The sequence below is a fragment of the Litorilituus lipolyticus genome (assembly GCF_006439335.1).
GTDB lineage: Bacteria > Pseudomonadota > Gammaproteobacteria > Enterobacterales > Alteromonadaceae > Colwellia > Colwellia lipolytica.
Genome location: NZ_SAWY01000002.1, coordinates 1 through 57671, shown reverse-complemented (window position 1 = coordinate 57671; position 57671 = coordinate 1). Strand labels below are relative to the sequence as shown.

Below are 57671 nucleotides of genomic sequence, written 5' to 3'. Positions count from 1 at the left end.
CCGCCATGTGTTGCGATTTGATCAAGCATGTGATCAAAAAAGCCTAAGCCTGTTTCAATGATATTGTTGCCTGACTTATCTAAATTTACCGTAACATTAATATCGGTTTCTTTAGTGGTGCGAGTGACAGTGGCTACTCGAGGCTGCTCAAGTTGAGTGATGATTTGCTCACTGACTTGCTGCCAATTTAAGTTATCACGTTGGTACTTAATGCCTTGAATGCCCATATTCGCTGCAAGTTGAATATCGGTATCTCTGTCGCCAATAACGTAAGAGTTAGCAAAGTCTACACGACCTTGTTGTAAGTATTCACTAACTAAGCCAAGTTTAGGCTTACGGCAACTGCAATTATCTTCGTCAAAGTGAGGGCATAATAATACATCTTGAAAAATAACACCTTGTGAAGTAAATAACTCCATCATTTTGTCATGGGGTAAATCAAAATCTGCTTGCGGATAACTGTCTGTACCTAAACCATCTTGGTTAGACACCATAACGAGTTTAAAGCCTTTTTGCTGTAAGGAGAGTAACTCAGGAATAACCTGAGGCTCGAAGACTAACTTCTCTAAACTATCAACTTGCTTATCACTGATTGGCTCTTCAATTAAAGTACCATCGCGGTCGATAAATAATATTTTCTCTTGTGTGTTACTCATAACGTGCTCGGTTTATTGTCGTTCTTATGAAATTGATAACTGCTTGGTTAAAACTTGCTTAAGTTTTGCTATTTCTTGCTCGTTGCCAATACTAATTCTTAAACAGCTAGCTAGTTGCTGTTGCTTTGATTGATCGCGTATTAAAATATTATTCGCGACTAATAAGTCAAAAACTGTTGTTTTTACTTTATCGTTGCTACAACGAAATAAGACAAAATTGGCGTTGCTAGTAAAAACTTGTTGGCACCAGCTTTGCTCTTGTAGCCACTGGCTTAGTTCATCGCGCAAGCTGTTGGTCACATCTACTCGCTCAGTCATTATATTGCGCTGGCTGGTCAGTGCTTGGCTGGCAATTTCAGCAACAGGAGCTGAAATTGGATATGGTGCGATGACTTTACTTAACAGTGTGATGACATCTTCATTTGCGAGCGTAAAACCACAACGAAGACCTGCTAAAGCAAAAGCTTTGGATAATGTCCGCAATACAATAACGTTATCATAATCACTTAATAGTTTGGCACTGGTTTGTTCTGGGCTAAACTCGATATAAGCTTCATCAATGACAACCATCGCGCTGTTTTTAAATAACTCTACCGCTGCAACAATTTGCTCTTGAGGTAGTAAATTGCCAGTAGGGTTACCCGGCGAACATAAAAATACCACGTTAACTTTGCCCACTTGCTGCGCTAAGCCGTTTAAGTCTAAGGTTAGAACGTCAGGCTTTAATGGTACTTTAACGATATTAGCACCGTGGTTTTCTGCACTTATTGCGTACATGCCGTACGTTGGTGGACATATCAAGATGCTATCTTGATATGCTTTACAAAAGCTTCGGATTATTAACTCAATACCTTCATCAGCGCCGCGTGTGGCAAGCACCTGTGTTTTAGCTAAACCCGCGTAATCACTATAAGCATTAATTAAGCTCTCTGGCTGAAAGTCAGGGTAGCGATTAATATTATTCGCTGATAATTGATAATCTCCTAAACCCGGCGCTTCATTGGCATTAAGCCAAATTTTTTCTTCACCAGCTGTTTGATCAGCACTGGCAAAAAGGCGTCTGGCTGACTGGTAAGGCACCATGTCAATTAGCTCTTCACGGGCTAATTGCTCAGCTGTGGTTAGTGAAGTATTGGCAAGAGAATTAGTATTCGGCATGCTTAGGCTCCTTCTTCCAAACGTATGGTTACCGCTCGTTGGTGAGCGTCTAGGCCTTCAGCGTCAGTTAATTCAATAATACATTCAGCTAAGCTTGCTAAACCATCACGGGTTAATTGCTGCACAGTGTAGCGCCTTGAAAAATCAGCTAAAGATAAACTACCAATGACTTTTGAATAGCCGTATGTTGGTAATACGTGGTTTGTGCCACTGGCGTAGTCACCAGCAGATTCTGGTGTATAAGCACCAACAAAAATAGAGCCAGCATTACGTAAGCGTAATAATAATGTATCAGCATTATCTGTTTGAATGATTAAGTGCTCTGGACCGTAAAGGTTAGACACTTCAACCGCTTGTGCTAAATCAGCTGTTAAAATTAACCGTGATTGTTTTAAGGCTTTTAAGGCAATGTCTTTACGCGACAGTAACTCAACTTGCTTGCTTAGCTCTGCAGCAACCTCATTAATTAATGATTCACTATCGGTGAGTAAAATTACTTGGCTATCGCTGCCGTGCTCAGCTTGCGATAATAAGTCAGCGGCGATAAAAGCTGCATTTGCGTTATTATCACCAATAACAAGCACTTCAGAGGGACCTGCTGGCATATCAATGGCAAAGCCTGCAACTTGTTGCGATAATTGTTTCTTTGCTTCAGTGACATAACGGTTTCCTGGGCCAAAGACTTTATTAACTGCTTTGATGCTTTCAGTACCATAAGCAAGTGCTGCAACTGCTTGAGCACCACCCACAGTGTAAATTTCATCTATGCCGCAAAGATCGGCTGCCACTAATATTTCATTTGCCAGTTGGCCATTCTTATCGGGTGGGCATACTAAAACTACACGCTGACAACCAGCAAGTTGTGAAGGTACACCTAACATCAATACCGTTGAAGGCAGAGGTGCAGAGCCTGCAGGAATGTACAAACCAACACTTTCAATAGGCTCAGTTTTTAATATGCAGTTAACTCCAGGGCGAGTTTCAACCGCTATATCACTTGGTTTTTGCGCGGCGTGAAAGGTTTTTATTTGTTGATAAGCTGTTTCTATAGCGGCAATACGTTTTGCAGAAAGTGCATTTTTAGCTTGTGCTACTTGTGCTTGAGAAACCGATAAAGTACTTAGTTTTATACCATCAAACTGCTCAGTTAAGTTAATTAGTGCTTTATCACCTTGCTTTTGTACTTGCGATAAAATATTGGCTACTTGAGTTGATAATAAAGCATTATCAGCAATGGCAGGTCGCGCTAATGCATCTACTTTTTGCTGTACTGATAAGGTTTGCCAATTGATTATTTGCGTATTCATTTTCTTTACCTCTTTGAAGGACATTCGAGCAAGCTGTGTCGAATTAACCCATCATCTTCTCAATTGGCATTACTAAGATAGAATCACAACCGAGTGATTTTAATTCTTCCATTGTTTCCCAGAAGAAGGTTTCCGTAGCAACAACGTGTACAGCGACTAAGTCTTCACGACCAGCTAAAGGCAGTACCGTAGGAGTTTCTTTGCCAGGCATTAAAGCACTTACCTGCGCTAATTTATCTTTAGGAGCGTGCAGCATAATGTATTTGCTTTCTTTAGCTTTCATAACCCCTTGAATACGTGGCAGTAACGTATCTAATATTTTTTGTTTACTTGGTTCAAGTACTGCAGGGTTTTGAATTAATGATGCCGTTGATTTAAAGATCACTTCAACTTCTTTTAAACCATTCGCTTCAAGGGTTGCCCCTGTTGAAACTAAATCACAAATACCATCAGATAAACCAACGCGAGGAGCCACTTCAACAGAGCCTTTTAACAAACAAAATTCAACATTGATGCCATTGTTTCTAGCAAAGCGGTTTAATAATTGAGGGTATGTAGTGGCAAAACGTAGACCGTCTAAACTCTTAATGCCTTGGTAATTGAATTCTTCAGGCATTGCGATAGATAATCGACAGCCTCCAAAGTTTAAGCCCGTTGTCTTGACATAGCTGTGGCTTTGCTCCATTAATTGGCGCTCTAATGCAGCTTCTTCTAAGGTATTATCACCAACTATACCTAAGTCACAAACACCATCCATAACTAGGCCAGGTATATCGCTACTACGTACACGCATAATATCTATAGGCATATTGCTTACGTGAGCAAGTAAACGTCTATCACTAACATTTAGCTTTAAGCCACAACGTTTTAAAAGCTTTTGTGTGTCTTCACTTAGACGCCCTGATTTTTGCATGGCAATGCGTAGTCTTGGTTCTGTTGTCATTTTGTTGCTTCCTAATTTTAAAATTTGTTTCATTGTTAACTAAATTTATTCGCCCAAAGGCATGTATATACAATTTCTCGGGCTTTAAAATGCGAAAACCCCCGAGAGAGTTTGGACTCTTTCGGGGGTTTAATAAACTTAGTTACTTTATGTCAATCCACTGAAAGGCCCACAGCCCATCAGTGATAAACCTGAATGGGCTAATCGCTATGATGATGGTGATGATGTCGGCTATTCAGGTTAAAAGTCATTAAAGTAAACCTCAGTAATGGTTAATTCATTGATGTTGTATACTTAAACTAACAACAACGATAGTTAATCTATATGTTGTTACATTACTGACTATGGTGTTTAGCTGCAAGTAATAAATAAAGTTTTTTTATTGTTATTTGTTATATAGAGTTACTAAGCAGTTATAGTGTTTTTGGTTGTAATTACAAACAAGAGTAAAGTTATTTTGATAAGTGCCGATAAAATAAGCAACAATTAAGAATAATTAACAGTAAAGTAACATTTGAGTGCCATTTATGGATATTTTTACTACACAATTAGCCCGAGTCGTACCGGTACCGATCAAGCCTGCAAAACTGAAAGTAAAAGCTTTGCTAAAAGATGCGGGCGCAGGGAAGTTGAAGGAAGATCTTGATCATCTTGAAAATCATGATTATTACTTTAATCAAAGTGAAGAAAGCATTGCGGCGATTAAAGAAGAACAAGAGCAAAGCCAAGGAAACAAACAAGCTGATAAAGAAGCTGAGTTAAAAGCTACTGAAGAGTCTATTGATAAATCAGCTCCAAAAGATAAGAGTGAAGGGATAAATGAAGTTAATGGTATTAAACATTTAGATTTGTACGTTTAATTGCAAATAATTTTTCTTAAATTCAGTGTCACTTTCTGCAAAGAGTAAAGCTTATCGCCTTACTCTTTTTCTATGGCTATTGCTTGGTGCTTTAGTTTTTTAATTGTATACTTGCTTTCTTTTATAGCCTGCTTCTCCTTGTTTCACTACACTATATGACACCAGTTCAAAAAGCCTTCTCTAGCGACGGTGCTCTTGCTAATACCATTGACGGATATTCACCAAGGCAAGCGCAAACCGATATGGCATTACAAGTTGCTAAGGCAATCAAAGAAGAGTCGTCGTTAATTGTTGAAGCTGGAACGGGTACTGGTAAAACTTTTGCCTATTTAATACCTGCTTTTTTAAGTGTTGCTGGTAATAAAGCTACAAAGGGCAACGTAACTAAGACCAACCCTGAGTCAATATCTGAAGCAATCTCTCCGTTAGTTGATGATGAAGCCCTTGAAGATAATAAGAAAATCATTATCTCTACCGGAACCAAAAATCTCCAAGAACAGCTTTTTCATAAAGATATTCCGATAGTTAAAAAGGCGTTAGCAAGTAATGCGCAAATTGCTTTATTAAAAGGTCGGGCAAATTATTTATGCTTATATCGTTTAGAGCAATACCAACAAACTCGCGGTCAATTAGATGCGGGGATGTTAGCTGATTTAGTCAAAGTGAAGACATGGGCTAACACGACGCAAAGTGGTGATATTGGTGAATTAGTTAATGTCAGCGAAGATTCGAGTGTTTTCCCTTATGTCACCAGTACGTTAGATAATTGTTTAGCCCGAGAATGCCCTGATTATGAGTCATGCTATTTAGTCAAAGCCCGTCAAAAAGCGATAGATGCTGATTTAATTGTGGTAAATCATCATTTATTTTTTGCTGATATGGCCCTGAAAGATACGGGCTTTGGTGAGCTTATTCCTAAAGCACAAGTGATGATATTTGATGAGGCGCATCAAATAGGTGATATAGCCAGTGAGTACTTTGGTGAATCTTTTTCTACAAGGTTGTTAGTTGATTTATGTACTGATGTTTTGCAAATCCATCGAAGTAGTTTAGCTGATGTAAAGCAATTAGGTTTAGCGGCTGAAAAATTGCAAAAAAGTTGTCAGGAATTTCGCTTACTTTTCAATTTTGATCCTGAACGAGGTAATTGGCGTGAAAAATGCCAGCAACAACGTTTTCAGCAAAAATATCTACGATTAAAAACAGATATAGATTTTTTATATCAAGTCATTAAGCTTTGCGTATCTCGCAACGAAGCTATCGATAACTGCTTTGATCGCATTGTAAACATTCTTGCCAAATATGAAATCATGGCAGATGTTCAAGCGTTCGGTATGAGCTTTTGGTATGAAACAACACCGAGACATGTAGTGTTACATAAAACGCCATTAACAGTTGCGGATAAATTTAGTCAATTTGTCAAAGAGTCAGGTGCTGGCTGGATTTTTACCTCTGCAACACTGGCTGTAGATAATAGCTTTGAGCACTTTATTCATCAATTTGGCTTAAAAGGGGCAGAGCAATTATTGTTAGAAAGTCCTTTTGATTATCAAGCACAATCTCAATTGATTGTGCCAAGGTACCTCCCCCAAGCAAACGACGCCAACAGAGCAAAAAGCCTCGCCGAAATGGCTATTCCACTTATTGAAGCGAGCAACGGCGCTTGTTTTATGTTGTTCACAAGTTATCGAGTGATGAATCAAGTCGCAGATATACTTAATGAGGCCATTGATAACCCGTTATTGGTACAAGGACAAATGGCTAAACGAAAGTTACTCGAACAGTTTATTGAATACGATGATTCTGTGTTATTGGCTACCGCAAGTTTTTGGGAAGGTGTTGATGTTAGGGGTGATAAATTAACCTGTGTTATTATAGATAAGCTGCCATTTGCATCTCCCGATGACCCTTTATTACAAGCTCGTTGTGAAGATGCGCGTAGACAAGGTCATGAACCGTTTGAGAAAATTCAGCTCCCGCAAGCGGTTATTGCATTAAAGCAGGGCGTTGGTCGTTTAATTAGAGATGTGAACGATAAAGGTATATTAGTTATTTGCGATGATAGATTGGTAAATAGGCCTTATGGCCAAACTTTCTTAAAGAGCTTGCCGCAAATGAAACGAAGCCGAGATTTGCATAAAGCGGCTGGTTTTTTAAAGCAATTATCAGCAGAGAAGCTAGGAACAGCAAAGTAAAACGTATTTAGGTCATCAAAAACTATTAAGAAAATGTAAGGTATTTTATTGTGAATTATTTGGCACTTGATGCTTCAACTGAAGCGTGCTCAGTTGCTCTGAAAATTGGTAACACTGTCACCAGCCGTTATGAACTATGCCCTCAGTCACATAGTTTAATGTTATTGCCTATGGTCGATGATTTATTGAAAGAAGCAGGCAAACAATTAACCGATTTAGATGGCTTGATTTTTGGACGAGGCCCAGGCAGTTTTACAGGAGTAAGAATTGGTGTTGGTGTGGCTCAAGGATTAGCTTTTTCTGCCCAGTTACCCGTTGTTGGTGTATCAAGTTTACAAGCTATGGCGCAATCTGCATTTGAAAAGCATCAACAATCAAAGGTTATTGCTGCTATCGATGCGCGTATGTCAGAAGTCTATAATGGTTACTTTGTCGCAAATGAACAAGGTATTATGCAGCCTCAGGTTGAAGAGTCAGTGCTAGCCCCTGAAAAACTAGCACAACACTTAGCTAATATGTCTGTGCAAACCGCTTATGGTGTTGGTACAGGCTGGGATGCGTATGCCGAAGAATTATCTACTTTGAAGAAAAATTCAGGTTCGCCTGAGGTACTTTTTCCTACTGCTGAAGCTATGATAAAAATTGGCCAGTTTGCTTTTAGTCAAGGAGAAGGCGTTGAGGCTCAGGACGCTCAACCAAGTTATGTTAGAGATACGGTGTCTTGGAAGAAGTTACCAGGCAGGGAGTAAATAACGTAGCGATTAGCTAAGGTAAAATGATGTATAGTTTACTAAGTCAGCATTATTTTGCTAAATTAACCTTATGCGAATGAATATTGTACGAACTAATAGTGTATAAATTAATACTATGCAAATAAATCAGTCACCGTTTAATGGCATGAATAGCCAACAGGTAAAGCGTCCATCGAGTGAAGCTTCTTTTATCAAGAAGGCAGAACCGAACGAGCTGAACGCTAATAAGGTTAATGCCACTAGTTATATTACTCCATCATCGGAGCGAGCTGAACAAGGCAAAATACGCTTTGATGAGAGTGCTGTAGATATTATGACTAAGCAAGGCCACGTAAATGCTGAATCGTTAACTAAAGATGATATTTCAAGGCAGAACCAATATGCGGTGAATAGTTATAAAAATGTGAATAATTTAGCTCAACGCGAAAACGTACAACAAATGCTAGGTGTGGATTTATTTGCCTAGCTTTAATTATTTATAAGTAGCTTGTATTTAACAACGAATTTTCACGACTTCTTTCCTTCTATCCAGAGTAAAAAATCATCAATAATATAGCGAATGATAAAGCCACACCTTCTCAGTCATTTTGGCAACGATATCATTTTTATGTGCTGATTTTGCTGGCGGTAATCGTCAGGCAAATTCCGCTAATCTCTATTCCATTTAATTGGCTAGAAAGCTATTTTCATGAAATTAGTCACGGTTTAGCCGCTTTACTTACTGGAGGTTCAATCGTGCAAATTGAACTGTTTACCAATGGCGCAGGTTTATGTACTACACGAGGTGGAGCTAACTTTGTTATTAGTTTTATGGGCTATGCTGGGGCAACATTATGGGGTTGGGGAATATATAAGTTAGCTGGCGCTCATAAGAAAATAGCGCAGTACTTTTCTTATTTTATATTAATTGTCTTAACCAGTTCAGTGGTTTTCTGGGTTAGAGATTTATTGACCTTTATTATTGTTGCCATATTGATATCTATGTTTGTTTTTTTGGTCAAAATGCAGACATTAAAGTATTTACAAGTACTGTTACAGTTTATGGGCGTGATTATTTTATTAAATAGTTTATTTAGCCCTATGCATTTGCTTGATGGAAGAAGTATGGGCGATGGAGCTGCTTTATCACAGATGACATTTGTTCCAGAGATAATTTGGGTTGCTATATGGTGTGCATTAGCACTTTTAGCCTGTTTCAATTTAGCGAAAGGCCGTGCTAAATATGACTAAAGCTATTCAGGAACAAGCGAATTTAGTACCTGTCACTTTCCAACTTCCTAACCTTACTTTACGTGGCTTTTCCTTTGGTAACCCTCAAGGCGAAGTGGTGTTATGTTTACACGGCTGGTTAGATAATGCGGCGAGTTTTACCCCATTATTAACTGCTATTGCCGCTACTCAGCAGACAAATAATAAAGCCTCAGACAATACATTATTAGATAAACATTATGTTTGTTTAGATTGGGTGGGGCATGGGTTATCGGATCATCGAAGTGGTGATGCCCATTATCACTTTCTCGACTATGTTTATGATCTATTGCAACTGTTTGAACTTAACCAATGGCAAAAAATTCATGTTTTGGCACACTCAATGGGCGGTATGGTTGCCAGTGCTTTTGTAGCAGCTTTTCCTGAAAAAGCGAAAACACTTACCTTAATAGATACTTTAGGGTTTATTACCGCAGAACCTGAAGATACCACGACTCAACTGCAAAAAGGCTTATTGAGCCGTTTGAAAATAAGTAATCATAAAAAATTAGCAACGAGTAAAACGCTAAATTCAGCAGAGATTAATAAGAAGAGTACACGTGCATTTCCTTTAGAAACTGCTATTAAAGCGAGAATGAATGTTTCAGATCTTTCTTTTGTACATGCCAAGTTGTTAATTGAGCGATCTATTACTCCTGTTGATGATGGTTATTTTTGGAGAACTGATAAGCGGCTTCGTACTGTTTCACCTTATCGATATACATTCGCGCAAACTAAACAATTATTAACAGATATCAGCATACCCGTTATGGTAGTTTATGGTAGTAAAGGGCTGAAGCAAGTGACTATTGTACTTAGAAAACTTCCTGATTGTGTCGCAGCTTTTAGAGCAGAAATGTTAACAGGCGGGCACCATGTTCATATGGAGCAACCAGAGGAGTTGGCTAACTTACTGACTTCATTTTGGAAAGCGAATAATAAGAAGGATAAGTAATCGCTTTTAATAGGAATACTGTCTTAAATACTTTGCCTTAATGCCTTGTCAGAGCGACTAGCAAAATCAGATTAAAATTAAAACGCATGTTTAAATTTGCTGGTACAATGAGTTAAAATTTGATAAAACACATATATTAAAAAAGAAGACACTATAATTAAAATAGCTTAAAACGAATAAATATGGTGCTTACAAGCTGAAAAGTTCAGTAATAAATAAAATGCTTAGAGGAAATTTATCGTGGAAAAAATCTGGTTAGAAAAGAGTTACCCTGAAGATGTACCGTTTGAAATTAATCCAGATAAGTATCCTTCCTTAGTGGCTATGTTTCATAAATATACTAAGCAATACTCAAGTACTACAGCTTTCATTAATATGGGTGCTTCAATTACCTATAGACAATTAGATATTCAAGCTAGAGCCTTTGCCGCTTATCTTCAAAAAGATCTAGGTTTAGTCAAAGGTGATAAATTTGCCATTATGGTGCCAAACACGTTGCAATACCCTATTGCACTATTTGGGGCTTTATTAGCCGGTTTAACGGTGGTTAATGTAAACCCGCTATATACAGCAAGAGAGTTGGAGCACCAATTAAAAGACTCTGGCGCTAAGGCTATGCTGATAATAGAAAATTTTGCTAAAACACTAGAAACTATCGTTGATAGAACACCTGTTGAACATGTAATTATGACGTCACTAGGTGATCGCTTAGGCTTAATTAAAGGCGCTGTAGTTAACGCGGTAGTTAAACACGTTAAAAAAATGGTACCTAGCTTTAATTTACCTGATGCTGTTCGCTTTAATACTGTTTTGTCTAAAGGCATGAGACGTGAATTTACTCCTGTGGAAATCTGTGGTGATGATTTGGCGTTCTTGCAATACACAGGTGGTACTACTGGTGTTTCAAAAGGTGCAATGTTAACGCACCGCAATATGGTGGCGAACTTAGAGCAAGCCAAAGCGGCTATTAAACCGTTATTAGTAGAAGGTGAAGAGGTTATTGTTACCGCATTGCCGCTTTATCATATCTTTGCATTAACGGCTAACTGCTTAACATTTGTCACGTTAGGTGGCACAAACCTATTAATTACTAATCCAAGAGATATGCCAGGGTTTGTTAAAGAGTTGAATAAATATCCGTTTACCGCCATTACTGGCGTGAACACTTTATTTAATGGCTTATTAAATACTCCAGGCTTTAAGGACTTAGATTTTAGTACCTTAAAAATGTCTTTAGGCGGGGGGATGGCCGTTCAAAGACCTGTAGCAGAGCGTTGGCAACAAGTTACCGGGACACGTTTACTTGAAGGTTATGGCCTAACAGAATGTGCGCCTATGGTTACCTTAAGCCCACATAATCAAAAAGCCTATGATGGTACTATTGGTATCCCAGCATCGTCGACAGATATTAAAATCATGTCTGATGATGGCGAAGAACAACCGCAAGGTGAGTCAGGTGAAATGTGGGTAAAAGGCCCACAAGTAATGAAAGGTTACTATAATCGCCCAGAAGCGACTGATGAAATTTTAAAAGATGGCTGGCTTGCAACAGGTGATATCGCCATGATGGATGAACGAGGTTGTTTTAGTATTGTCGATCGCAAAAAAGACATGATTATTGTTTCAGGCTTTAACGTATTCCCAAATGAAATTGAAGAAGTGGTGATGATGCATGATGGCATCTTAGAAGCTGCGGCTATTGGTATTCCCCATGAAGTGAGTGGTGAAATTGTTAAGATATTTGTTGTTGCTAAAAACGATGAAGTTGATGAAGAATCGATAATAAAACATTGTAAAAAGAACTTAACCAACTACAAAGTACCGAAACTGGTTGAGTTTAGAGATGAATTACCGAAAACAAACGTAGGCAAGATATTAAGGCGTGAATTGAGGTAACCTTAAGCATACTCTAATGGGAATACTGCGCTGTAATATAATTCTCTGGATAATCATTGGCTAGCTGTTTATAATCTTTTGCAATAAAGGGTTGAACGTTAGCCAATTTTTCTATTTGAAGTCTTAAATGCGCCAATTGCTTAAAAAAATACTCCCTCCATTTGCTATAAATAAGCTAAAGCGAGTTCAAGCATCATTTCACCGAAAATTAACGCCTTTTTTTTCAAAGTCTCCTTTTTTATCTCGCATCTACTTCACTTTTTTAAATTCATCATACCATAGAGAGCAGTTTGCAAACTTGCGTGGAATGATGGCTTATAAACAACGAATAAATGAGCATAAAAATTCATCAAATCCGCTATTAAGAAGAAATATACATCGTATTGAAAAAGGCTTAATTATGAAGCCTTTAAAACCAGTTTTTGCTTTAGATTATATAGAGCAAACACAGCAAATTTATTTTGCATCGTTAAAGTCTACTAACCACCAACCTGAAGAGTTGCAATGGGCGGGTGCAGTTTTAGCCAAGTATTATAATGTAGTTAAAATTGAGCAAAGTGATTTACTGCTAAAGCTTGCAAATGAGTTTAAAGCAAATGTGGAAGTTGAATTTGAAAATATTAACCAATTCACGCCTTATAGTCACAGTGAATTAGTTAAGCCTAAGTTTACTTATCAAGAGTTTTATCGCTTTATTAAAATACGTCGCTCAACAAGATGGTTTAAACAAGCAGAAGTTTGCCGTGAAAAAATAAAACAAGCCATTGAATTAGCATCACAAGCACCTAGTGCATGTAACCGGCAGCCTTATCAATTTTTTGTGGTTGATAAGCAACCGCTTGTTTCTAAAATTAGTAAACTTGCTATTGGTAGTGGGGGCTTTGCCCATAATATTCCAACAATTGTTGCTGTGGTAGGTGATTATTCATTTTATGAGCATGAAAGAGATCGTCATGTTATTTACATTGATGCAAGTCTAGCTGCTATGCAGTTTATGCAAGCACTTCCAACGTTAGGTTTATCATCATGCCCACTTAATTGGCCTGAACTAAGTGTTCAAGACAGAAAAATTTCTAAGCTATTAAGCTTAGCTGAATATAAAAAGGTAATTATGCTTATTGCCGTAGGTGAAGCCGAAACAGAAGGTGGTATCCCATATTCTCAAAAGAAAACAGCTGAACAGCTCACTCACTTTGTTGAATAGGTTAATAGCAATCCGTTCCAAAAGGTTAAAATGTGCTAAATATTGAAATAAAAGGCGTGCAGTTCTCAAATAAAGGAGCTGAGCTAATGTTAGTTGCTATTATAGAGCAACTTGATAACGAGCTTGGTGATTACCAAATTACACTATCACCAGGTAGATTTTTACCTTATGAGAAACGTGCCAAATTAGGTGCGTGGCAAAAGTTGAGCTTTCGTCGAGGAAGCATAGATTTAACGGGGTTGATATCGAAGCTACCGAGTAAGATACTTAACTTTTTCAAGCGTTACGGTTTAGTTACTGAAAAAAATGTAGACGTTATCCTCGATGCGAGTGGCTTTGCATATGGTGAACAATGGGGAGATAAATCACTGCTGTTTACTGCAAATGAAGTGATTCGATGTAAAAAAATTAATAAGCCTTACATATTCTTGCCTCAAGCCTTTGGTCCTTTTAATCAAACAAGGATTAGGGAAGCTGCAAGAAAAATATTTTCAAATGCTAGTTTAACGTTTCCGCGAGATGAACATTCATATATAGCTGTAATGGGAACAGTAGGGCAAAATGAGCTAGGCACAATTCAACTGATGCCTGATTTTACCTGTTTAGTTGAACCAAAGCCCTTTGAAAAATATCAAAATCAATACACAGAAGCCGAATCGAAAAGTATTTGCTTAATCCCAAATAATAAAATGGTGTCGAAATTCCATCATACTGATGCGGAGCAAGATACGGAGTCTTATCTCAACTTTTTAGTCACAGTAGGTAAATATTATCAAGAGCAAGGCTGGCAAGTTGTTCTGCTAAACCATGAAGGAAAAGAAGACCAAGCAATTTGTCAACAAATACAGGAGCAGTTAATCGAAGGTAGGCATTTAAACAGTGTTGATATTGTTGAAGGTCTATCTGCTGTTGATATAAAGGCTTTTATTGGCAGTGTTGATGCTGTTGTCTCAAGTCGTTTTCATGGTTGTGTAAGTGCTTTGATACAGGGAGTTCCATGTTTGGCTACGAGCTGGAGTCATAAATATCAGATGTTGTTTAATGAATATGGTTTACTTGAAAATGTTCTTGATTTTAAACTAAAAGATCATGAAATAATTGAAGTACTAAGTGCCTTTAACAAGGAGTTAGATAAGCAAAGCCAGCAATCAATCTCTCATGCTGAAGTCGTTAAACGGCAAACTCGAAACATGTGGAAACAAGTTTTTGCCATGCTAGAGCCTATTAATAAAGGTTAGCGTATCGACAAGATTACAGTGAGTTGTTACACTCATGCGATCAATAAAATCGCTATCTTTTCAAGATTTGTACAGGATAAATTAATGAAAAAGAATAAAGGTTTCACCTTAATTGAATTATTAATAACAATTGTTATTTTAGGATTATTAGCCTCTATAGTTGCGCCTGAAATGTTTTCAAAAGTAGGTTCAACAAAAAGAAAAACTGCAGCAGCTCAAATGAAAATGTTTGAAACTGCAATTAATACATATCGATTAGATGTTGGAGACCTACCTGAGTCATTGGAAGCTTTAAGAGTAAAAGGAGATAAAAAGGGATGGGATGGCCCATATTTACCTAAAAACATCCCATTAGATCCATGGGGCAATCCATATGATTATAAAGTTCCTGGTGAGAATGGAGAACCATTTTATTTGGCCTCTTTCGGTAAAGATGGTCAAAATGGTGGTGAAGAAGATAATGCGGATATCATTCATCAATGACAAAGATAATTAGCTTATTAGAAAATGAGTTTAACTTAGGTTCAGAAAATATCGAAAAAGCAGTAGCTTTTCAATTAGATCATGGAGGTCGAATTGAAAGTATTTTAGAAAATATGGGATTGATAGATGAGTCCGATATTGCTCTACTTTACTCAACCTACTTTAAACTAAAGCTTTTTACTGCTAAAAAGTTTGAACTTGATGGTTATGCCCTTACAGATGATATATCCATTCAAGCTAAGTTAAACCAATTTGGTTGGTTGCTTTGTTCAAATGAAAACGAAGAAAGAAAGCTGATAACTTGCGATCCTTTTAACGTTAATGCAAATCAATATGTATCAAGTTATTTACCTGATACCGAGCTTGCTATTATGCAGCGAAGTGATGTTGAAAGCATCATCAAGCATAATGAAAATTTAGTAGAAGAGTCTAACGAGTTAACACTTAACGAAGTAGATAAACTAAAAGAAGCAGCGAAAGAAGCACCTGTAGTTAATCTTTTGAATTCATTGATTTTAAAAGGTTTAAAACTCAATGCTTCAGATATGCACATTGAACCACTAGATAACTATTCCATTGTTCGTTATAGGGTAGATGGTGTTTTAGTGTCAGATGAACGCATTGCTAGGTCAATGGAGTTACCGTTAGTTACGCGTCTAAAAATACTGAGTAATATGGACATTGCTGAGAAGCGACGTCCTCAAGATGGAAAAATTGAAACTCGAGTTTCAGGTCAAGAGTTAGATATACGAGTCTCGTGTTTACCTCTTGCTGTAGGTGAAAGCTTTGTATTGCGCTTCTTAAAAAAAGAATCACTATCATACAACCTTGAAGCTTTAGGCATGGAACATGATGTTCAAGCGTTAATTGAAAATGATATAACTAAGACTTCAGGCGTCATACTACTTACAGGCCCTACAGGTAGTGGTAAAACGACAACGTTATACTCTTGTTTAAGTAAGCTGAACTCTGAAAGAACAAAGATTATAACTTTGGAAGATCCTGTTGAATATCAACTAGAGAATGTTAACCAAGTACAAGTTAATCCTGAGATAGGTTTTGATTTTGCAGAGGGTCTAAGAAGTATCGTTCGACAAGATCCTGATATTATCATGCTAGGTGAGATTCGTGATCAAACTACAGCAAAAATAGCCATGCAGTCTGCTTTAACAGGTCACTTGGTTTTTAGTACAGTTCACACAAACGATGCCCCAAGTGCATATACTCGGCTTTTAGATTTAGGTGTTGACTCATTTCTTCTTGATGCAGCCTTACTGGCTATTATTGCTCAACGTCTAGCTCGAAAATTATGTACCAATTGCTGCAAGCCTTCTGAAAATCCTGAAGAATTGATTGCTAAATATAATCTAGAACTTTTAACTAGAGATTTTGCGATTGACTTGTCAGTGAACAGTTTGAAGCAAGCTGTTGGTTGTGATGAGTGTGGTCATACTGGTTACAAAGGCCGTATAGCATTAATTGAATATATGCGATGTGATGAAGATATTTCTTTACTAAATAAAGATGAAGCTTTCTTAGTGAATGCTAGAAAAGTAAATAAAGCTCGAGGGTATCGTAATCTATTAGTTGATGGGGTGGTTAAGGCGCTGAAAGGACAAACCACCATTGAAGAGGTTGTTAGGGTGGCAGGCTGATGAAGTTTACCTACCAAGCAATAGCTAAAAATGGCAGTAAAATTTCAGGTGTATGCTCTGCTGATTCAAAAGAACAAGCATTAGCAGTTGTCTCTAAAAATGGAGGCTTTGTTACTGAAATTAAAGCAGTAAATGACGAAAAATTATTATCTGTTTCGTCAGGAAAGGTTTCCTCAGATGATCTAGAGTTTTTAACCTCTGAATTGAGTATTTTACTGAATAACGGTATTAAAATTGATAAAGCTTTGAGCATGCTCGCCAAAGTAAAGCAAGGTAGTGCCATTGGTGAAATGATTTCAGGTATATCTGAACACCTAGGAAAAGGAGGCTCTTTATCCGAGGCATTTGAACAATACCCGCAGTATTTTTCTAGCTTATACATTAATTTAATTAATATTGGCGAAAAAACCGCTACATTAAAAGGGGTTTTTTCGGAATTAGCAAAAGACCTAAAATTTAAAGGGCAAATTAAAAAACGTTTAACTCAAGCATTGATATACCCTAGTGTTATTTTCTTTGTTTGTATTTCATCTATATTGTTTATTTTTAATTATGTTGTACCTAGTATGGCCAGTATATTTGAAGGTCGGGACAATATTCCCTTTTATACTCAATTTATATTGGATGCTAGTGATTGGCTAATTGCTTACCAATTTAATTTGTTGGTCGCAGTCGTTATTCTTATCTATGTAGTGATCAAGCTCTGGCAACAACCCCAGTTTAAAAGCAAAATGCAAAAGCTTCTGATGAAAATGCCCGTTGTTGGGCCCGTCTACTTAGAGGTTGAACGGGTAAACTATACCTCTGCTGTAAAACTGATGCTAAAAAGTGGCTTGAAAATTAACCAGGCGCTTGAGTATGCAATTGGAAATATTGCTAACGAAGAGATAAAGCAAGAGCTAGAGTTTGCCGTTAATGAGTTAAAAGGTGGTGGTAGTTTAAATCAGGTTTTATCAGGCTCTAAATTATTCCCTACCTATTATCAATCCCTTATTGAAGTTGGTGAAGAAACCGCTGAGCTAGAAAGTGTTTTCAGTGAGATTGTTGAACGAAGTAAGAATGCCTTTGAAGCTAAAGTCACTCAAATGTTAAATATGTTAGAACCACTTCTTATAGTTGTTATGGGTTTAGTTGTTGGTGGTGTGGTAGTTACTTTAATGTTAAGTATCACTTCAGTGAATGAAGTAGGTGGTTAGTGTCTCACTCAAGCTCAGCAGGATTTACTTTAATCGAGTTACTAGTGGTTATTGTAATTATGACCACTTTATTTACGTTTGTGTCTCCGTTAGGGGTTAAACAAATAGATCGGGCTAAAGCTCAGCAAGAACTTCATGAAACTATAAGAATATTTCAAATGTTGAGCACAAGAGCCTACGCAAGTGGTGCCGTAATAGAAGTAGAGCTAAGTAATAAACGAATTATAGCTCGATACTTAACTAAAGTTAAAACTTGGCAGTTTGAAAAGTTGTCTTTTACTAGGCAAATTATAACGTTAAACAGAAATGGTTATATGGATAAAGGTATTATTAGTTATAGCTTATCAGGTGAAACTCAGCAACTTAATATGATGGCTGAGCTTATTGATAATGATGGTGTATATACGTATGCGCCATAACTTTTTTATTAGGCACCCTCACCAGGGATTCACCCTAATTGAAGTACTTATTGCTAGTGTGATCTTGTTCGCTATCATTACTTTGTTATATCAAGCAATTGCTCAATCTACTCATTCATCTGATATTGCCCGTAAAAATTTAGAAATAAATTCAGTCATGCCTTTAATCACAGGTAAAATTAAGAGTCAGCTTAGTGGGCGTTTTTTTCAAGTACAAAATTCCGGAGAAGGTGAGCTCTTAGGTATTAATTATATATGGCATGCAGAACAGCTTCAAAAAAAACCTTTACGTCAAAGCTTTGCAGATCAAGATTTTGAAAATTATACTAATATTTTTTTATGGCAGGTTAGCTTAACTTTACATAGCCACAGTAAAAATCAAACCATTCGTTACCAAGAGGTAAGTTGGCGATGATACGGCTTCAAGCGACGAAAGGCTTTACATTGGTTGAATTGCTTTTAGCTATGGTGGTGTTTTCGTCACTTATCGCATTAGCAACTTATTCTTTGATGCATTTTGAACGTTTTTGGCATAAGGATTTAGGGAAGTTTCAGCAAGTTAAGTTTTCAAATCAATCGTTGCTACAACTCAGAGATGTTATTCATTCAGCTTACCCTCAAATTGTATTAACTGAACATAATAAAGAGGCATATTATTTTTTAGGGCGTGAAGAAGGTTTAACCTTTGTAAGTTATGCTCCTATTTTTTCACCTATCTCTGAGCCAGCTGTAGTACGTATATTTAGAGAAAACTCAGCTACCGGCTATCAGTTGGTCTATGAAGAGGCTCCACTAAACAATCAAGTGTTAATTTATTTGAAGCAGGAGCTGAATTTTGTTCACCGTTTGATCCTTAAAGACAATATTAGCAGATTGGCATTTAGTTACTGTGGTTTGCCTAAACGAAGTGTAGGCTTAGACCTTACATTAAAGAACGACCCAGGTTGCTTTTTAGTGTATGACGGTGTGGAAACAAAATTGAACCCAGAACTTGTTATCATTGATTTAGCAGGTGAGCAATTAGTTTTTAATCTTCCTAATGCTGATCGCCTTACCGAAAAAAAATCGCTTGATTTTTAAGAGAAGTTTAGATGTGTGTTTCTAATTCAAATTCAATTCTCATAAATAGTAGCCTTAGAAAATCTCAGCGAGGGGTTGCTTTAGTTTTAGTTTTATTTTTATCTGCTATTATGATTCTGCTCGCTACAAATGTGCTAAAACAGTCGCAATCTCAGCTTTCGCAAAGTCAACTAGTAAAAGACAAGGTTTCAGCATTTGCTTCGGGTTACTCTACAAAATCAGAAATAATCTTTGAGTTACTCACCCAAGAACCTAAGGCGCTTGTGAAAGAAAGAAATTGGGATTTCTCAGGAGCGGTAATGGACTTTGGTAATACAAAGGTTCAGATACAAGACCTAAATGGTTTATTAAATATTTATAATTTTGTGAGTCACAAAACCTTGGCCAATGTATTTAGCCAGTGTGGTGTTGATGGTAATAAAGCTGTTGGAGTTGCGCAAAAAGTGCTAGCGGACCACAACAAAAATATGAGTCTGCCAATAGACAAATATCAAAGACTTTTTACTTTGCTTAATGATGTTCCTTTAAGTGTGAAAAGCTGTATTGATCGTAACATTACACGCTTTTCCGGTGCTATTTTTAACCCCAGTACAGCTCAAAGAGAGTATTTAATCGCTAAATTGGGCAATGTTAGGGCGCAAAAAGTTTTGACTGCCAAAGAAAACTCAAGGGAAGCCTTGCAACAAGCTATCGCAGATATCTCGCCAGATGATCCAGAGTCTAATCAACGTAGTATTATTGGGCCATATTTTCGTGTAACATTACGCGCGCATAAAGATGACTCTAATTGGTCTGAAATGTTTGAGATCAAAATAGCCAATCGTATAGTCAAAAAACCACTAACTTATTTAGGATATTCTCCGCTTTAATATGAGTAACTTTAATACCTTAATCAGTAAAATGCTGAAATCAGCTGAAAGTTCACTACTGCAACGCTATTGCTTATTATTATGGGATAGTTGCTATGCACTAAAAAAGGGCGTGCTAGAAGAAGCAACAGCTCAAGATAAAAAACAAGTTAAGTGCCTTATTCTTGGAGCTCAGCATTATCAAGAAGAAGTAATGGATTATCCTATTTCACGATACCGCGATCTAGTTAAAGTATTAAAGCTAGAACAAACAAATAGTCTGAGACCTTTTTTATTTCAAATACAAGCTTTTAATGGTAAAGCAAGACAAGTAAAAAAGGCTTATTATAGCGACACTCTTTTGGCTGAAAATATCATCAGACCTAACTTGGTTATACCAGAAAGTTGGATTATTGCATCAAGCCTGAAAAATAAAACTATTCAGTATCAACAAAACAATCGTAAGTATATTTGTGTACCAAATAATTACAAAAATACAGTGATTGAATTAAATGGTTTGCTTACTAATAGAGAGGATGCCTACATAGCGCTAGTTGTACCACAGAGTGTTGAGTGCATTGAAAATGATGAGTCTTGGTTAATCAAAGAGTTATTCAATGGCAAAAATATAGCATCCCTTTGGCAGTTAATTCTTGGTTTGTATGTTAATTATTCAAAGCAGAGTAAACAAACCGATTGGCGTGCATTCTTTGCTGGAAGCTCGATTGTTCTTGTTATTTATCTCATCGTTATTAGCCTTTTCTTAAATAACTCTGTAGCTAGTTTAAGAGCTGAAAGCGATAGTTTAAATGCACAATTATCTCCATTATTAGATCTTATTTCACAAACTAACGAATCAAAGAGTCGAGCAGAGAAGTTTTCTGGTTTGTATCAGGTTAAGGGGTGGGAGTTAACTGACTGGCAAAGTATTGCACCACTATTTACTCAAGGTATCAAGCTTATAAATATAAACTTCTTACCTACTGGAAAAATAGCCTTAAAAATGAGGAGTACTTCCTTATCATCTAGTGATGTCTTAGCTTTACTATTGGCTCAACAAAACGTGGCTAAGGCAGATTTCTCAGGGATTATTCAAAAAAAAGCCAACTATCAAGATTTTACGATTATTGTAGAGTTAGCTAGTTTACAAGAAAAAACACAAGAGGTCGCTCATGACTAAGAACAAGAAGTTATTGCTTTTGGTCACCTTACTCTTAGCTATCAAAATGGTTATATTGCCTCAGTTAGCAACACAAAATGAAAACTTAGCAACTAAAGAACAGTTGTTGCGTACTAATAAAAAGCTTAGTTTGATGTTAAGTACTGTTGATGAAGAAAAAGCTAAAGTAAAAGGTTTGGTCAATCAACTGATAAAAATGCAGGAATTAGTTCCTACCTATATTTCAGATTCTCAGGCAAAGCTCGCTATTCAACAGCAAATTGAGCAGTATGCTGAGGAAGTTGATTTAGTAATTCAACGGCAGAACTGGCAAGCTATAAACGAAGATGAAAACTTAGCAGGAATTATGCACGGTAAAGTGTTAATAACTGTTAAAGGAAGCTTGATTAATATACTCCGATTTCAAAATCTAATCGCAGATAACCAACCGGCAATAGTGATTAATAGTATGTACAATGCAATGCCATTTAAAAAAATGCAAACCCTTGTAACATCTCGAGTAGTATTGGACGTGTTATTTCAACAAGGGCAGAAGTAATAGAATGAACATAATATCGAACTTAGATAAAAGAATGTTACTAGCCGGTGTTGGTTGTGCTGTTATTATATTGCTAATTGACATTTTCAATCGAGTGCTTCTACCTGGTGCTAATGTTAAAGAAAAGGAGGATGTAAACATTGAAATAGTTAAGTTTAATCGGACAAGTATCAATGGGAATGACTTTATTAATCAGTACTTCTCTTCTCTGCTTGCTATTGAAAAAGAGTTAGAACAAAAAACTAAAGCTGCGCAAGATAAACTTGCCAATGACAGGTTGGCGAAAAGCCAACAAAATAAAGCAATTGTAAAACCAGACATTTTAAGAGTTGCAAAGCTTGTTGGAGTTATTTCCCAAAATGGCGAGCGTAAAGCTGTCATTGAATATAAAAACAAAACCGGAAAAATATCATTGATTACTTTACCGTCTGGCAAATCGTTTGCTGAAGGTAAAGTTACTCAGGTTGGGGTTGATTTTGTTGAAATCGAAATCGAAGGCACTCTTGCTAAACTACCATTATTCAAAAACAAAAATATGACTTTCTCAGGTGAGAAAAACAAGGGTAAATAACATGTTACAACAGAGAAAAACTAACGTTCTCCGCGCACTTGCTATTGTGTTAGCTGTAGGCCTAACCCCTGGGTGTGCATTATTCACGCCTAATGAAAAACCTGAGGTTGTACATGTCAAGGCATCATCACTTCTGGAAAACAATATCGAAGAAGAAATACCTGTTAATACCAATGATGATGAAAAGTCGACGCCAGAAACAAAAATTGAAAAAGTAGAAAGCTTGGCACATAAAACATTACAAGCGGAAGAGGTTAATGATGAAGCCTATTTTAAAAATAATCAAACGTATGCTGTTGCTTTTGATAGTTTAAGAGTTACTGATTTTATTCACCAAACTTTTGGGAATACATTGAAAGTTAATTATGTCATTGAGCAAAAAATTTCTAATATACCTAACCTTATCACTCTAAATATAAGTAAAGGGCTTACAGATAAGCAGCTTTATAAAGCAACTAAGCAATTGCTAGATGAAAATGGCGTAAAAGTACGTTTAAAGGAAGGGGTTTTTTATTTACATACACTTGATCCTGTATTAGAAGGTGCTGTGGTACAAGTGGGGCGTTCAGTTAGTTCAGTGCCACAAACTACAGGAACTATTTTACAGATTATTCCGTTAAAATATGGTGTGAACTTTAGTATAGAAAGAACATTAAAGCAGCTTGTGAAAGCTAAAGTTTCGCCAGATGCAGGTCAAAGTGCACTTTTTGTTGAAGGCACAAGAGAGCAAGTCATCCAAGTAATTGAATTGACGGAGTTACTAGACAGACCTGCTCACCAAGGTAAAAACATCGGTTTTATTGAGCTTAATTATATTTCAACAGAAGAATTTATTGAAACAATTAGTGAATTATTAACAAGTGAAGGTATTCCGGCTGACTTGAACAATAAAGCAACGAGAAACCTTGCAATGGTACCTATTGAGCAAATAGGAGCCATTGCTATTTTTGCGAGTGAACTTGATTTTCTAAATCGAGTAGAGTTCTGGGCTAAAAAGTTAGATCAACCACCAAAAGGTGATACTAAACAATATTTTATCTATAGGCCAAAGTTTGCTCGCGCTGAAGATATTGGTGAGAGTTTAGCGCCATTATTTGGTGGTAATGCTGTGGTAGCAAATAAATCGGGTAACAATAGTAGAGATACTAAATCATCTGTTGCTAATAAAACTCAAGGTAAAAGCAGCTTGGCTACCAGTAATGGTGGGCTTGATGAAAAAGGCATTAATATAGTGATAGATTCTCGTGCAAATTTTGTAATTGTTCATGCAACAGGGAGTAGCTACCAAGGGATTTTACCTTTAATTAAAAATCTTGATGTGATGCCTAAACAAATATTACTTGATGTAACAATTGCTGAGGTAACTTTAAGAGATGAATTTCAATATGGTGTTGAATTTTTTTTAGAAAGTGGCAAGTTTAGTCTAAGTACTCAAGGTGTTATGGGGTTAGATGATATCTCAGGTGGTTTATTTAAAGCTGCTGGTGCAGTTAGTACGATAGAAGCTAAAGCCATTGAACGAAATAGTTTAGTTAATATTCTATCTAACCCAACTTTACTTGTTCGAGATGGCGCAACTGCTTCTATTGTAGTGGGTGATGAAATCCCAATTGTAACTTCAACTGATACAAATGATAATACTGAAGTTGTTAGAGAAAATGTAGAGCGACGCCAAACAGGTTTAACTTTGTCTGTTGTTCCAACTATCAATACAAATGGTGTTGTTATTATGGATATTCAGCAAAGTATTTCTAATCAAATTGCAGGTAATGCACAAGGTATTTTAAATAGAGATATAAGTACCGAAGTTGTTGCAAATAGCGGGAAAACTATTTTGTTAGGTGGTCTTGTCTCTGAAAATGCTTATGATATAGATAAAGGAGTACCTTTTTTAAGTAGTATTCCTATCTTTGGTTACTTATTTAAAAGTGAAACTCAGTCGAAAGAAAAAACCGAGTTAGTGGTGCTAGTGACACCTAGAATTATTTTTGATGATAACCAATGGGACAATATCAAGCATAACTTTAAGCAAGGTTTAGATATGCTTACTTATTAAGTTTAAAACTGTTCTTACAATAAGGAAAAATAAATATTAAATTAGGCTATGCTAGTTAATTATTAAATAAAAAGGTTTTTTTTTAAACTAAACTTGTGTTTTTTTTGTGCGTGGCCATAGGTAAAAGTAAGACTCTTGTTTTTAATCATAAAAATTACTTAACAGGGTTGACTTTACATCTAAACTCACGAATAATCTTTTCTACCTAATTTAGGTAGTAATTATAGATATATAGTTACTGATTAGTATTACTAGGGACTAGGCACAGCCAAGTTCCAGTTTCATGAAACTTGGAGAAAATAATGAAAACAATAATGAAGTCGACATTAATTGCATCTGCAATTGCTGCTACTTTTGGTGTTCAGGCTGCAGTGATTGACGCGCCAGCGAACTCAACATATTCTAAGCAAGCACAAACATTTGCTACTGCATCATCAATTACAACAACAGATCTGCAAGTAACAATTGCAGCAGAATATTCTGAGAATGATACTTATAGATTCTACTTTGAAAATGGTGTAGGTGAATTACCAACATCTTTTGCTTCTTTACCTTCGACTATTTTAGTTCAAAGGGGTACTATTGGTACTAGTGACTTAGTTACAATGACTTTAGGTAAGCTAACTTCACCTACAGGTGATGACTCAGAAGCTCATTACCGTGTAACTAACGTTGATAACCAGTTTGCTACAGGTACTGGTGGTTTGGTTATTGCGTTTAACCAACCTAATCCTGTAAACCCTCCTGTTGCAAATACAGCTAACTTAGTAATTGATTCAGCTGCTGTTGTTTCAGGTACTACAGTAAAACTTTGTATGGAAACTAAAACAGGTGTTGGCGCTGCAACTATTGAAAAGATCTGTTCACCAGTTGCTACCGTAGCAACACAGTTTAACGCTGTAACAATTGCTGCCGGTAATAAGCTAAATGGCGAAATTGATGTAACTATGTTGCGTGAAATGTTTACAGGCTTAAATGCTACTGCGCCAAACTATGTTGAAGCTAACCCTACTCTTGAAGATACACTTGTTATCGAAAAAGCTGTTGTAAACACAACAGGTTGGCAAACAACTGTTACTGAAAATGAAGTAACAGTTGTACTAAATGGTGACTTCACTGACTTAACTTCTGGTCAATTTACATCACTTAACGCATTAACTGGTCCTACATTAAATACTGCAGCGACACAAGTTACTATGACTTACCCTGCAACATTTACAACTGACTCAATTACTTTTACTTCAACAGGTAATGGTGATGGTACTAATGCTGAGTTACTTGATCAAAAATTCACTATTGATTCAGAGCAAGATTATACTTGTTTAGTATCTGTGCCAGGTTTACCAACATGTCCTACTGCTAATACAGGCGTTGAAACATTAAACGTAATGACTGATGCTGGTGAGTGGACATTAAATGGTGCACAAATCAATATTCCTTACATGCCTTTCTCTGACATTACACTTCCAGCAGCACAACGTGATCTTGGTCAAGTGATTTACATCACTAACCATAGCTCTGTTGATGCAGGTTCTGTATATGTTACAGCTACAAATATGGCTGGTGACGTTGTACTAAACAACGTTGTTGTTGAAAGCTTAGGCGGTAATGAAATGAAGAAATTAACTGGTAAAATTATTGATGCTCTAATCAATAACGCTTCAGTTCCTTTCACATCAGGTAAGCTTTCTATTGATATCGTAGTTAATGCAGCTGACGAAAACATCAGTGTTCATTCAGCATATAAAAACAATGCTGAAACTGACCGTGCTGTTGTTATCAATGACCAATATAAAGGTAAAATCAACTAATAATTGATTTTATTGCACAATATTGTGTAAGAACAAAACGAGGCTAATGCCTCGTTTTTTTTTGCTTCAAGTAAGCTTAAAGCAATTTAATATTAGCTATCTGATAATTATAAAAAACTAAAAAATTCTTAGGTGAAAACATAAAGTCATGGATAAACAAAAACGTTTTTATATTAGTACTAATTTGACCATAATCTACAGGTTAACTTTTGCTCTTTTTTTAGTTACGACGGTTTATTGCGGTGCATTGACTGTACCATTATATGTAGATGATTCGGTTATATTGAATCAAGCAGATAATTTGATCCCACCAGACACTTTTTTACATTTGCTTAATTTTCGTTATATAGGCTTAAGTTCATATTCGCTAAGTCAGCTTTTTGGAGAACGAATAATTGCATTGCACGCTATAACTCTATTTATACACTTCCTTAATGCTTGTTTAATTTGGTTTTTTATAAATGCTCTAGGGCAAGTACTTGCTAGTAGTGAGGGCTTTAGTATTAAAGAACAACAATTAAATGGCATGTCCTATGCGGTTGCTCTTTTATGGTTAATTCACCCGTTAAATACTCAGGCTGTTGTTTATATCAGTCAACGTTTTACTGTTTTGGCAATGTTTTTTACCATGTTGTCTTTAATTTTCTATACGCTTTCAATAAGAAAACAAAATAAAACTAGCTATTCAATACCTAAAAATGTGAGTTTTATTTTATTAAGTATTTGTTTCTTTATATTAGCGTTTGGTAGTAAACAAACTGTAATTTTCTTACCGGTATTCATATTCTTAATGACTTTTAAGTTAATAACTAAACAACGAATAAAGTTGCTTATAATTGCTACTTTAAGCGTCACCTCAGTTGTCGTCGCATTTTACGTTGCGCCAGAGTTCATAATAGAACTTGATAAAATAACTAGAGAAACTAATTCGTATAGTCGTTTAGATTATTTTGCAACACAGTTAAAAGTTATATTACAGTACTTTAAATTGCTTTTTTTCCCGTTTCCACTAAAGCTGGAGTCTCAAGTCAGTTTAATAAGTTTTGGCTCAACCACTTTCTATCACTACTTAGCTATTCATGTTGCGTTTATCATAACTATTAGCTTTATCTCAGTTCGATATAAACAGCCTTTAATGTTAATTGCTTTGGCTATGCTATATTTAGGATTGGCTGTAGAGTCAAGTTTTATTCCTATTCAAGACTTATACTTTGAACATAGAATGTATTTACCTTCAGCAGCAGGGTTGTTAATTTTAACAAATTTGTGCCGCTTAGTTTTAAACTCTTTTGCTAAGACTAAAATACTTAAACTAGTACTATTAGGGCTTTTTGTTCTTTGCTTTTCAGTTTTAAGTTATATTCGAGTACAAGAATGGCAGACACCTTTGAAATTTTATCAACTTGAGTTAGATAAAAGCCCTAATAGCACACGAGCAATGAGCAGTTACGGTAGGGAACTAGCAAAGAATGGGAGTAAGAAAGAGGCATTAAAGTTGATACTTCAAGCTTATAATCTTGAACTTGAACAGGGTGTAATTCGCCAATCAAATCTTGTCGCATTATTGACTATTTTAGTTGACTCTGGCTATTATCAAGATGCCCTAAATTTAGGGAGAAGAGCATTGAAACATACCAAGTCTCGTCCTAAGTTACAATCTTTAGTCTATTCACAGTTGGCCTTCGTATATTATAAAATGAATATTTGTGAATTTGCGATTGGTTGGTCTAACAAAGCTTTAATATTGGATAATAATAATCAACTTGCACCACAAGTCATTTTGCTTTGTTCAAAGTAATATTATATTTTTATTGACTTCTACTACGTAAGCTAGGAGTTTTCTTTACTCTTACGAGAGTGATTATATTCTGGCATTTGTTTTGCTTTTGTAACATAGAGTGACAATTTAATGACAAGAACATAGCATTATGAGAGTATTGCCGTATAAACGCGTATTATGATAAGAGCTCTATTGTTTATCATAGTTTGTATATGTTGTAGAGGTTTTTATGCTTTTTAAGAAATTTTTAATAATAGCCAGTTTAGGTGGTTTTTCAACGTTATCAGCTTATGCAGGTAATTGGTTAACGCAAGAGTTAGCTAGTAAAGCAAACTTAAAGTTTAATGACGGGAACTCCAAGGATATGGTGATTTCACCAAATGGTCGGTTTATTGCTTTTAGCTCCTGTGCTACTACCCTGATAGTAAAAGATACTAATGGCAAATGTGATATTTTCCTTAAGGATACGCAAACGAATATTATTAAGTTAGTTTCGAATGGCCTTAATAACCAAGCTTCAAATGGTGATTCTCAAAAGCCCGACATTGCTGTTAATGGCTCAACTATTTTTGTTACTTATGAATCAACCGCAACTAATTTAATTGAATTTGCTTACTCTACTAGTGACATTTATTTATCGACCTACAGTTTTAGTGATACAGATATCAGTGTTATTGGTAATACAGAGCTGATATCCAGACCTGAAGATGAAAACATTACTAGCAATAATAGTTCGTTTAACCCTTCTATATCTAAAGATGGGAATCGAATTGTCTTTGATAGTTTAGCAAATAACCTAAGTAAAAAAATACAAGGTGGCCCAGATCAAACTAGTACAGACACCAATGGAGTTAGTGATGTTTTTATTCGTGACCGTGCAGCTAATACTACTTACCGTATAAATAAAACCTATAGTACAATTGAAGTTGAAGCTGCCTCACGTAATCCTGTTATTAGTGCTGATGGAGAATTTGTAGTCTTTGAGTCTGATTCTAATAACATAAGTAGTAAAGATGTTTGGAATAATACTGATATTTTTCGTTACAGCCTTGCTGAGAATAAAGTAATTTTAATTAGCCTTAAAACTAACGGCAATAAGTCAGATTCGATTGGAAGTTATGCCCCGAGTATAAATGCTGATGGTAATGTCATTTCTTTTCATACAAGCGCGGATTTAACAAATGATATCAGTGATGTTGACGGAGTTGATGATGTATATGTTAGGAATGTATTGGCAAGTACAACGTCGTTAATAAGTATAGGGGGAGGGGAGTATAATCACGCTGGCGGTGCAAACTTTTCTTCTATCAACGCTGATGGGGACAAATTAATATTCACAGCAAAAAATGCCACAGGTGAGCCATTAGTGGCACAAGAGAATAATGTTTTCTATCGTGATTTATCTAACTTGGATACAATTGTCATTTCAGGTGCTGATGAAGGTGTTAGCCAAAATTCTGGAGAACTCTATCTTGCAAGCATATCAGCTAATGGAAAAAACATAGCTTATAATAGTGATCGTATTGTGGTAGTTGATGAGGATAATGATAGTTTATCGGATGTTTATAAGTATCAGATTGAAGATGATCCAAGTGCAGGAAGTAACTTAAGAGTTAGCTTGCCGATACCGGGAGAAAATTTTGTTTCTAATGTTGATAGCATCGCAATGTCAAAAGATGGACGTTACATTGTTATTCAGTCTAAGGCGAATAATATTCTCCTTGACGGAAATGAATTTGATTCATTATATTTGTTAGACAGAGGTGCTGATGGTAAACAAACGCAACTTGAAAGGTTAAGTTTTGGCCTAAATGGTGCCCCTTTAAATGGTGAGATAGATAAAGGGAGCTTTGATATTAGTGATGATGGAAATTATATTGTGTTTAGTTCATTGGCCAGTAATATCGTTTCTGGTGATACAAACACATCTTATGATGTATTTTATCACAATAGATTGAACTCAAGTACTATATTGATTAGTTTCGGACAAAATGGTGCTGTCGCGAATGGTTCTTCGCGCAATTCACGTATTTCTGGTGATGGTAAGAGAGTTACTTACTCCTCTTCCGCACCGAATATCATTAGTCATGGTGTTGGAAATCAAGAAGTGTATGTTTATGATGCGGATAAACATGAAAACACATTAGTAAGTCATACACAAAATGGAGAAGTGTCACCTAAGTCATTTTATAGTGGCTCAACCAACCCTGAAATAAGTTCAGATGGTAATTTTATCACTTACATGACTGAGAATGAAAAGGTTTTTGGATATAATACTAGCGCTGGGTGGCAAATTGCTCTTTATGATATTAGTAATGATGAAAACTCTTTAGTTACTGTACCAGTAAGTGATTATCTAAGTTATGAATATAGCTTTCAGCCTAGTATTTCTAGTGATGGAAGGTATGTAGCGTACAGTACACATGCTACAGATAAAATTTTGGGTGATGGCGTAGATAAAGATGATAACTACGATAATGATATTTTACTTTATGATCGCCAAACGGGTACTAATCAGATTATTAGTTATGATAATACCGCTGCTGGAGTGCAAGGAAATCAAATAAAAAATGCATTTGATGTAACTATTTCAGATGATGGCACACACGTAGTGTTTAAAACCAAAACAGAAGATGAAGTAAATCCTGATGTATTTAATTATCAAGTTGTGGTTAGAGATTTAGTTAATAATGTAAGTTCAATTGTTGCAAATAGTAATGCTCTAGATAATGACACGACTGAAACTGCAGATCATGGGAAACTTGCAGCAACTACAACGACTATCCAGCCTAGAATCTCCAGTGATGGAGATATCATTCTATATCCTGCAAACATCCCACATGCTATTTTTACGCTTGATTCAAATGATCCTTTAGCTGAACCTACAGTAACAAACCTTGTATCAGAAGGAAGCAGCATTACTCAAGCTTACATTGCTAAACGTGAAACTGATTCTGATATTGATGGCATTCCAGATCGAATTGATACGGATGATGATAACGATGGAATGTCAGATGACTATGAAAATCTGTACTTACTCAATGATGATGACTCTGTTTGTTTAAATCCATTAGACTCAAACGATGCTGCTGAAGACTGTGACGGCGATGGTCTGTCTAATCTAGAAGAGTTTGAATTAAGCACTAAACCAAATGATTCAGACAGTGATAATGACGGTTTAACTGATCACTTTGAAGTTAATACTTCTGAAACTAACTTGTTTTTAACAAACCCTTTAAATGATGACAGTGATAATGATGGCTTGACTGATGGTTATGAAATTAATACTTCATTAACAAATCCTTTAATTGCCGATAGTGATGGTGATGGGTTATCGGACGGCTATGAAGTTAATACTTCACTAACTAATCCAAATAGCTCAGATAGTGATAATGATGGTTTATCTGATGGAGATGAAGTAAATATCCATCAAACAAATCCAAATAGCTCAGATAGTGATAATGATGGCTTGAGTGATGAATTTGAGGTCAATAACCCTAAATATGATCCTTTGAATGGTGATATGGACGGAGACGGGGTATTAGATGGTAGTGATAGTGACCCTTTCAATAAATATATTGGCGGCAAGATAGCAGCTAAAAATGATTTTAATAATGATGGTAAAACAGATTTGTTTTGGCATAACAAACAATCTGGTCAGACTTATGTTTATTTAATGAATGGTAAGGCTGTGATAGAAGTTGGCTCACCAACAACCCGAGCAGATACTTATTGGCATGTTGTTGGTCGTGGAGACTTTAATGGTGATGGTAAAGAGGATGTTCTATGGCGCCATCAAGAAACAGGGGTAAATGAAATAGATTTAATGTCAGGTGTCTCTGTAACTAATACTATTTCTTTAAATACTGTTCCAATGACCTGGCAAGTAGCAGGTATTGGTGATGTTAATGGTGACAATGCTGACGATGTTATTTGGCAGGAATTGACAACAGATGAAGTTCATATTCATACCTTATTAAATGGCCAACTTGAAAGTGCGTCGCAGTTAATACCAGCTAATACTGACTTAAAGATAAAAGCTGTTGCAGATTTTAATAGTGATGGCTTTGCTGATTTATGGTTGAGGAATAAGCAGACTAATGAAAACTTTACCTATTTGTTGAATGGATTTACGATTGTTCAGCAAATTAGCTTAGGTGTTATTAGTGAAAATTGGCAATTACAAGATGTTGCCGATGTTGATGGTGATGACGATAGTGATATAGTGTGGCGAAACAAGCTAACAAGTGAAGTTAACCTTTATGTTATGCAAGACGGCTCGTTGCAATCGGAGCTTGCTCTACCAACAAGGACTTCTGAATGGCGTTTAGCAATGACGGGCGACTTGATTGGTGATTTAAGTCAAGATTTTATTTGGCATAACCTAAGTACTGGAGAAGTGGTTGCAGACTTTTTAGATGTCAGCCAAGCAGGGGGCATAAGTAGTAGCCAAACTGTAACAACCATTGCTGATGCATCTTGGCAACTTGTACCTAAGCGAATTTCTGAAATTTCACCTTCCCGTTATGACTTTGATGGTGATAATAAAGCAGATATTTTGATACGAGATTCTGGAAACGGAGAACTTTCTCTTCAGCGTATGAATGGAGTAAACGTTATTTCGAGTGATATTGCCGGGACTCTGCCTGTTGAATGGCAAGTCGCTGGGCGTGGAGATTTTGATGGTGACGGAAAAAGTGATCTGTTATGGCGTAATAATAGTACAGGTGCAAACCAGATACATTTGATGGATGGTCATGCATCATTACAAGAATCTGCAATAAATAGTGTCGGCACAAATTGGGAAGTGGCTGGCGTTGCAGATTTTAATGGCGATAAAAAAGATGATATTTTATGGCGTGATCAAGTTACTGGGTCAACTTGGTTATATACTATGGATGGAACAACGGTTATGCAAAGCCAAAATGTAACGACCATCAGTGATATGAACTGGAAAGTCGCAACGACTCCTGATACTAATGGAGATGGTAAGGCTGATATATTATGGCGAAATACCATTTCAGGAGATAATTACCTTTATTTGATGAATGGTAATAATATTATGAGAGCTTATTTATTAAGTACTGTACCTGTGCATTGGTCAATCACAGGAAGTGGTGATTTAAATGGTGATGATGTGGATGATATTATTTTTAGAAGTAGCGACGGTACAAACTGGAGTTGGTTGATGCATGCTGGTCAAATAGGGCAAAGCTTACAAATAAATCGAATTACCGATACAAATTGGCGAATGAAAGATATGGCAGACTTTGATGGTGATGGGAATGACGATATATTGTGGCGTAACCAAACCAGTGGTTCCACTTATATGTACTTGATGAATGGTAATGCCATTATAGGTCAAGGTGGTTCTGACTCTATCGACATAAGTAAGCGTATTGTAGGGCAATAACCTTAGGCATATTGAGTTATTGATTACCACTTGGTAATCAATAACTCGTGTAGGGCACATATATTGCGATATATTAAAATCTCTACAGTATCTCAAACTATACACTTTGTTGTTACTATTCTCTGTACTATAGCCCCCCCTTCAAATAGAATACATTTTGCTATATTTAGCCTCCCTTATTTATAAGTGAATTTTACAAAGAAGTGATGGTGATTGAATTGCTTCTAATAATAAGAATTTGATAATAATGAACGATATAACTAACACTGATAACAGTCGAAATAAAAAACATTCCCAAATAATGAAAGCGAGACATTCTGATCATATAGAGTATGAGGATGATGGCATTGACATTATTGCATTAATTATAAATTTGAAACGAGAGTGGAAAAAGATAACATTAATTACTGTAATTGGTGTTACGCTAAGTGTTTTTTATGCTTTGTCTGTACCTAAACTCTATCAGTCTTCCGTTCAACTATCCTTACCTGAAGCAGCGTCAATCGTAAAGTTGGACCAATCAGGTTTAATTAAATATAGTAAAACTGAATTATTTACAGAGTATTATAATATAATCCGTTCTCAAGATTTATTTAAAAGTTATCTCTTAAGTAATAATTATTTAGAAAAATTATATCCGGAAAGCTATACAATAGAAGATCTAGATAAGAAATTTAATGAGTTTTATACTAATTTTAGAATAGAAATTCTAGAGCCTAAGGTTAGTAAAGACGAGTTCGTTACAAACCCATCTCTCTTTTCAATTTCACTACAACATACTAATGAAGCATTGTTATTAGAAGTTTTAAATAACTATACTAGTTATAGCAATTCACAATTGATAAATAACTTGGAGCAAGACCAGAAGTCACAAAAGATCTTACAGCTTTCAATTAAGCAAGATGAAATTGATTTATTACGTGAAAATGCACGATCGACACGAGAATTATTGATTAGTAAGATTGAATCTGAAAACACTCTAACTCTTAATGAGTTACATCAACAGAGAGAGTTATTAATCAGTAAGGCTACTGCTGACAGAGTATCGCGCATAGCACAGGCCGAAGAAGCTTTTGCAATTGCAGAATCATTAAATATAGTTAGCCCAACTAGATTAGATAACTTAAATAATAAAGCTAGTAAAACAACTACCAGTATTACTCTTTCGGAAAACCAGAGTTTACCATTGTATTTAATGGGTACAAATTACCTTAGCACTTTAATGAAAACACTGAAAGCTAGAGAAGATGATGCTCCTTTTTTGATAAAAGTTAATGAAATAGAGTCGAAAATAGCCAAAATAAAAAATGACCAAAAGCTCAAAGCCTTGAAAGAAAGAGAGTCTGATGATGCCTACATCACTTCATTACCTACTGTTTTAAATACAATTGCCCAATTAAAATCAAAAACGATAGACTTTGATAATGTTAAGAGTTATACCTTAAAAAAAGAGGCTATATTAACTAAAAAGGCAATTAAACCAAAGAGAGCGTTAATTATTCTGTTAGGAGGCGTAATAAGTGGTGTATTGGCGCTGGTTATTGCTCTTTTTTCCTTGGCTGTTGCTAATAGAAAATAAGTAGTAGCCTAATTTCTAAATAAGTTGTAATTAAATGGATGTAATAAACGAACGACATAAGTTACCAGCGAAGCATGTTGGTAGCTTTCTGGTATTGATTTTTCTTGCAACTTTTCGCCCTTCTGCTATATGGTACAATTCATCTATTTCATTGGTAGCAATTAGCATTGTTCTAATTGGTGCTCTGTTACCTTATAAGATTTATGCCACTATAGGTTTCAATAACTTTTGGTGTAAATATAAAAAAGAGTTACTCTTATTGCTAGCATACTTTGCTGTATGTTTTTTATCTTTATATCTAAATAGAAACCGCTATGACAATATATCGGAGCTTATTAATCAAGGAGCTATTTACATAGTGATTACTATGTCGCTTCCTGCATTAATCTTCTTATTCTCATTACCTCAAAACAAATCAACCCTCTCACTTAGTTGTTTTTCTTATTCGTGCTATTTACCTTGGGCGTACTTCTCACTTCTAGCATGCATAGCAATTTGGCAATATATTGATTTTGAAGCGGCTAAAAGTGTCGGTAGATTTTTTGTATCATCGGAGGTTTGGCCAACAAAAAATATAAATGGGTTATTTCGAATAAGCACTGATTTAGCTCCTATCTTTGCTATTTTCATTATTATAGTAGTACGTTTTAAATTGAATTTTGAGCTAGCAAAAACTAATAATTTTTTTACTACTATTGTTGTTATTTTAGTATTTACTTCAGGGCTTTTGGTTGGCTCACGTGTTTTTTATTTGATACTGGGGATAAGTATATTCCTATGTTTAGTACAAATGAAAATTTCTCTAAGAAAAAAAGTTGCTTGGCTAATTTTTACTATTATTTTTAGCCATCTAGTTTTAATGTTTGCTAATGAGCATGTTATATTAAAACTACAAAATCATTTACCTTATATTGGTCCTTTATATAATGGAGTACCATTGAGTTTAGGGGATTTTTTTATCAGGTTGTCTTTAGCTGCTACGGATAGGGCTGAAATTTGGTTGATGGCATTAAAGTCGATTGCACAAGCACCATTTTTTGGTGTTTCAAATGGTGCTTTTCGACTAAATAATGCTGAATTTTCTAATACTCATAATATAATATTGCAAATTTTGATAACCTCTGGTGCTGTAGGTTTATCTCTTTTGTCTTTTTTATTTTATAAAATCAATAATAAATTACCAGTAGTTGTTACTGGCTCAATTTTAACTTCTTTATTTGTAGATTATCCAATAGATCATAGCTTACCCTATATCATTTGTTTAAGTTATATCGTTGTAATCTTTGCCAGTTTAAAGGGTAAGGAGGAACGAAAACTTAGGTATACAGAAATACAAAGTCGATATATTTATATTGTATCGGGCGTATTGTTTTTATTTATATCGTTTATTTATTTTCAACGGAATTATTTTTTAGCTCATCAAAGCTATGAAGCAAGGTTGTTAAAGCAGTTAAAATCTCGAACATTTTTCCAAGAGCCCATTTTGATCGAGGATAAATTATTAATAGCAAAAGATTCTAAGTCTGGAGATTTAAAACTTGATAAAAATGAATTTAATTTACTCAACGACAATGTTACTCACTGTCACTATCCTTATTTAAAGAGTAGTTTTGTTGCCATGGCCAATACTAATTGGCTGACTTTGTCGGAACGAAAAGACTGTATAAATGTTACATCACAATTAAATTTACTTGAAGAGCCCAATAACTGGCTAACTAACGTACCAGTTAGAAAACTTTCGACAGTTTGGTATTTTGTAAAAGAAGTACGGTTTTACAGTCCTGTAGTATTGGTAAATAATGGGGAGCTTATACTTGATTTTATTGCCAAAGGAAATTTAGTTCATGATGAGGTAGCCATATTGAATTGGGACTTTATTGTAAACGATGAAATTGCTGAAACAAATGAAATAAGAGTAGAACAAAATGAATTTAAAAATTATAATTTTACAATTAAAAATGAAGAGTCGCGTTTAGGTTATTTTGTCATTACTTTGTTAAACCCCACATATGATAAAACAAGTAATAAGTATAGGCGAATTTTTATAAAACCGGACTCTATTAGAGTCAAGCTAAAATAAAGTAACGGATCTAATGTCAATGAATGAAAATGATAATGTTATCGCTATAATCGGATTAGGCTACGTAGGCCTGCCTCTAGCAGTAGAGTTCGGTAAGCACTACAATACACTTGGCTTCGATATAAACCAAGAAAGAGTATCACAACTAAAATCAGGTACAGATAGTACCCTTGAAGTAACTGATGTGGAGTTGGCAGCAACTTCTAATTTGTCTTTTTCATGCGAGGTGGCTGACTTAAAGCTAGCTAATATTTATATAGTTACGGTTCCAACGCCAATTGATGCGCATAAGCAGCCTGATCTAACTCCACTTATTAAAGCGAGTGAAATGCTTGGCGGTGTTGTGAATGATGGGGATATAATTATTTATGAATCTACTGTCTACCCAGGCGCTACTGAGGAAGTGTGTATTCCTGTTGTTGAGAAAAAATCTGGACTTAAATTTAACGAAGGTTTTTTTGCTGGTTATTCCCCTGAACGAATTAACCCAGGTGATAAAGAGCATAGAGTCACAAATATTTTGAAAGTGACTGCTGGGTCGACTCCTAAAATAGCGGAAAAGGTAGATCAATTATATAAATCGATTATTACTGCAGGCACTCACAAAGCTAGCTCGATAAAAGTTGCTGAGGCTGCAAAAGTAATTGAAAATACACAGCGTGATGTCAATATTGCGCTAATCAATGAATTATCTATTATTTTTAATAAATTAGAAATTGATACATTAGAAGTATTAGAGGCGGCAGGTACTAAGTGGAATTTTTTACCATTTCGTCCAGGGTTGGTAGGAGGACACTGCATTGGTGTGGATCCTTACTATTTGACACATAAGGCTCAAACAGTTGGTTACCACCCTGAAATGATACTTGCAGGTCGTCGCTTAAATGACGGAATGGGAGCTTATGTAGTATCTCAACTTGTTAAGCAAATGCTTAAAGATAGAATTCAAGTAGATAATGCAAATATCTTGGTTATGGGGCTAACGTTTAAAGAAAATTGTCCTGACCTAAGGAACACTAAAGTTACTGATATTGTAAATGAATTGAAAGATTACAACGTAAATGTTGATATAACCGATCCTTGGTGTTCTAGCAATGAGGCAGAACAAGAATACGGCTTACCATTAATTACCCCTGAACCTGGAAAATATGATGCCATTATTTTGGCTGTTGCACATAAAGAGTTTAAGGAGTTAGGTGTAGAGAACATTCGTAAACTAGGTAAGGATGCACATGTTTTGTATGATTTAAAATATTTGTTACCAAAAGATTCAGTTGATATGCGGCTTTAATAATCACAATGATTTTTCATGTTATAGAATGTACTTATAGAAGAAGAAAGTATGACTCGTTTTGAAGAAATAAAACAACAGCTAATTGAAGAACCAAAAACTTGGTTAATAACTGGTGTTGCAGGCTTTATAGGTTCCAATTTACTTGAAACCTTATTATTGTTGAACCAAAAGATCATAGGTTTGGACAACTTTGCGACAGGTCATCAACATAATCTTGATGAAGTTCAAAGCATAGTATCACAAGAGCAGTGGCAAAAATTTTCCTTTATTGAGGGAGATATCCGAGAATATAAAACATGTCAAACGGCGGTTTCTTCTGTCGACTATGTTTTGCACCAAGCGGCACTAGGCTCCGTTCCTCGTTCAATTGCTGATCCAATTATGACAAATTCGGCCAACATAACAGGCTTTTTAAATATACTAACTGCAGCTAAAGAAGCGCGAGTTAAAAGCTTTACTTATGCGGCGAGTAGCTCAACTTATGGTGATCATCCTGAATTACCAAAAGTGGAAGAAAATATTGGGAACCCATTATCCCCTTATGCAGTAACAAAATACGTAAATGAGTTATACGCCAGTGTGTTTGCTAAAACATATCATTTTAAAGCTATCGGACTACGTTATTTTAACGTGTTTGGTAAGCGTCAAGATCCTAATGGGGCTTATGCTGCGGTAATCCCTAAGTGGACTGCAACCATGATAACTAATGATGAATTATTTATTAATGGTGATGGTGAGACTAGTCGAGACTTTTGCTTTATTGAAAATACAGTTCAAATGAACATTTTGGCAGCTACGGCACCAGAAGAAGTAAAAGATGAAGTATATAATGTTGCTGTTGGTGATAGAACAACTCTTAATAACTTATTTAGTGCAATAAAAGCTTCATTAGTGAAGAATGAAATAGCAGTTCAATTAGAACCAACATATCGTGACTTTAGAGCTGGAGATGTAAGGCATTCGCAAGCTGACATTTCAAAAGCTAAAAATGCATTGGGTTATAGACCTGAGTTTAATATCTCCCAAGGTATTGAAAAAGCAATGCCTTGGTATGTTGAGTTTCTAAATAGAGTTTAATTATGAAAATATTAGTTACGGGCGGTGCTGGGTTTATCGGCTCAGCAGTTATTCGTCATATAATCAAAAATACTCAAGATAGTGTGATTAACCTAGATAAACTAACCTATGCAGGTAACTTAGAGTCACTGAAAGAAGTTCAAGATTCAGATAGATATGAGTTTGAACATGTTGATATATGTAATAGGGCTGAATTAGATCGTGTTTTAGCACAACATAAGCCAGATGCTGTTATGCACTTAGCGGCAGAGTCACATGTAGATCGCTCAATTGATGGACCCGCAGAGTTTATTGAGACTAATATTGTAGGAACGTACACTTTATTAGAAGCAGCTCGACAATACTGGCTGAAACTCAGTCAAAATGCTCAGGCAAATTTTAGGTTCCACCATATCTCTACCGATGAAGTATATGGGGATCTGGAGGGTACAACAGACCTATTTACAGAGACAACATCGTATGAGCCAAGTAGCCCTTACTCAGCCTCAAAAGCATCTAGCGATCACTTAGTGAGAGCATGGTTGCGGACTTATGGCTTACCAACAGTTATTACAAATTGTTCAAATAACTATGGCCCATATCATTTTCCTGAGAAATTGATTCCACTAGTAATACTAAATGCTTTGGAGGGTAAAGACCTACCTATTTATGGCAAAGGAGAGCAAATTCGAGACTGGCTTTATGTAGAAGATCATGCTCGAGCTTTGTATAAAGTGGTAACTGAAGGTGAAGTTGGTGAAACTTATAACATAGGTGGACACAATGAAAAGAAAAATATTGAAGTAGTTGAAGCTATTTGTCACACCTTAAATGAACTCGTTCCACAATCGTTAGATTATAAAGAGCTGATTACCTTTGTTAAAGACCGTCCAGGTCACGATATACGCTATGCAATAGATGCAAGTAAAATCGAAAAAGAGTTAAATTGGAGACCAATAGAAACCTTCGAAACAGGCTTAAAGAAAACTGTTGAATGGTATTTGGCCAACAGCGAATGGTGCAAGAGGGTGCAAGATGGCTCTTATCAACGTGAACGTTTAGGTACATAAAGATGAAAGGAATAATTTTAGCAGGAGGCTCTGGAACTCGCCTTTACCCAATAACTAAAGGTGTATCTAAACAGTTACTACCTATTTACGATAAACCAATGATATTTTATCCATTATCTGTATTAATGCTTGCCGGAATTAGGGATATTCTCATTATTTCAACACCAGATGATATGAGTGGCTACAAACGCTTGTTGGGGGACGGTACACAGTTTGGTATTCATATTAGTTATGAAGTTCAACCAAGCCCCGACGGATTAGCGCAAGCCTTTATTATAGGTGAGCAATTTATTGGCGATGATAATGTGTGCTTAGTTTTAGGTGATAATATTTTTTATGGACAAGGGTTTTCTCCAAAGCTTATTCATGCGGTCCAAAAAGAAAAAGGTGCAACAGTTTTTGGTTATCAAGTGAAAGATCCTGAGCGTTTTGGTGTAGTTGAGTTTGATGAAAAAATGACAGCTCTTTCAATAGAAGAAAAACCAGTAAAACCGAAGTCAAATTACGCTGTAACAGGGTTATATTTTTATGATAACAGTGTTGTAGATATTGCCAAATCAATTAAGCCATCTGCCCGTGGTGAATTAGAAATAACTTGTATTAATAACGCCTATCTTGAAAAAGGTGAGCTTAGTGTAGAAATACTAGGACGAGGTTTCGCATGGCTTGATACAGGCACTCATGAGTCATTACTTGAAGCAGGACAATTTGTACAAACGATTGAGCATCGTCAAGGGTTTAAAATAGCTTGTTTAGAAGAAATAGCTTTTAATAACGAATGGCTATCAGCTGAAGCGTTAACTGAACTAGCAAAGCCTATGATGAAAAATAGTTATGGGAAGTATTTAATGAGTTTAATCACATAAATGACAATTAAATTAAACCAGCCCATTAAACCTAATTTAGAAAAATTAACCCATTACTTAGCACAGGTTAATGACAGTGGTTGGTACACAAATTTTGGGCCTTTACATCAGCAATTAACGAAACGCTTGGAAGTGTACTTAGGTGTTGAAAATTTACTTCTTGTCTCCAATGGTACACTAGCGCTACAAGTAGCCTATAAAGCACTTGATGTCAAAAACGCACTAACCACACCTTTTAGTTTTGTTGCTACCGCCAGCTCACTAATTTGGCAAGGTATAGAAACATCTTTTAGTGATATTGACAATGCAACGTATAATTTATGCCCTCAGCAAGCAAAAAAAGCGCTAGATAGGGATTCAAGCATTGATACTATAGTAGCAACACATGTTTATGGTAATCCTTGCAATGTGGATAGATTTGAAGAGTTAGCGGAAAATAATCAAGTCAATATCATTTATGATGCAGCTCATGCCTTCGGGGTAAATATTGCTGATAAATCTGTTCTAAGTTATGGGGATGCAAGTACACTCAGTTTTCATGCCACTAAAGTTTTTCATACTGTTGAAGGCGGCGCCATTATTTTTAAACGTAAAGCTGATTATGAAAGAGCTAAGCGTTTAATTAATTTTGGCTTAGGTGAAAATGGTCAATTAACTGAAGCAGGGATTAATGCCAAGCTTAATGAGTACCAATGCGCTGTAGGGTTAACATTGCTAGATGAAGTAGACAATATACTTAGTCATAGAGCAAAGTTATTTGAAGCTTATCGTTGTGGTTTGCAAGCTATTGTTGAAATGCCAGAGTGGCATGAAGGAGCTAACTTTAATGGCGCCTATATGCCAATAAAACTAAAAAATGCTGAGCAAAGAATGTTAGTTGAAAGCATTTTAAAAGAACATGATATTCACTACCGTCAATATTTCTCACCTTCGTTAGATAATGTATTTGATGACCTAAAAGTGTATTCAAATAAAAATAGTCAAGAATTATCGCAAACGACTGTATGTTTACCATTGCATTATTACATGACGACTTCTGATGTTATTATGATTACAAATTTATTGAAAAAGGCTTTAATGTGAAAAAAGTGCTTGTTGTCTCTGATAATGTAGAACTTGTTTCTAAGTTCCAATCTGTTAGTAAGAGAATTTCAACAGAAGTTGCTGAGTTTGACTATCGGTATAGTATCATTAATAAATCACCTAGTGAATTGAAAAGATTGGGTATGTCTGTTGTTGATATGAAAGATCAAAAGATTATTAATTTAATTACCTCTACTTATGATTTGATTATTTCAGCCCATTGTAAGCAAATTTTCCCCAAAAAATTAGTTGATACTGTAAGGTGTATCAATATTCACCCTGGTTTAAATCCATATAATAGGGGATGGTTTCCACAGGTATTTTCAATTCTTAATAAGAAACCTATTGGTTGTACTATTCACTTAATGGATGAAAAAATTGATCATGGTGATGTTATTTATCAGAGTGAGGTTGCTATCAAATCTTGCGATACATCGTTAGACGTATACAACAGAGTTGTATCTGCTGAAAAAGAACTGATAAATAATCACTTACTTGATTTAGTTCACGAAAAGTATACTAGTAAAAAACTAGGTAATGATGGTAACTATAATGGTATTAAAGATTTCAAAAAGTTAAGCCAATTAGATCTCTCTTCAAGTGGCACTTTAGCTGAGCATATAGATTTATTAAGAGCATTAACTCATGGTGATTTTAATAATGCATATTTTGTTGATGATCAAGGTCAACGAGTGTTTGTGAAAATAAACTTAGATAAAGAATAATAAAACTTGTCTCAGTTAAAACGAAATATAATAGCAAACTATACTAGTCAGATTTACGTCACAATAGTTGGCATAGCTTTGTTACCATTATATATCAAGTATATGGGCAGTGAAGCTTATGGTCTGGTGGGTTTTTTTGCCATGTTACAAGCTTGGTTTGCCGTACTAGATTTAGGTTTAACACCTACTATTGGTAGAGAAACCGCTCGTTATCAAGGAGGAGCAACTTCTGCTTTAACGTATAGACAATTATACCGTGCATTAACCGTGATTTTTGTAGTGGTAGCTATAGTTGGTGGTGGTGCGCTGTTCCTATCTTCAACTTTAATTGCAACTAAATGGTTAAACCTAGAAACGCTACCTGTTGAAGATGTAGTCGTAGCAGTCCAAATTATGGCAATAAGTGTTGCTTTACGTTGGATGACAGGCCTTTACCGCGGCGTTGTTACAGGTTCAGAAAAACTGGTTTGGCTAAGTTGCTTTAATGCAACCATTGCTACAATACGGTTTGTCGGTGTATTTGCAACCATGTGGTGCTATGGATTTACCCCTTTAGTATTTTTTATCCATCAATTTATTGTTGCTATTATCGAGATAGTCGTATTAGCTCAAAAAACTCACCGTTTATTACCACGAAAGAACAGTTTAAACGAAGTAATAGGCTGGTCATTTAAACCGGTTAAACCAATATTGAAATTCTCTCTCACTATTGCATTTACTGCTTCAGTTTGGGTCTTTGTAACGCAAACTGATAAGCTAGTATTGTCTGGTATTCTCTCATTAAAAGATTATGGTTATTTTACTTTAGCTGTTTTGGTGGCTAATGGAATTATGATAATAAGTGGGCCTATCAGCAGTGCTATTATGCCAAGAATGGCGCGTTTAAATGCCGAAAATAAACATGAAGAATTAATCAAAGTATATCGTAAGTCAACCCAATTAGTTACGATAATAGCTGGTTCGGCGGCTATCGCCCTTGTTGCAACAGCTAAGCCTCTTCTTATCGCTTGGACTGGTGATACGCAGCTAGCGGCACAAGCAGCCCCTATTTTGCAATTATATGCAGCAGGTAATTTATTTTTATCCGTCGCAGCTTTTGTCTATTACTTGCAATATGCCAAAGGTATTTTGCGCTATCATTTGATTGGTAATATAGGGTTAGTTGTAATTTTGATTCCAAGTATTATTTTTGCGGCTACAGTCTATGGCGGTGTAGGAGCTGGTTATGTTTGGTTAAGTATGAATGTATTGTTTTTATTTATATGGGTTGCTTATGTGCACTCAAAACTAGAGCCTAAGTTACATTTGAAATGGTTGTGGAATGATGTCTTGAAAATCATATTACCTTCTGCCGCTTTGGTTACTTTAATATCTTTGATAGAGATTGAGTTAGAAGGACGAGTGGAAAATATTTTATTTGTTATTTTTGTCAGCACTTTGATTTTGAGTAGTAGTATGCTTTTTTCAGAGCAAGTTCGCTCTAAACTAAAATTGCAATTAAAAATTAATGTATAGAGGAGTGCTTTAAATATGAGTAAAATGCCAAAAGTAACTGTTTGTGTTGTTACTTATAACCAAGAAGAATATATTGAGAAATGCTTACAAAGCATCATTGAACAAAAAACAGAATTTGATTTTGAAGTGATTGTTAGTGATGATTGCTCAACTGATAATACTCGAGATATAATAAAAGACTTTGCTTCTAATCACTCAAACATAAAACCAATACTAAGAGATGAAAATATTGGAGCACTCGAAAACTTTGTTGATACACATGCTAGAGCAAATGGACAATATATATGTCATATGGATGGCGATGATTATTGGTTGCAATCAAAGTTACAAAGGCAAGTTGACTTTCTAGATAAGCATTCTAATTGTAATTTACTATGGACTCGCTCATTGTTTATAAAAGGAGATAAACTATTAGCTGATAACATTGATAGTTCTGATGTATTCAATCGAAAGTATTATCGTAGTGATATTATTAAGTATATTGCTATTGGAGCAAATAGTTCTCATATGTATCGCTCTAAGTTTAAACTTGAAAAGCGACCAAACTTTGATGTAGTCGATTATTACAAAAATGTTGTAACTGTTGGTTCAGGATACGCAACTTTTGTTAATGATGAAGCATTAACCGTATATCGAGTTGGTGTTGGAATTTCGTCAAGTGGTTCAGGGGTTGTGACTTTAATGCTAAAAAGCATGAGGTCATTCAAAGAAGATTATTCAGACTGTAAGAGTTCAATATTTTCACCTTCACTGTTAATGTTTTATTCTTGTGTCAAGCGGAAAAGAATCCTACTAGCTCTTAAATTTTTGCTTTTATCTTTATCTACTCTTTCGGTTAAAGGGCTGTTTAATTTAAAAAAAGATTTAAGTTTCTATAAAACGTTTGTTATTCCAAATTAGGTTGTTATGTTAAATAAATTTTTCTCATTGCTATATAAGCTACTAATAAAATGCCATAGGGCTCAATCTTTAAAAAACGCTATCCAACAAGGAATGAAAGTAGGTCAAAAAACCAAGTTTGTTGGCACTCAGGTTTTTGGAAGTGAGCCTTATCTAATAAGTATAGGTTCAAATTGCTTACTTACTGATAATATTGCATTTAATACTCATGATGGTGGGATTCAGGTTCCATTAATTTCTGAAGGAAGCGATTTACCTACTATATATTCAAGATATTCTTTAGTTGGGCGAGTTGAGTTAGGTGATAATGTGTTTGTTGGGACAAGAACTATTTTCTTACCTAACACTAAAGTCGGGAGTAATGTTGTTATCGCTGCAGGATCTGTTGTCAAAGGGGATATTCCTTCAAATATTGTTATTGGCGGAGTTCCCGCAAGAGAAATATGTACTATTGAAGATTATTATGAAAAACATATCAATAACCTACTAATTATTAATAATACTAATTTATCTTTGGACTCTAAAAAGAAGCTTGTTATTGAGCATTTATTAAAATAGATATGAGGATCAAGTATGGGGTTAACCTTCTTTAAGTATGATTTAAGACAAGCAACAAAAAGTACTAATTTTTTTCAACAACTAAAATGGTTTGCTCTAAATCATACGCTGCACCTTGTTTTTTTGATTAGATTAGGACAAACATTGAAGTCCACACCTTTAGTTGGAGTTATTTTTACTTTTATTATTGAATACATAATTCATTTATTCTATGCAAGTGATATTTCATTAAAAGCTAAGCTTGGTAAAGGTCTTATGATTATGCATGGCCATGATATTGTTATTGGTGCTGATGTAGTAATTGGTGATAATTGCAAAATTTTTAATGGCGTTACAATGGGTAATAAAGATATAACATTAACAAGTAAGGACAATCAACCAAGAATAGGAAACAATGTTGTTTTATCTACTGGTGCGAAAATACTAGGGGCAATAAATATTGGTGATGACGTAATTGTTGGGGCTAACTCAGTTGTAATTAAAGATTGTGAGGAAGGTTTTACATATGTTGGTATCCCAGCGAGGAAAATAAAGTAAATGCTAACAGGGAGAGCTTTATTTGGGATAGGTTTTATAATAATTAATTTATTAGCTTATGGGATTATGCTGCAAACAGGGGAATTAATTGGTGATGTTAAAGGTAATGTTGTTAAAGATTATTATTCTTTATTTCTTTCGGCGTTTTTAGTCTGTAGTAGCTATTTTTTTGTTTTATTTATTCTTTTCTCTAGCTTAATAAAAATTAAATCACCTAAGTTTAAGTTTAAATTTGAAAAACTTTCAGCAAATAGAATAGGTGTACTTCTACTTATACTACAAGTTTTTTTCATTGCGTTTAGTTTACTAAACGGTGTCAATATAGCAGGTTCAGGAAATACATCAACGGGTTCTATTTTTTCTATTTTTTGGGTTTTCTTTCCAATTGATTTATTTTTTGTTATTTATTACGGTTTCTATCGACATTCATACTTTTTTAAGCCAAATCTTGCTATTGCTATAGTATCCTCAGTTCTTAGAGGGCGAGCTGATATATTTTTATTGATTTTGTTTTTTGAAGTTTCAAAAAGAATTAGAAATAAAACCCTAAAAATTAAAAAGCTATTTTTTGTTGGCCTAATTACCCTTTGTTTTTATCCAATATTAATGGTTTTTAAATTTTCATTTAGGCTGTATTTAGGAGAAGGTGCTGACCAATCATTAGATTATTTTATTTTTGAATTGTTTGATGAAAGTTTGAAAGAAGGGTATTTTCATGCGGTCTATTCAGGTGTTGAGCATATAATTAGCCGACTACAAACTGTTTCTATTGTATCTGAAATTGGACGTTTTTCTAACCAACTTCAGGACATATATTTTCAGGGGGGCTTTTATCCATTTTGGTTAGAGGGGTTACATGGCATTATTTTAGATCAAAGTCTAGGAGAGCCAAGAAACGTTCCTTTAGGAACTGCTTTTACTGCTGTAGGCGACTTTAACTGGACATTTAATGTAGGTGACTGGAATACAAATCCTGGCTTGGCTGGTTGGCTGATGTTAAACCCATTATGGTTTGGTGGCTATTTTTTATATATTTTATTCCTATGCACAATGAGCGTTATTTTCACTAAAATGATAGGTGAAAGTGATATGAAGGTTGATATGCTTTGGTATGCTTGGGCCTTTTTTCTAATGCCTGCTTGGTTTGGTGTTTTCTTTCTATTTGTATATACATTGCTATTGTTTTTTGTGATAAAACTCATTTTATCAAGCATTCCTCCAATAAAAATTATGAGTAAGAGTCTTTAATATGGCAAATCCTAGTTCCTTCTTGATTATCTCTCTAGACTTTGAACTTCTGTGGGGAGTCAGGGACTCTCGAGGTAAAGAATATCATCAACAACTTTTAAATGTTCATGAGGTAGTCCCTAAGTTATTAGCCCTATTTGAAAAATATGAGGTGGCTTGTACTTGGGCAACTGTTGGCGCGCTACTATCAAAAAACAAACAAAACTTTGAAGAGTTAAAACCAACGCAATACCCATCTTATAAAGATAAAAACTTTAGCCCTTACCCTGAAATAGACGAAATGCTAAAGTTAGATGAAAAGTTGCTATTCGCTTCACAATTAGTAAGGAAAATAATCTCAACAGATAAGCAAGAGTTAGCATCCCATACTTTTTGTCATTATTATTGTTTAGAAGATGGCCAATCAATAGAAGAGTTTAGAGCTGACTTACAAAGTAACTCTGTAGCAGCATCCCATTATGATATTCACTTTAATAGTTTAGTTTTTCCGCGAAATCAGTTTAATGGAGAATACCTTCAAGCTTGTGCTGATGCAGGACTTGTTTGCTATCGTGGTAACCCTTCTCATTGGGCATATCAGCCAGAGAATAGAGAAGGGAGAAGTGTTTTAAGAAGAGCTTTTCGTTTGCTTGATTCTTATATACCTTTGAGCGGATCGTTACGTCAAAAGCCTTTGGTAGACTCCTGTAGTGGCATGGTAGACGTTCCTGCAAGTTTGTTTTTTCGTCCTTGGAATAAAAAGTTGGCAGTGTTTGAAGCGCTTCGATTATGGCGAATAAAGTGGAGTATGACACGTACTGCAAAGAAAGGTGGGCTTTGTCATCTTTGGTGGCACCCTCATAATTTTGGTCGCAATGTAGAACAAAACATGAGTAATTTAGAGCAGGTTCTACGTCATTATAAGATATTACAAGAAAAGTATGATTTTAAAAGTGCAACTATGGAGCAGGCTGCTCAAGAGGCATTAGTAAGGAATGGTAAATAAGAAAGTGCAAAGAAAGCAAAGTGAAACAGGTGTTGACGAGGCATCGCCAGCCAAACTAGTACATATTATTACTGATTTAAATGGCTTTGGAGGGACAGAAGCTACATTATATAGGTATATTAAGAGTAGTCACCTCCCATGTGAAAATCATACAGTGATCGTATTAAAAACAGCTGGTGATGGTGATACCATTGGTGCTCAAATTAGGCGGTTAGGTGTAAACTTAATTGAATGTAACCAGCAAGGTGGTTTTTTTTCAATTGGTCTTTTTCAAAAAATTAAAAAAGTAATGTCTTCACATCAATCATCTAACTTATGTTGTTGGTTGTACCATCCTTGTTTATTATCCTTTTTGTTAAAGCCTTTCTTAGCAAAAGGCACTAAAATAACTTGGCATATCAGGAGTTTACCTTTTGCTTCTTTGCGTTCTAAGCCACAGCGGTTTATTATCCAAAAAATATTAGCATTGGTATCAAGAACACCTGATGCTATCGTGTCAAACTCTTTTGCAGCTCGTGATGCCCATCAAGAGATAGGGTTTAGTTTAAAAAACTGGCAAGTGATACCTAATGGCCTTTCAACTGAGCAATACTCCCCTGAAAATTTGAGTCGGCAGATTATACGGGAAGAATTAGCTATTGACGAAGATGCTACCGTACTTATATGTGTTGGCCGATACGTACCAGAAAAAGGCTACGCTAGTTTATTCAAAGCTTTACGTATTTTATACTCTCGATTAAATGCTGAGCAACAAAGTGAACTCATTTTTGTTGCCTGTGGAAACAATGTCACACTAGAAAATGCTGAAATATTAAAGCAGTTTGATAATTGTTTTACGGCTAACCATGTACGTTTACTCGGTAAACGAGCTGATATTCCTAAATTGTTAAATATTGCCGATATATCGATCCTGTCCTCCATTAGTGAATCATTTCCAAACGCATTGATAGAAGCAATGGCAACTGAACTTGCATGTATTGCTACTGATGTAGGAGACGTCAAGCAAGTAATGGATAAGCAAAATTGGGTCGTTGATAAAAATGACAGTACTGCTATGGCAGACAAACTCGAAGTCATGCTATCTATGCCAACAAAAGAGCGAGAAGCACTAGGGAAACAAAATAGATTGCGCGTAGTAAAACGATATTCGATTGATTCTATGGTAGAATCTTTTGATCATGTGCATGGGGTTACCTATGGTTAGTTAGCGTACCATTTTAACGCCAGAAACATAATTGAGAGTGTGCTTCTTTCGTCATTTCTTTATTGTTTATTAATATTACTATCAGGAGTTTTACAGTGAGTTTTACGATTTTTACTCGGCAGGCGGATGTGAGCGAATTTGAGAAATTAAAGCAGTTAAGTAGAGCTTATTATGATGAAAACCACCCTGTATTAAATGATGCCTATTTAAATTGGATATATTTAGAAAATCCTGCAGGAAAAGCAACCTTAGTTTTAGTAGAAGAAGAGCAAATATATATTGGTGTTATTGCGTTAATTCCTTTAGTGCTTAAGGTTAATGGTAAATCTCAACAAGCCTGCTTTGCAATTAATGTGTTAACACACCCAGAACATAGAAAAAAAAGTTTATTTACTAAAATGATCAAGTTTGCCAAAACTTATTTAGCAGAAGAAAATATTTGGTTGCTTGGTCACCCAAATAGAAATGCTTTACCCGGCTGGAAACGTCAAAAAATGCAGTTTAAGCCTGAATTCTCGGCATATATGCCAAAATTCAAATGGCCTTTTTCATCTTATAAAAGTAAAAAAATAACCAGTAGAGCTGAATTAGAAGCATTACCTGAAACATTTTGGCAACAAACAATGCCTGAAAATACGATTTATTTAGAAAATAGTTTAGCTTTCATTGCATGGCGCTACCTTGATGCACCATTCTCTAACTATACGGTAAATCTGATTCAACATAAAAATAATGCAATAGGATTGACTATCTCAAAGCCTTTTAAAGGCCCTGTAAGTTTAATGGTGCATTACGCTTCAAATGGAGATGCCATTGACCAAGTTGTACGAACTAACCGACCAACTCTTATTATGTCTTCTTCGACAGGAAATTATGCAGATAAACTGCATGCAGGTTGTTGGAAGTTACCGTTGAATAAAACAATGCCTTTTTTCTTGTCTAGCTGGCAAACAGAACAGGATAATTATGATTTTTCACCACTAACTCTAGCAGTTTGTGATTTATAACTTATACAAGGATATGAAAAAGTAATGAAAAAAATAGCTTTAGTATCAGGTGCCACTGGTGGGATTGGTTTTCAAATATCAAAACAACTAGCGCAACAAGGCTTTTTTGTATTTGGAACAACTTTTTCAAATACATCAGAAAAGGTTGATTCTTGGAATGCTGCCTTAGGTGAAAATGGCTGCTTAAAGCAGGTCGATATTTGTGATATTGAACAATGTAGTAACTTTGTTAGGGAAGCTGCTACAGAAGGTGAGTTATCTGTTTTAGTTAATAATGCAGGCATAACAGATGATGCTTTTTTCTTAAAGATGACTCCACAACAATGGGCAAAAGTTATTAACACTAATTTACTGTCTTTATATAACCTAACACACCCTGTATTTACCATTATGTGTGAGCAAGGCAAAGGAAAAATAATCAATATTTCTTCTGTTAATGCACAAAAAGGCCAAGCTGGGCAAACTAATTACAGTGCTTCCAAAGCAGGCATTCATGGTTTTACAAAAGCTTTATCGCAAGAAGGTGCTCGTTATAATGTAAATGTTAATACAGTGTCTCCTGGTTATACTGATACTGATATGATCCGTAAAATAAAGCCACAGATTCAAGAAGCAATAAAAGCAACAATACCCTTGAAAAGGTTTGCAGAGACTGAAGATGTTGCCAATACGGTTTGCTTTTTAGCAAGTAATAATGCCGATTATATTACCGGAGCTGATTTATCAGTTAACGGCGGTATGCACATTAGTTAATTGAAAAAGGAAAGTAGTCAATGTGTGGAATTGCCGGTTTTATTAATGCTAACTTAGAATCTTCAAAAGGCTCAAGTCAATTATCAAAAATGCTTAATGCTATTCATCATCGTGGTCCTGATTCCCAAGGGCAGTGGCAAGAGGCAGGTGCATTTTTGGGGCATAAACGCCTCTCTATTGTCGATTTATCCCCCGCAGGGCATCAGCCCATGGTATCGCGCTGCGAACGCTATATTCTGGTGTTTAATGGTGAAATTTACAATTATGAGTCAATTAAGTTAGAGCTTGAGTCTATAGGTGTTTCTACTTGGCAAGGTCATTCTGATACTGAAGTCTTGTTAGCGGCAATATCGACTTGGGGCATGACAACAACATTATCCAAGTTAAATGGTATGTTTGCCTTTGTCCTTTGGGATAGAAAAGCTCGACTGTTATCTGCAGCTAGAGATAGGTTTGGTGAAAAACCCTTTTACTTCTATGATAATAAAGAAAGCTTCTACTTTGCTTCTGAATTATCTGCGCTTGAGACTTGTTCTGAACTAACACTTAGCATTGATCGCAATGCGCTTTGTGGTTATTTCGAAAAAAGTTATATAGCGGAACCTCATAGTATTTATCAGCAAGTGAAAAAATTGCCACCAGGACACTACTTGCAATGGCAACAAGGTAGTCAAACTAATATTTCGCCTTATTGGCGTTATGCTGATAGTGTCAAGCCAGCGCAAGCATCCATGATTACAGACCCGCAAGAGGCAATATCTGCTCTAGACCAACAGTTAAAACAGGCTGTATCTTTGCGTATGGTGTCTGATGTTCCTTTAGGTGCGTTTCTTTCTGGTGGAATAGATTCAGCAACCATTGTTTCAATGATGCAAGCCCAATCTTCTCAGCCGATTAAAACATTTACCTTAGGTTTTGATGTTCCTGGTTATAATGAAGCAGATCAAGCTAAGCAAATATCACAACATTTAGGTACAGATCATACTGAACACTATGTAACAGCCAACGATGCACTTAATGTTGTAAGTAAATTAGGAGGGATCATTGATGAACCCTTTGCCGATGCCTCAATAATCCCCACATTTCTTGTCAGTGAAATGGCAAAGAAACAAGTTACCGTTTGTTTAAGTGGTGATGGAGGTGATGAGCTTTTTGCTGGTTATCGTCGTTACCCTGCAACCATGGATTTATGGCGGAAAATGCGCTGGATCCCCGCAAGAGGTCTATTATCAAGTTTATTAATTCACGCGCCGCTTGGCGTGTTGGAGACATTGTTTTCATTTTTAGGGCCAGCCGCTAAAAAATACAGCCGTGATGGTGCTTTAGGACCAAAATTAAGGCGACTAGGTGAGTGGTTAACTGCCGATAACATCGACCAGCTTTATAGCTTAAGCATGACACACTGGAAAAATGCCCCCGAGCTTGTGTTAAATAGTACAGGTAGTAATGCACCTTGGAGTGAACAATTGAAAGTTGATTTTGACTCGAAGCTTGAAGCAATGATATATGACGATGCTTTGAATTATTTACCGGGTGATATATTAACCAAGGTTGATCGTGCTGCAATGGCTGTTAGTCTTGAGGGAAGAATTCCCATGTTAGATCATAATCTAGCCGAATTTTCATGGCGTATACCCCAAGAGATGAAGTGGCGTGACAATACCGGGAAATGGTTGTTAAGACAGGTGTTGTATCAATATGTACCACAAAAATTGATGGATCAACCTAAAATGGGTTTTGGGGTGCCAATCCATCAATGGCTTAGAGCTGATTTAAAAGAGTGGGCTTGCGATTTGTTGTCGCATCAACGCTTAAGTCGTCAAAAGTTATTGAATGCCGATATTGTCCAGTCAACTTTGACCGATCACCTTTCAGGTCATAGTAATAACGCTGCTTATTTATGGGATGTATTAATGCTTCAAGTATGGCTGGATACTAACCCAAAAAGAAAGGCTTCAATTAAATAAATCACTTTGCTTATTTTTTATATATAAGTCAATGATACAACATGTAAACTTATTCATTATTTACACTATAAATGAGTGAACTATAATAAGTTTATTGTTTGCAATACTTGAATTTCTAATTTAATAAAAATAAAGTGGAAAATAGTTTATAAAAATTAATTTTGCTAACGGTTTCAGTATTTTTTAAAAAGGTAGTTGTATGAAACGTTTAATGTACTTTTTGTTCGTTCTTAATGTTCCTATTATCTTTAATATATTCATAGTAAACAATGTGTTAGCGATGGATAGCTTATTGTCATTTCCTTCTAGGTCCATCACGAATCAAAATATTATTTCGGAATCATTTTTAAAAAAGCAAAATGAAATAAAATTAAATTCTGCTTTAGCTCAGAAACTTAGTATAAATCAAAGTGTCACTATTGCTATGCCAGATCGAATTGATACTGAGGGTGTTGTAATAAGAGTGCTCACCGAATCGAGGGGTTTTAACAATAAGTCAAAAGCTAAAGTAGTTAGAAAAATAGTATCATTGAAAGGAAATTCGGGCTCATTAGAGTTGCTTTTTCAAGACGACATCCTTACAGAAATTATTTTATTTGATACCCATAAGGATGAAATTTACAAAGCTATAATTAACACTTTAGGCGAAGGTACCTTATATAAACAAAATAAAGATTCATATAAATGCACCTACTTTCCAAAAAGTAATTTTAATATAACTCCTATTGCTCATAATAGTCATGTTAAAAGTTACCCCCCTTCTAATGTACCATTCGAGACACATCAGCCACTTTTAAATAATTATAGTGATTTGACGACCTTGCAAAATTTACAAAGTAAACCTAATGCTTCAAAAGTTCTTTTTTTAAACTATTGGGGAGGAGTGTTGTCGAATACTGCTTGGAATGATCAAAACAACAGCGGTAATGATATAACTTATACACCTTACAGTAATGACCAAAACACAAGTGAGTTCTCAGATAATGAAAAGTATTTGATTTGGCTGGCTTGGCTTGAAGCATCTGAGGATTTTGGCTCTTTTGATATAAATATTACTACGAGTCAAGCTGTTTATGATTCAACACCTAAGAGTGAAAGATCACAACTTATAGCAACAACTACTGACTCTTTCTATGGCTCTGCGGGGGGGGTTGCCTTTGTAAATGTTTTCAATAGAAATTCAGATTATTATAAAACAGGTTTCGTATGGAATTCATCTGCTAATTCAATGGGGATGACTCACTCTCATGAAGCTGGTCACCAAATGGGGTTACGACATGATGGTAATTCAACGTCAGAATATGACTCTGGTCATGGTGTGTGGGGACCAATAATGGGAGCCCCTTTTGGGAAATTGTATGTGCAGTGGAGCAAGGGTGAATATTCAGATGCTAATAACTATGAAGATGATTTAGAAATATTAGAGAGCGTATTAGGTGTAGTAAGTGATGATTCTGGTGAAACATTGAATGACCCTAATATAATTCCATTCCCTTCTGAACAAGTAACTGGACATATTTCCCCTCAAGGATTAGGGGGGACTAATGATGTCGATGTATATAGTTTTGAATTATTAGAAGGTGCAGATATATCAGTAAATGTAAAAACAATATTAGCTTTAAATAATGAAAATAGGGCTAGTAACTTAAGCCTTTCGGTGAATTTAAAGACAGGTGATGGTGCAATACTCGCAAATACAAAGCTTGGAGATATTAATTTATTATCGCCTCAAACAAACATGTTTAATTTTCAAGGCTTTTTACCAGCAGATACTTATTATATTGAGATTGATGGGGTGTCACCTGATAGTAACTGGACTACTGGGTTTGATGAGTATGGTAATGAAGGGGGTTACAGTATATCTGTATTGCCTTTAAGTACATATACCATAACAACTTCAATTCAAGAGTTGTCTGGACTTAAAGGGGATAAATTTTTCGATTACTTATTTGTGCCTTTAGAAGCTGAAGATATTCGCATTAGCATTTTAGGTGGTACAGGCGATGCAGATTTATATGTCAGGTTTAATGAAAATGTATCAGTTGATAACTACGACTGTGCCCCATTTCTTTCGGGAAATGATGAAGTTTGTGAGGATAATCGAAATAATGGTACTTATCATATTTTACTAAATTCTTTTGCAGATTATTCTGATGTATCTTTAGTTAAGAGTTTCAAAATACCAGCAAATATTGATTCTGATGGTGACGGGTTAACAAATGGGCAAGAAATAAATCTAGGAACAGATTATTTAAATGCTGACTCTGACAATGATGGTTTAAGTGATGGTCATGAAGTTGAAGTATTGGGTACTGACCCTCTTAATCATGATACTGATGGCGATGGTACCCCTGATGCTCAAGACAATGAGCCACTTAATAAGTTTATTGGAGGTTTAATTGCGGCTAGGCATGACTTAAATAATGATGGAAAAGCCGATATTTACTGGCACAATAAACGAACAGGACAAAGTTTTGTTTACTTGATGAATGGTACTCAGGTATTACAAACTGGCTCTCCTAGTACTCGAGCAGATACTCAATGGCAAGTGGTTGGGCGTGGTGATTTTAATGGCGATGGTAAAGAAGATATTTTATGGCGTCATCAAGAAACCGGCGTTAATGAAATTGACCTAATGTCAGGCGTTTCACTGACCAGTACTCTATCGTTAAATACTATACCAAAGGAGTGGTATGTTATAGGTGCTGGAGATATTAATGGTGATAATACTGATGATATTGTTTGGCAAAATAGCTCTACAGGGATGATCTATGCCTATCAGATGCTATCAGGCAGTATTGATACCAGTGCGCAATTAGGTGTAGCTAGTATTAATTTCCAAGTTAAAGGACTAGGTGATTTTAATGCTGATGGTAAGGCTGATTTGTGGTTACGCAATAATGAAACGGGTGAAAACAAGGTTTTAATATTAAATGGCCTTACCATAGAGCAAGAAAGCAGTTTAGGGGTTATTAGTTTAGACTGGCAACTACTTGATATAACCGACGTTGATGGTGATGGTGATGGGGATGTCCTGTGGCGAAATAAGGAAACGGATACAGGTTATTTGTATATTATGCAAGATGGAGCATTACAATCAGGGCTGAGTATGCCAACTAAAGCACAGCAGTGGCGTTTAGCTATGATTGGTGATTTAAATGGTGATTTAAGTCATGACTTAATTTGGTATAAGCAAAACACTGAAGAAGTGGTTGTAGACTTTATGGATGCTTCTCAATCAGGAACTATTAGTAGTAGCCAAGCCTTAAGCGCTTTTAATGATAGCAATTGGCAAATAGTACCCATAAAAGCAGGAAGCGAAATAAAGGCTACTCGTTACGACTTTGACGGTGATAATAAAGCAGATGTTTTATTGCACAATTTAACCACAGGTCAAAGTAGGCTAAACAGCATGAACGGCATAGAAGTGTCAGCGAGTAAAAATATTAATCAAATCCCTGTTACATGGAAAGTGGCAGGTCGTGGTGATTTTGATGGTGATGGTAAGACTGATATTTTGTGGCGCAACGGTGATACTGGTCAAAACTATATTTATTTGATGGATGGCGCGATAATTGTAGGTCAAGGCATGGTAAATATCATCGCGACGCATTGGAAAGTTAAAGCAGTGGCTGATTTTAATGGTGATGGAAAAGCCGATATTTTATGGCGTAATCAAAGTACAGGTACTACTTGGTTATATACCATGAACGGTTATGAAATCAGTGACAGTAAAAATGTCTCGACTATCAGTGATATGAACTGGCAAGTTGCAGCGACGCCTGATACGAATGGTGATGGC

Annotated in this window: 46 protein-coding genes (1 of these 46 running past the window's edge); 42 read left to right on the top strand and 4 right to left on the bottom strand. The window is 35.7% G+C overall.

Annotated elements, in window-relative coordinates; translation table 11 throughout:
• The 4 genes in view from hisB to hisG are tightly spaced (at most 43 nt apart) and all read right to left on the bottom strand, a layout consistent with a single transcriptional unit that may run on beyond the window.
• On the bottom strand, positions 1-656 hold the 5' portion of the coding sequence (gene hisB / locus EPA86_RS01450; RefSeq protein ID WP_140601169.1) for a bifunctional histidinol-phosphatase/imidazoleglycerol-phosphate dehydratase HisB. 430 nt of this gene lie to the left of the window's left edge; 656 of the gene's 1086 nt are visible here — the first part of the coding sequence; its start codon is at positions 654-656; its stop codon lies off the left edge, out of view.
• Between the two features lie 24 nt (positions 657-680).
• The gene (hisC, locus tag EPA86_RS01445) at positions 681-1814 is read right to left on the bottom strand and encodes a histidinol-phosphate transaminase (protein ID WP_140601167.1); all 1134 of its coding nucleotides are present in this window, start codon (positions 1812-1814) and stop codon (positions 681-683) included.
• Positions 1815-1816: 2 nt separating this feature from the next.
• Positions 1817-3121 carry a histidinol dehydrogenase gene (gene hisD / locus EPA86_RS01440; protein WP_140601165.1) on the bottom strand — a complete coding sequence of 435 codons (1305 nt, stop codon included), beginning with the start codon at positions 3119-3121 and terminating at the stop codon, positions 1817-1819.
• Positions 3122-3164: 43 nt separating this feature from the next.
• Positions 3165-4064: an ATP phosphoribosyltransferase gene (hisG, locus tag EPA86_RS01435; protein WP_140601163.1), complete on the bottom strand. Its 900-nt coding sequence runs from the start codon at positions 4062-4064 to the stop codon at positions 3165-3167.
• Positions 4065-4591: 527 nt separating this feature from the next.
• On the opposite strand from hisG, the gene EPA86_RS01430 reads away from it, so the two are divergent.
• The 42 genes from EPA86_RS01430 to EPA86_RS01225 form a co-directional block, all read left to right on the top strand.
• Positions 4592-4924 carry a hypothetical protein gene (locus EPA86_RS01430; protein WP_140601161.1) on the top strand — a complete coding sequence of 111 codons (333 nt, stop codon included), beginning with the start codon at positions 4592-4594 and terminating at the stop codon, positions 4922-4924.
• A gap of 155 nt (positions 4925-5079) precedes the next feature.
• Positions 5080-7119 (top strand): DNA repair helicase YoaA, encoded by a 2040-nt coding sequence (yoaA, locus tag EPA86_RS01425; protein ID WP_140601159.1) that lies wholly within the window; start codon positions 5080-5082, stop codon positions 7117-7119.
• Positions 7120-7169: 50 nt separating this feature from the next.
• The gene (tsaB, locus tag EPA86_RS01420; RefSeq protein ID WP_140601157.1) at positions 7170-7868 is read left to right on the top strand and encodes a tRNA (adenosine(37)-N6)-threonylcarbamoyltransferase complex dimerization subunit type 1 TsaB; all 699 of its coding nucleotides are present in this window, start codon (positions 7170-7172) and stop codon (positions 7866-7868) included.
• A gap of 118 nt (positions 7869-7986) precedes the next feature.
• Positions 7987-8337, top strand: coding sequence for a hypothetical protein (locus EPA86_RS01415; protein WP_140601155.1), 351 nt, complete (start codon positions 7987-7989; stop codon positions 8335-8337).
• Positions 8338-8480: 143 nt separating this feature from the next.
• Positions 8481-9101, top strand: coding sequence for a M50 family metallopeptidase (locus tag EPA86_RS01410; protein ID WP_246058196.1), 621 nt, complete (start codon positions 8481-8483; stop codon positions 9099-9101).
• Positions 9094-10074 carry an alpha/beta fold hydrolase gene (locus EPA86_RS01405; RefSeq protein WP_140601151.1) on the top strand — a complete coding sequence of 327 codons (981 nt, stop codon included), beginning with the start codon at positions 9094-9096 and terminating at the stop codon, positions 10072-10074. The genes EPA86_RS01410 and EPA86_RS01405 overlap by 8 nt, the downstream gene beginning before the upstream one ends.
• A 240-nt stretch (positions 10075-10314) precedes the next feature.
• The gene (gene fadD / locus EPA86_RS01400; RefSeq protein ID WP_140601149.1) at positions 10315-11970 is read left to right on the top strand and encodes a long-chain-fatty-acid--CoA ligase FadD; all 1656 of its coding nucleotides are present in this window, start codon (positions 10315-10317) and stop codon (positions 11968-11970) included.
• Positions 11971-12097: 127 nt separating this feature from the next.
• A complete protein-coding gene (locus tag EPA86_RS01395; RefSeq protein WP_140601147.1) occupies positions 12098-13174 on the top strand; it encodes a nitroreductase family protein in 1077 nt (358 codons plus the stop codon).
• A gap of 32 nt (positions 13175-13206) precedes the next feature.
• Entirely contained in the window at positions 13207-14412 is a 1206-nt protein-coding gene (locus EPA86_RS01390; RefSeq protein WP_140601145.1) for a polysaccharide pyruvyl transferase family protein, read from the top strand.
• Positions 14413-14496: 84 nt separating this feature from the next.
• Positions 14497-14895 carry a type II secretion system major pseudopilin GspG gene (gene gspG, locus EPA86_RS01385; RefSeq protein WP_140601143.1) on the top strand — a complete coding sequence of 133 codons (399 nt, stop codon included), beginning with the start codon at positions 14497-14499 and terminating at the stop codon, positions 14893-14895.
• The gene (locus EPA86_RS01380) at positions 14892-16550 is read left to right on the top strand and encodes a GspE/PulE family protein (RefSeq protein WP_170309533.1); all 1659 of its coding nucleotides are present in this window, start codon (positions 14892-14894) and stop codon (positions 16548-16550) included. The genes gspG and EPA86_RS01380 overlap by 4 nt, the downstream gene beginning before the upstream one ends.
• Positions 16550-17746 (top strand): type II secretion system F family protein, encoded by a 1197-nt coding sequence (locus EPA86_RS01375; protein ID WP_140601141.1) that lies wholly within the window; start codon positions 16550-16552, stop codon positions 17744-17746. Before EPA86_RS01380 ends, EPA86_RS01375 begins: the two co-directional genes overlap by 1 nt.
• Positions 17746-18165, top strand: coding sequence for a pilus assembly FimT family protein (locus EPA86_RS01370; RefSeq protein ID WP_140601139.1), 420 nt, complete (start codon positions 17746-17748; stop codon positions 18163-18165). Before EPA86_RS01375 ends, EPA86_RS01370 begins: the two co-directional genes overlap by 1 nt.
• Positions 18155-18580 (top strand): PulJ/GspJ family protein, encoded by a 426-nt coding sequence (locus EPA86_RS01365; protein ID WP_170309532.1) that lies wholly within the window; start codon positions 18155-18157, stop codon positions 18578-18580. Before EPA86_RS01370 ends, EPA86_RS01365 begins: the two co-directional genes overlap by 11 nt.
• Positions 18577-19245: a PulJ/GspJ family protein gene (locus EPA86_RS01360; protein WP_140601135.1), complete on the top strand. Its 669-nt coding sequence runs from the start codon at positions 18577-18579 to the stop codon at positions 19243-19245. The genes EPA86_RS01365 and EPA86_RS01360 overlap by 4 nt, the downstream gene beginning before the upstream one ends.
• An 11-nt stretch (positions 19246-19256) precedes the next feature.
• Complete coding sequence (locus tag EPA86_RS01355; protein WP_140601133.1) at positions 19257-20114, top strand: hypothetical protein; 858 nt, start codon at positions 19257-19259, stop codon at positions 20112-20114.
• A gap of 1 nt (position 20115) precedes the next feature.
• Positions 20116-21273 carry a hypothetical protein gene (locus EPA86_RS01350; RefSeq protein ID WP_140601131.1) on the top strand — a complete coding sequence of 386 codons (1158 nt, stop codon included), beginning with the start codon at positions 20116-20118 and terminating at the stop codon, positions 21271-21273.
• Positions 21266-21811: a hypothetical protein gene (locus EPA86_RS01345; RefSeq protein WP_140601129.1), complete on the top strand. Its 546-nt coding sequence runs from the start codon at positions 21266-21268 to the stop codon at positions 21809-21811. Before EPA86_RS01350 ends, EPA86_RS01345 begins: the two co-directional genes overlap by 8 nt.
• A 4-nt stretch (positions 21812-21815) precedes the next feature.
• Positions 21816-22382, top strand: coding sequence for a hypothetical protein (locus EPA86_RS01340; protein ID WP_140601127.1), 567 nt, complete (start codon positions 21816-21818; stop codon positions 22380-22382).
• A gap of 1 nt (position 22383) precedes the next feature.
• Positions 22384-24438 (top strand): secretin N-terminal domain-containing protein, encoded by a 2055-nt coding sequence (locus EPA86_RS01335; protein WP_140601125.1) that lies wholly within the window; start codon positions 22384-22386, stop codon positions 24436-24438.
• A gap of 302 nt (positions 24439-24740) precedes the next feature.
• On the top strand, positions 24741-26249 hold the full coding sequence (locus EPA86_RS01330; RefSeq protein WP_140601123.1) for a hypothetical protein: 1509 nt from the start codon (positions 24741-24743) through the stop codon (positions 26247-26249).
• Positions 26250-26397: 148 nt separating this feature from the next.
• Positions 26398-28047, top strand: coding sequence for a tetratricopeptide repeat protein (locus tag EPA86_RS01325; protein ID WP_140601121.1), 1650 nt, complete (start codon positions 26398-26400; stop codon positions 28045-28047).
• Between the two features lie 211 nt (positions 28048-28258).
• Positions 28259-33442, top strand: coding sequence for a VCBS repeat-containing protein (locus tag EPA86_RS01320; RefSeq protein ID WP_140601119.1), 5184 nt, complete (start codon positions 28259-28261; stop codon positions 33440-33442).
• Positions 33443-33689: 247 nt separating this feature from the next.
• Positions 33690-35021 (top strand): Wzz/FepE/Etk N-terminal domain-containing protein, encoded by a 1332-nt coding sequence (locus EPA86_RS01315; protein WP_140601117.1) that lies wholly within the window; start codon positions 33690-33692, stop codon positions 35019-35021.
• 34 nt (positions 35022-35055) lie between these two features.
• Entirely contained in the window at positions 35056-37101 is a 2046-nt protein-coding gene (locus EPA86_RS01310; protein ID WP_140601115.1) for an O-antigen ligase family protein, read from the top strand.
• A gap of 19 nt (positions 37102-37120) precedes the next feature.
• On the top strand, positions 37121-38392 hold the full coding sequence (gene tviB / locus EPA86_RS01305; RefSeq protein WP_140601182.1) for a Vi polysaccharide biosynthesis UDP-N-acetylglucosamine C-6 dehydrogenase TviB: 1272 nt from the start codon (positions 37121-37123) through the stop codon (positions 38390-38392).
• 51 nt (positions 38393-38443) lie between these two features.
• Positions 38444-39472, top strand: a complete 1029-nt coding sequence (locus EPA86_RS01300) for an NAD-dependent epimerase/dehydratase family protein (RefSeq protein WP_140601113.1) — start codon at positions 38444-38446, stop codon at positions 39470-39472.
• Positions 39473-39474: 2 nt separating this feature from the next.
• On the top strand, positions 39475-40521 hold the full coding sequence (rfbB, locus tag EPA86_RS01295; RefSeq protein ID WP_140601111.1) for a dTDP-glucose 4,6-dehydratase: 1047 nt from the start codon (positions 39475-39477) through the stop codon (positions 40519-40521).
• A 2-nt stretch (positions 40522-40523) separates the two neighbouring features.
• Positions 40524-41387 (top strand): glucose-1-phosphate thymidylyltransferase RfbA, encoded by an 864-nt coding sequence (rfbA, locus tag EPA86_RS01290; RefSeq protein WP_140601109.1) that lies wholly within the window; start codon positions 40524-40526, stop codon positions 41385-41387.
• Complete coding sequence (locus tag EPA86_RS01285; RefSeq protein WP_140601107.1) at positions 41388-42470, top strand: DegT/DnrJ/EryC1/StrS aminotransferase family protein; 1083 nt, start codon at positions 41388-41390, stop codon at positions 42468-42470. It begins immediately after the preceding gene.
• The gene (locus EPA86_RS01280; protein ID WP_211664885.1) at positions 42467-43195 is read left to right on the top strand and encodes a dTDP-4-amino-4,6-dideoxyglucose formyltransferase; all 729 of its coding nucleotides are present in this window, start codon (positions 42467-42469) and stop codon (positions 43193-43195) included. Before EPA86_RS01285 ends, EPA86_RS01280 begins: the two co-directional genes overlap by 4 nt.
• A 6-nt stretch (positions 43196-43201) precedes the next feature.
• A complete protein-coding gene (locus EPA86_RS01275; RefSeq protein ID WP_140601103.1) occupies positions 43202-44710 on the top strand; it encodes an oligosaccharide flippase family protein in 1509 nt (502 codons plus the stop codon).
• 15 nt (positions 44711-44725) lie between these two features.
• Entirely contained in the window at positions 44726-45610 is an 885-nt protein-coding gene (locus EPA86_RS01270; RefSeq protein WP_140601101.1) for a glycosyltransferase family 2 protein, read from the top strand.
• Between the two features lie 6 nt (positions 45611-45616).
• A complete protein-coding gene (locus tag EPA86_RS01265; protein ID WP_140601099.1) occupies positions 45617-46168 on the top strand; it encodes an acyltransferase in 552 nt (183 codons plus the stop codon).
• A 15-nt stretch (positions 46169-46183) separates the two neighbouring features.
• Positions 46184-46705, top strand: coding sequence for a serine O-acetyltransferase (locus tag EPA86_RS01260; protein ID WP_140601097.1), 522 nt, complete (start codon positions 46184-46186; stop codon positions 46703-46705).
• Complete coding sequence (gene wzy / locus EPA86_RS01255) at positions 46706-47953, top strand: oligosaccharide repeat unit polymerase (RefSeq protein ID WP_140601096.1); 1248 nt, start codon at positions 46706-46708, stop codon at positions 47951-47953. It begins immediately after the preceding gene.
• A 1-nt stretch (position 47954) separates the two neighbouring features.
• Positions 47955-48938, top strand: a complete 984-nt coding sequence (locus EPA86_RS01250; protein WP_140601094.1) for a polysaccharide deacetylase family protein — start codon at positions 47955-47957, stop codon at positions 48936-48938.
• A complete protein-coding gene (locus tag EPA86_RS01245) occupies positions 48928-50142 on the top strand; it encodes a glycosyltransferase (protein WP_140601092.1) in 1215 nt (404 codons plus the stop codon). Before EPA86_RS01250 ends, EPA86_RS01245 begins: the two co-directional genes overlap by 11 nt.
• 95 nt (positions 50143-50237) lie before the next feature.
• Positions 50238-51149 carry a GNAT family N-acetyltransferase gene (locus EPA86_RS01240; protein ID WP_170309531.1) on the top strand — a complete coding sequence of 304 codons (912 nt, stop codon included), beginning with the start codon at positions 50238-50240 and terminating at the stop codon, positions 51147-51149.
• A 24-nt stretch (positions 51150-51173) separates the two neighbouring features.
• The gene (locus tag EPA86_RS01235) at positions 51174-51902 is read left to right on the top strand and encodes a 3-oxoacyl-ACP reductase (protein WP_140601088.1); all 729 of its coding nucleotides are present in this window, start codon (positions 51174-51176) and stop codon (positions 51900-51902) included.
• Between the two features lie 20 nt (positions 51903-51922).
• Positions 51923-53869: an asparagine synthase (glutamine-hydrolyzing) gene (asnB, locus tag EPA86_RS01230; RefSeq protein WP_140601086.1), complete on the top strand. Its 1947-nt coding sequence runs from the start codon at positions 51923-51925 to the stop codon at positions 53867-53869.
• 886 nt (positions 53870-54755) lie between these two features.
• Positions 54756-57671: FG-GAP-like repeat-containing protein (locus tag EPA86_RS01225; protein WP_211664884.1), on the top strand; the 2916-nt coding region annotated here is incomplete at its 3' end.

Bases quoted from the DNA above. Each gene is read 5' to 3' on its own strand.
- hisC (WP_140601167.1), bottom strand. From the start codon at position 1,814: ATGCCGAATACTAATTCTCTTGCCAATACTTCACTAACCACAGCTGAG.
- hisD (WP_140601165.1), bottom strand. From the start codon at position 3,121: ATGAATACGCAAATAATCAATTGGCAAACCTTATCAGTACAGCAAAAA.
- hisG (WP_140601163.1), bottom strand. From the start codon at position 4,064: ATGACAACAGAACCAAGACTACGCATTGCCATGCAAAAATCAGGGCGT.
- EPA86_RS01430 (WP_140601161.1), top strand. From the start codon at position 4,592: ATGGATATTTTTACTACACAATTAGCCCGAGTCGTACCGGTACCGATC.
- yoaA (WP_140601159.1), top strand. From the start codon at position 5,080: ATGACACCAGTTCAAAAAGCCTTCTCTAGCGACGGTGCTCTTGCTAAT.
- EPA86_RS01415 (WP_140601155.1), top strand. From the start codon at position 7,987: ATGCAAATAAATCAGTCACCGTTTAATGGCATGAATAGCCAACAGGTA.
- EPA86_RS01405 (WP_140601151.1), top strand. From the start codon at position 9,094: ATGACTAAAGCTATTCAGGAACAAGCGAATTTAGTACCTGTCACTTTC.
- EPA86_RS01395 (WP_140601147.1), top strand. From the start codon at position 12,098: ATGCGCCAATTGCTTAAAAAAATACTCCCTCCATTTGCTATAAATAAG.
- gspG (WP_140601143.1), top strand. From the start codon at position 14,497: ATGAAAAAGAATAAAGGTTTCACCTTAATTGAATTATTAATAACAATT.
- EPA86_RS01380 (WP_170309533.1), top strand. From the start codon at position 14,892: ATGACAAAGATAATTAGCTTATTAGAAAATGAGTTTAACTTAGGTTCA.
- EPA86_RS01375 (WP_140601141.1), top strand. From the start codon at position 16,550: ATGAAGTTTACCTACCAAGCAATAGCTAAAAATGGCAGTAAAATTTCA.
- EPA86_RS01365 (WP_170309532.1), top strand. From the start codon at position 18,155: ATGCGCCATAACTTTTTTATTAGGCACCCTCACCAGGGATTCACCCTA.
- EPA86_RS01360 (WP_140601135.1), top strand. From the start codon at position 18,577: ATGATACGGCTTCAAGCGACGAAAGGCTTTACATTGGTTGAATTGCTT.
- EPA86_RS01355 (WP_140601133.1), top strand. From the start codon at position 19,257: ATGTGTGTTTCTAATTCAAATTCAATTCTCATAAATAGTAGCCTTAGA.
- EPA86_RS01350 (WP_140601131.1), top strand. From the start codon at position 20,116: ATGAGTAACTTTAATACCTTAATCAGTAAAATGCTGAAATCAGCTGAA.
- EPA86_RS01345 (WP_140601129.1), top strand. From the start codon at position 21,266: ATGACTAAGAACAAGAAGTTATTGCTTTTGGTCACCTTACTCTTAGCT.
- EPA86_RS01340 (WP_140601127.1), top strand. From the start codon at position 21,816: ATGAACATAATATCGAACTTAGATAAAAGAATGTTACTAGCCGGTGTT.
- EPA86_RS01335 (WP_140601125.1), top strand. From the start codon at position 22,384: ATGTTACAACAGAGAAAAACTAACGTTCTCCGCGCACTTGCTATTGTG.
- EPA86_RS01330 (WP_140601123.1), top strand. From the start codon at position 24,741: ATGAAAACAATAATGAAGTCGACATTAATTGCATCTGCAATTGCTGCT.
- EPA86_RS01325 (WP_140601121.1), top strand. From the start codon at position 26,398: ATGGATAAACAAAAACGTTTTTATATTAGTACTAATTTGACCATAATC.
- EPA86_RS01320 (WP_140601119.1), top strand. From the start codon at position 28,259: ATGCTTTTTAAGAAATTTTTAATAATAGCCAGTTTAGGTGGTTTTTCA.
- EPA86_RS01315 (WP_140601117.1), top strand. From the start codon at position 33,690: ATGAACGATATAACTAACACTGATAACAGTCGAAATAAAAAACATTCC.
- EPA86_RS01310 (WP_140601115.1), top strand. From the start codon at position 35,056: ATGGATGTAATAAACGAACGACATAAGTTACCAGCGAAGCATGTTGGT.
- tviB (WP_140601182.1), top strand. From the start codon at position 37,121: ATGAATGAAAATGATAATGTTATCGCTATAATCGGATTAGGCTACGTA.
- EPA86_RS01300 (WP_140601113.1), top strand. From the start codon at position 38,444: ATGACTCGTTTTGAAGAAATAAAACAACAGCTAATTGAAGAACCAAAA.
- rfbB (WP_140601111.1), top strand. From the start codon at position 39,475: ATGAAAATATTAGTTACGGGCGGTGCTGGGTTTATCGGCTCAGCAGTT.
- rfbA (WP_140601109.1), top strand. From the start codon at position 40,524: ATGAAAGGAATAATTTTAGCAGGAGGCTCTGGAACTCGCCTTTACCCA.
- EPA86_RS01285 (WP_140601107.1), top strand. From the start codon at position 41,388: ATGACAATTAAATTAAACCAGCCCATTAAACCTAATTTAGAAAAATTA.
- EPA86_RS01270 (WP_140601101.1), top strand. From the start codon at position 44,726: ATGAGTAAAATGCCAAAAGTAACTGTTTGTGTTGTTACTTATAACCAA.
- EPA86_RS01265 (WP_140601099.1), top strand. From the start codon at position 45,617: ATGTTAAATAAATTTTTCTCATTGCTATATAAGCTACTAATAAAATGC.
- EPA86_RS01260 (WP_140601097.1), top strand. From the start codon at position 46,184: ATGGGGTTAACCTTCTTTAAGTATGATTTAAGACAAGCAACAAAAAGT.
- wzy (WP_140601096.1), top strand. From the start codon at position 46,706: ATGCTAACAGGGAGAGCTTTATTTGGGATAGGTTTTATAATAATTAAT.
- EPA86_RS01250 (WP_140601094.1), top strand. From the start codon at position 47,955: ATGGCAAATCCTAGTTCCTTCTTGATTATCTCTCTAGACTTTGAACTT.
- EPA86_RS01245 (WP_140601092.1), top strand. From the start codon at position 48,928: ATGGTAAATAAGAAAGTGCAAAGAAAGCAAAGTGAAACAGGTGTTGAC.
- EPA86_RS01235 (WP_140601088.1), top strand. From the start codon at position 51,174: ATGAAAAAAATAGCTTTAGTATCAGGTGCCACTGGTGGGATTGGTTTT.
- asnB (WP_140601086.1), top strand. From the start codon at position 51,923: ATGTGTGGAATTGCCGGTTTTATTAATGCTAACTTAGAATCTTCAAAA.